We start from the raw sequence: 56,822 nt of genomic DNA, 5'->3' as shown, positions 1-56,822 counted from the left end.
GATGGTGCCGATGGCCGCCGGGTCGGCGTGGCGCAGGGCGTACATGAGCAGCACGTTGAAGCCGACCAGGCCGGTGGCGGCCACCCCGGCCAGGCGCAGCAGCTCGCGGCCCGTCGGGCGCAGCCACGTGGTGAGCAGGGCGAGCGCCGCCGCGGCCAGGGTGTAGCGCAGCGCCTGTCCGGTCAGCACCGGATAGTCCACCAGCGACCGGCTCACGGTGAAGGAGGAGCCGAGGATCGCGCAGGTCAGCACGCAGTACAACGTGTACAGCCGGTTCATGACGGTGAACTTACGATCGGCAGTGGTCCACGCTACAGTGCCACCGAGCCCCGCGTTTGGAGGTCCACTTTGTCGGTCTGGGAGGCGTTGGTCGAGCTTGACCGCACTCGGCCGCGGGTCGGCGACCAGCTGGTCGGTGCGCTGCGGGAGGCGATCACCCGCGGGCGGCTGGCGCCCGGGACGCGGCTGCCCTCGACCAGGGACCTCGCCGCCGACCTGGGGGTCTCGCGGGGACTGGTCGTGGGGGCGTACGAGCAGCTCACGGCCGAGGGGCGGCTGCTGACCCGGCGCGGCTCCGGCACGGTGGTCGCCGCGGTCGCGACGCCGGTCCCGCGCCGGCGCAGCGACCCGCCGGACCGCCCGGCGAGCGTCGCGCCGCTGCGCCCGGGCGTGCCGGACCTCGGGATGTTCCCGCGCACCGCGTGGCGGCGGGCGTACGAGACCGCGCTGACCAGCGCCCTGGACGCCGACTTCGACTACGGCGACGCGACCGGGGCGCCCCGGCTGCGCCGGGAGCTGTCGGGCTACCTCGGCCGGGTGCGCGCCGCGCTGGTACCCCCGGAAGGGCTGGTCGTGACCGCCGGCGTGACGCAGGGCCTGGCGCTGCTGGCGAGGGTGCTGCTGGAGCGCGACGTGCGGCGGGTCGCCCTGGAGGACCCGGGTCCGGCCGCGCTGCGCGAGCACCTCGGCCGGCTCGGGCTGGACGTCGTCCCGGTGCCGGTCGACGGCGACGGGCTCGACGTGCGGGCGCTCGGCCGCACCCGGTGCAGGGCGGTCGTGGTCACCCCGGCGCACCAGTTCCCGACCGGCGTGGTGCTCGCGCCGCAGCGGCGCACCGAGCTGATCGCCTGGGCGAGGAAGGTCGACGGGCTGGTCATCGAGGACGACTACGACGCCGAGCACCGCTACGACCGGGATCCCGTCGCCTGCCTGCAGGGCCTCGCGCCGGACCGGGTCGCCCTGGTCGGCTCGGTGAGCAAGGTCCTCGCCCCCGGGCTGCGGCTGGGCTGGCTGGCGGCGCCGCAGACCCTGCTGGACCGGGTGTGCGCGGCGAAGGCCGACGCCGACAACGGCGGCCCGGCGCTGCAGCAGCTGGCCTTCGCGGAGTTCCTCGCCGGCGGCGGCTACGACCGGCACCTGCGCCGGGCCCGGCGGCTGCACCGGGAGCGCCGCGACGCGGTCGTCGCCGCGCTGCGCCGGCACCTGCCGCGGGCCCGCGTCGGCGGCATCGCCGCCGGGCTGCACCTGGTGGTGGAGCTGCCGCCGGAGACCGATGACCGGGCCGTGGCGCAGCGCGCCGCCGAGTGCGGGCTCGGCCCCGTCGCGCTGTCGTCGCTGCGGGTCCGCAAGGGCCCGCCCGGGCTGGTGCTCGGCTACGCCGCGCACACACCGCACGAGCTCGCCAGAGCGGTCAGGACACTCGCCGGTCTCGTATAGGTTCGAACCCATGCCGCATGACTTCGTGCCTCTTGCCGAGCACATCGCCGACGCGCTGCTGGAGTCCGATCCGCGGCTCGCCGCGTCGGCCGGCGACCACCGCTTCGACGACCGGCTGCCCGACCTGTCCACCGAGGGCGTCGCCGCCGACGTCGACATGCTCCGCGACGCCTCCGCCGCGCTGTCCCAGGTGGACCTGGACCTGCTCGACCCGCAGGAGCAGGTCGACCACGCGGTGCTGCTGGCCCGGGTCGAGCGGATGCTGTTCGAGCGGACCGAGATCCGCGAGCACGAATGGAACCCGCTCGTGCACAACCCGGCGACGCTGCTCGACGCGCTGATCTCCCGGCCGTTCGCACCCGCGGAGGAGCGGCTCACCTCCCTCGCGGCGCGGCTGTCGGCGATCCCCGACGCGCTCGCCACGGCCCGCGAGACCCTGACCGACATGCCCCGGGTGCACGTGGAGACCGCGGCCGGGCAGTTCCAGGGCACCGCGCGGCTGGTCCGCGACGAGCTCGGCGAGCTGCTCAAGGAGGCGCCCGGGCTGGCCGAGGTGGTGCGTCCGCTGCAGGAACGCGCCGCGGCGCAGCTCGACGAGTTCGCCGCCTGGCTGCGCGGGCGGGTCGACACCGCCGAGCGGGACCCGCGGCTGGGCCGCCGGCTGTGGGAGGCCCGGCTGTGGCACACGCTGGACACCGAGCTCGGTGCGGCCGCGGTGCTGCGCCGCGCCGAGGACAACCTCGAGCGGGTGGGCGCGCAGCTGCGGGCCGCCGCGGCGCAGCTGACCGGCGGGCCGGAGACCGACGAGACGGTCCGCGCCGCGTTCGCCCTGGCCGCCGCCGACGTGCCGGACAACGACACGATCGTCGAGCAGGCGAAGGTGGCCCTGGAGGAGGCGACCGCGTTCGCCCGGGAGCACGACCTCGTCACCCTCGTGGACGACCCGCTGGTCATCATGGAGATGCCGGAGTTCGCCCGGGGCGTCGCCGTGGCCTACTGCGACCCGCCCGGCCTGCTGGAGACCGCCGAGCTGCCGACGTTCTTCTGCATCTCACCCACCCCGTCGGAGTGGTCCGCGGAGCGGGTCGCGTCGTTCTACCGCGAGTACAACACCCACATGCTGCGCGACCTGACCGTGCACGAGGCGACGCCCGGGCACTTCCTGCAGCTGGCGCACGCCCGGCGGTTCCGCGGCCGTACCCGGGCCCGGGCGATCGGCTGGTCCGGGCCGTTCGTGGAGGGCTGGGCGGTCTACGCCGAGGAGCTGATGGCCGAGCGCGGCTTCGGCGGCCTGCCGGTGCGCCTGCAGCAGCTCAAGATGCAGCTGCGGATGAGCATCAACGCGATCATCGACCAGCGGGTCCACTGCGACGGGATGACCGAGCAGGAGGCGATGGCGCTGATGATGGGCGCCGGCTTCCAGGAGGAGGGTGAGGCGGCCGGGAAGTGGCGCCGCGCGCTGCTGTCCTCGACCCAGCTGTCGACGTACTTCGTGGGCTACACCGAGGTGCGTGAGATAGCGGATGAACGGCCGGTGGACGTCACGCTGCGCGACTGGCACGACCAGATGCTCGCGCACGGCTCACCTCCGCCCCGCCACCTGCGAACCCTGCTCAACCTGTAGGTGCGACTCAGCAAGATCCGCCGAACCGATAGGCTCAGGGTGCCGCACCGTGGCGGCCGACCAATCTTTGTCTGCAAGGAGTGACAGTGGCCACGATTGAAGCAATCGGCGCGCGGGAGATCCTGGACTCGCGGGGCAACCCGACCGTCGAGGTCGAGGTCGTCCTCGACGACGGCACCCTGGCCCGCGCGGCCGTCCCGTCCGGTGCCTCGACCGGCGCCTTCGAGGCCAACGAGCTGCGCGACGGTGACGCGAAGCGCTACCTCGGCAAGGGCGTCGAGAAGGCGGTCGAGAACGTCAACGAGCGCATCGCCGAGGCCGTGCGCGGCTTCGACGCGACCGAGCAGCGCCTCATCGACCAGGCGATGCTCGACCTGGACGGCACGCCGGAGAAGTCCAACCTGGGCGCCAACGCGATCCTGGGCGTCTCGCTCGCGGTCGCCAAGGCGGCGGCGGACTCGGCCGGCCTGAGCCTGTTCAAGTACCTCGGCGGCCCCAACGCGCACCTGCTGCCGGTGCCGATGCTCAACATCCTCAACGGTGGCTCCCACGCCGACTCCAACGTCGACGTCCAGGAGTTCATGATCGCGCCGATCGGCGCGCCGACCTTCCGTGAGGCGCTGCGCACCGGCGCCGAGGTGTACCACTCGCTCAAGTCGGTCCTGAAGAAGAAGGGCCTGTCCACGGGCCTCGGCGACGAGGGCGGCTTCGCGCCCAACCTGCCGACCAACGCGGCCGCGCTCGACCTGATCGCCGAGGCCGTCGAGAAGGCCGGCTACTCGCTCGGCAGCGACGTCGTGCTCGCGCTCGACGTGGCGGCGACGGAGTTCTACTCCGACGGCGCCTACACCTTCGAGGGTGGCGGCAAGTCCTCCGCCGAGATGATCGCGTACTACACCCAGCTCGTCGACGCCTACCCGATCGTGTCCATCGAGGACCCGCTGTCGGAGGAGGACTGGGACGGCTGGAAGGCGATGACCGACGCGCTCGGCGGCCGGATCCAGATCGTCGGCGACGACCTGTTCGTCACCAACCCGCAGCGCATCGCCCGCGGCATCGCCACCGACACCGCCAACGCGGTGCTGGTGAAGGTCAACCAGATCGGCTCGCTCACCGAGACGCTCGACGCCGTCGACCTGGCGCACCGCGCCGGGTTCCGCACGATGATGAGCCACCGCTCCGGCGAGACCGAGGACACCACGATCGCCGACCTGGCGGTCGCGGTCGGCAGCGGCCAGATCAAGACCGGCGCCCCGGCCCGGTCCGAGCGGGTCGCCAAGTACAACCAGCTCCTGCGCATCGAGGACGAGCTCGACGACGCGGCGCGCTACGCCGGTCGGGGCGCGTTCCCGCGGTACCGTTAGTCCGGCTCCATGCCCGCGGCCCTCGACCCGGGGGCCGCGGGCGTGTGCCACAAGGGGGAGGCATGCAGCAGCGCACCAGGCCCGGCGGCCGCGGCGCGCCGACCAGGGGCTCGGGTCCCCGCGGCGTCCAGCGCGCCGGGGCCGGCGGAGCGGGACGGGCACCGGCCCGGCAGGCGGTCGCCCGGCGGGCGGTGTCCTCCGGCGGTGCCGCGCTGCGCACCCGCGCCCCGCAGCCCAGGCGGTTCACCAGCCGGGCCGTGGTCCTCGGCCTGGTGCTGCTGGTCCTGCTGCTGGCGTATGCGTATCCGGTGCGCGTCTACCTCGCCCAGCAGGCCGAGATCACCGCCCTGGAGCAGAGCCAGGAGCGGCAGACCGCCAAGATCGCCGAGATGGCGGCGCGGGCGGCGAAATGGGACGACAGGGAATACGTGATCAGTCAGGCCCGCCAGCGGCTGCACATGGTGCTGCCCGGCGAGAAGCCGTTCGTCGTGGTCGACCCGGCGCGCAGCCAGCAGGCCGACCCGGCCGCGATCCCGGGCGCCGAGAAGGCGTCGCGGCCCTGGTACGGCAAACTGTGGTCGAGCGTCGAGGCGGCGGACTGAGGATGACTTCCGAACACGGACAGACCGACTTCGAGCCGGCCACCGAGGAGGATCTCGCGGTCGTCGCCGCGCAGCTCGGGCGCACCCCGCGCGGCACCCGTGCCGTCGCCCACCGCTGCCCCTGCGGCCTGCCCGACGTCGTGGAGACGACGCCGAGGCTGCCCGACGGCACGCCGTTCCCGACGCTGTTCTACCTGACCTGCCCGCGGGCGGTGCACGAGTGCAGCCGGCTGGAGTCCGCCGGTCTCATGCGCGAGATGGGCGCCCGGCTCGCCGAGGACCCCGACCTGCGCAAGGCGTACGCGGCGGCGCACGAGGACTACCTGCGCCGGCGGGAGCAGGTCGGCCACGTCGAGGAGATCGACGGCGTCTCCGCCGGCGGCATGCCGACCCGGGTCAAGTGCCTGCACGTCCACCTCGGCCACGCCCTCGCGGTCGGCCCGGGCGTCAACCCGTTCGGCGACGAGACCCTCGCCAAGGCCGGCGAGTGGTGGGCCGCCGGCCCCTGCGTGCCGCCCCCGGACTGAGACCGGCGCGATCCGACCCGCCACGCGGCCCGCCGGATGAGCCCCGCCGGATGAGTCCCGTCGGATGAGTCCCGTCGGTTGCGGCCCGTCGCGGTGCGGCCCGTCGCGGTGCGGCGCCGTCAGATGCGGGTGACCACGGAGCGCAGGATCTCCCAGCCCTCGAGGTCGTCGGCGGTGCCGGTGTGCGGGCGGCGGAAGCGGCGCACCTCGACGGCGATGTCCGTCAGCGCCCACCGCAGCTGGTAGAGCATGATCGTCGACGGGCGGGGCAGCACGCCGGTGGCCGCGGCGTAGGCGGAGAAGATGGAGCCGTCGCCCGGCTCGATCAGCCACAGGTCGCGCTCCGGCGGCGAGATCAGGACGGTGTCCCAGTCGATGAGGCGCCAGCCGCCCGGGGTGAGCATCGTGTTGCCCGAGTGCGGCTCGCCGTGGGTGAGCACGGCCCGCACGGGCTCACCGTGGCTGTCCAGGACCAGCTCGTCGTAGCGGGCCAGCAGGCCGGCGAGAGCCTCGCGGTGCCCGGCGAGCAGCTCCGCGGCCGGTCGGGCGTAGGGGCCGCAGTCGGGGCCGGGCGCCTTCAGGGCCGCCTCGATCTCGCCGCGGCCCGGGACGGCGAAGTCGTCGACGCGGGCGTGCCGCTGCACGATCTCCGGCGCGGTGTGCAGCTGGATGATCATGTCGAGAGTGGCCTGGCGGTGGTCGGGGCCGCGGAACGCGTTCCAGTCGAAGCTCTGGCCGTCGACGAACGGGTACACGGTGACGGTGAACTCCCCGAGCACCGCGAGAGGCTGCCCCCGGCGGGTCGGCACCGGGGCCACCGCGAACGTGCGGCCGATGGCGTGCAGGTCCACCGCGACGCTCAGCGACGCCGTGAGCCGCCCGACGTCGGCGTCATGGTCGACGGTGACGAACCAGCGGTTGCCGCCGTCGTCGGTGACCTCCCAGTGGTGGCTGCCGAAGCCGACCGCCCGGTAGCCCAGCGCGGCGACCGCGAGGCCCCATTCGCGACGCAGAGCCTCCGCGAGCGCGTCTTCGGTGAGACCAGCGGGCGGCGTCAGCACGGTTCTGCACGTTACGGCAGCCCGGTCGCCTCCGCCGCCCGAGTGTTACAGAGCAGGACAGGAAGTTTTACTTACCGGGGGCCGGCGGTGCGGTCGCCGTGACGATCTGCGCACCCTTCGGCGCGACGAACGCCTGGGCGTCGACCTTCTCGCTGTACTTGCTGAGTTCCACGCCGATCGCCTTGTCGTCGGTGCCGACCCCCTTGAACCGGGTGAGCAGGCCGGACTCGGCGACGCAGACGTGGAACTCCTTGGCCGACACGTCGTTGGGGCCGGCGTTGGCGTCCTGGGGGATGCCGGTGACGTCGAGGCAGTCGCTCTGCTGGCCGGCGATCGTCGCGGTGTTCTCGGCGATCTTGACGCCGGGCACCACCGCCGCCGCCGTCATCAGGGCGAGCGCCATCTCGGTGTTGATGAAGCCGCCGCCGGCCACCGCGGAGAGGTACGCGGCCTGGTCGGCGGAGGACAGCTGGCCGGTCTGCACGGCGCTCTTCTGGCACACGACCTTCTGCCCGGTCTTGCCGTTGCAGACGAGCAGCGCGTCCTCGGTGAGGATGAAGCGGCCGTCCTTGCCGATGTAGGCGGCCTTCGGCGGCTGCTGCACCACGGTGGTGGCGGTGCCGTCGTCGGTCTTGTACTCGGCGGTGAAGGTGAGCTTCCCGGACTTGCCCAGCCGGTCGGCGAGGTCGGTGATGGCGGAGACGTTGTCGACGGTCTGCTTGACCTGGTTGATGAAGCCGCAGCCCAGCGCGCCGGCGCCGAGCGCGGACGCGAGCACGACGGTCAGGATTCTGGAGCCGGCACGATGCATGCCGCCCAATGTGGGGCCGCTCACCGCGGCGTGCAACGAACTGTCAGCAGGGCGACCCGTTGACGGTGCAGCTGACCGGTTCGGCCGCCTTGCCCTTCGCCTCGAAGCCCATCCGGATCGAGCCGCCGGGCTCCAGGTAGGTGTTCCACGACTGGGAGCGCAGGGTGAGCCGGTCCGCCTTGTGCTCCGCGGCGGCGCCCCAGGTCGAGGTCGGGTCCACCCCCGCCGGCAGCTGCAGCTGGACGATCCACCCCTGCAGCGGCTGGCTGCCGATGTTGGTCACCGTCACCTCGGCGTTGAAGCCGTCCTTCCACTTGCTGCGCACCGCGTAGCCGGCCTTCACGACGCCGGCGCCGCTGCGCACCGGCGCCGCGCTCGGCGTCACGAGCTGGGTCCGCTCCACGGTCACCACGCGGGTGGCGGGCTCGCGGGTCAGGAACAGGACGGACATGGTGCCCGCCACGACGGTCGCCGCAACGGCGGTGACGACAAGCACGCGCTCACGTGTCAGATGCCACATCCGCGCGCCACTACCCTGGCCGTCATGGAGGTAACCGTCCGGCGGGCCCGGACCGCAGACGTGCGGGGCATCCGGCGGCTGGTCGCCATGTACGTGGCGGACCGGCGGCTGCTGTCGAAGCCGATGGTGGCGCTGTACGAGGCCGTGCAGGAGTTCTGGGTCGCGGAGCGCGACGGCGTGATCGTCGGCTGCGGCGCGCTGCACGTGATGTGGGAGGACCTCGCCGAGGTCCGCACGGTCGCCGTCGACCCGATCATGCGCGGCCACAAGATCGGCCACCGGATCGTCGCGGAGCTGCTCACCGCGGCCCGCGAGATCGGCGTGCGGCGGGTGTTCGTGCTCACGTTCGAGACCCGGTTCTTCGCCTCGTTCGGCTTCGTGCCGATCGACGGCACCCCCGTCACCCACCAGGTCTACGAGGAGTTGCTGCGCTCCTACGACGAGGGCGTCGCGGAGTTCCTGGACCTGGAGCGGGTCAAGCCCAACACCCTCGGCAACCACCGGATGCTGCTGCATCTGTAGGTTGATCGCATGACCCGAGTGGCGGCCATCGACTGCGGCACCAACTCCGTCCGGCTGCTCATCGCCGACGCCGGCCCCGACGGCTCCCTCGTGGACGTCACCCGGCAGATGCGCATCGTGCGGCTCGGCGAGGGGGTCGACCGCACCGGCCGGCTGGCCGAGGCGGCGATCGAGCGCACCCGGGTCGCGCTGGTCGACTACGCCGCCGAGATCGCCGCGGCCGGCGTCGCGCGCGCCCGGATGGTGGCCACCAGCGCCAGCCGCGACGCGTCCAACGCCGAGGACTTCCGGGCCATGGTCACCGCCACTCTCGGCTTCGCCCCCGAGGTCGTCAGCGGCGACGAGGAGGCCCGGCTCACCTTCGCCGGCGCCGTGCAGGGCCTGCGGGCGCGGGCGCCGTTCCTGGTCTTCGACATCGGCGGCGGCTCGACCGAGTTCGTGGTGGGCTCCCAGGACGGGGTCGACGCCGCGATCAGCGTCGACATCGGCTGCGTCCGGCTCACCGAGCGGCACCTGCACGACCACCCGCCGACGCCGGCCCAGGTCGCGGCCGCCGAGCGGGACATCACCACCGAGGTCGACCGGGCCCTCGCCGCGGTCGACGCCGGCCGGGCCCGCACGCTCGTCGGCCTCGCCGGCTCGGTGACCACCGTCACCGCGCTCGCGCTCGGGCTGACCGAGTACGACGCCGGGCGCATCCACCGCGCCACCGTCTCCACCGCCGACGTGGCGAAGGTGACCGCGGACCTGCTCGCGGCCACGCCCGAGCAGCGGCTCGCCAACGCCGTCATGCACCCGGGGCGCGCCGACGTCATCGGGGCCGGCGCGCTGATCCTGCGCATCATCCTGGAGCGGTCCGGCGCCGAGGCGGTCGTCGCCTCCGAGGCGGACATTCTGGACGGTGTCGCGATGTCGTGTTTACGTCAGTCCTGATCGGCCGGTCTCAGCCGGTGCGGCGGACCTCGGCGCGGGACTGCTCGCGCGGCTCGGCGTCGTCGCGGGACCACCACCAGCCGTAGGTGAGCACGCCCTCCTGCGGCATGGTCATGATGATCTTCGCCGGCATCGGTCCCTCGTACGCGTTGAACACCCCGGGCTCGTGCTCGACAAATCGGGTCACGCCAGGCAATTCGAGGCAGGTGACGTGCAGTTCGAGCCGCCCGGCCTCACTTGCCGTGAGGATGGTGTGCTCAACGTGTTGCAGTCCCTTGCTGTCGCTGACCGCCTCGTAGTCGAGGGTGATCGCGTTGCCGCGCACCACCGAGGTCACCTTGATGCGGGCGACGAACGGTCCGGACTCCAGCCCGTCGCCACGTCCCCGGTAGACACCGGGCGCCGAGGCGAGGCGTTTCAACAGATCGGTCACGGCGCACACCGTAATACGCCGGCGCACCCGACTGTGTCCAGCAGGCGTCTGCGGTTATCGTGAGCCGTCGCCCGAGGGTCGGTGGGTCGCTTTTGCAAACTCGGGTCCACTTCGCCCGATAGGGTGATCTTTGCGGCATACCCCGGAAGGAAGCACATGTCAGATCAGTACCCGCCGCCCGGCGGCTACCCGCCGCCCGGTGGCGGCGACCCCTACGGGCAGCAGCCGCCGCAGTACGGCCAGCAGCCGCAGTACGGCCAGCAGCCGCAGTACGGTGGCGCACCGCAGTACGGGGACCAGCCGTTCAGCGGCGCCCCGCAGTACGGGGACCAGTCGCAGTTCGGTGGCGCTCCGCAGTACGGCCCGCCGCCCGGCGGCGCCCCGTTCGGCGCCCCGCCGCCCCCGCCGCGCCGCAGCAAGGCCGGCAAGATCATCCTGATCATCGTGGCGGTCATCGTGGCGCTGTGCCTGGTCTGCGGCGGCATCCTGTATGCGACCGGCAACAGCATCTTCGACTCGATCAAGAACAGCTCCACCAACGCCAAGGTCGGCGACTGCCTCGAGGGCGACACCATCGAGAGCGACGCCACCAAGGACGTGGACCTGAAGATCGTCAAGTGCGACGACGCCAAGGCCAAGTACAAGGTCGTGGGCGTCAAGGACGGTGTCGCGCGGGCCGACGCGCTCAAGAAGGAGACGACGGTCTGCGACGACTACATCGACGACGGCGCCGAGTCCGTGCTCTGGCAGGGCACCGACGTCACCGACGGCCAGGCCCTCTGCCTCGCCCCGGCCAAGTAGCCACCGCAACCCTCTCGTCCCGACGGGCGGTCCGCGACACGCGGGCCGCCCGTCCGGCATTCCGCGCTTGATAGTACTGCGCATTGCGTACTACTCTGCTTCACGTGGACACCACCCAGCTGCTCAAGGGGGTCCTCGACCTGGCCGTGCTCGCCGTCCTGCGGGACGAGGACGGGTACGGCTACGACATCCTGCGCCGGCTGCGCTCGGCCGGGCTCGACGAGGTCGGCGACGCCTCCGTCTACGGCACCCTGCGCCGGCTGTTCCAGGCCGGGATGCTCACCACCTACGTGGTCCCCAGCGAGTCGGGGCCGCACCGCAAGTACTACGCGCTCAACGCCGCCGGCCGCACCCAGCTCAACGCCTCCGGCAAGGTGTGGCGGGGGTTCGCCGCCACCATGGACCAGCTGATCGGGGAGGCGTCGTGACCGAGGGGACCGCCATCGAGATCGACTACTACTACGAGCGGGTCGCCGCGGCCCTCGCCGACCTGCCCGCCGAGGCCCGCGACGAGCTGCTGGAGGACCTGCCGGCGCACTTCGCCGAGGTGATCGCCGAGCAGGGCGGGCCCCTCGTCGACCGGCTCGGCCCGCCGGCGACCTACGCCGCCGAGCTGCGCGCCGCCGCCGGCCTCGACACCGGCCCGGGCCGCGCCGCCGACCGCGCCCCCATCGTCGCGGCCTACGACCGGTTCGTCGCCGCCCTGCCGGGCCTCGACGAGCGCGCCGGCCGGCTCATCGGCTACCCGCGGGCGACGCAGTTCCTGCGGCTGCTGCGCCCCGCGTGGTGGATCGCCCGCGCGGTGGCGGTCGTCGTGCTGATCTTCGCCGTCGACATCGTGCCGGCGGACCGCTTCGACGACCCCATCGGCTGGCTGCTGCTCGCCGTCGCGATCGTCGTGTCGATCCGCGTCGGCGCCACCGGCGGGCCCCGGGTGCCCCGCTGGGTCGGGTTCGCCGGCACCGCGGTCGCCATTGTCGGGCTGCTGTTCGTCGTCGCCAACGCGCCGGGCATCCTGCGCGGCTACGACGACCCGCAGGGTTATTACCAGACCGGCGGCGGCCCGTTCGACGGCGTGACCAACGTCTTCCCCGTCGACGAGCACGGCCGGCAGCTCGACCACGTCACGCTGTACGACCAGAACGGCAACGCGATCCAGGTCGGCGACTACTGGCGGTGCACCGGCGGCGAGGGCGGCCGGCCGGCGAGCTACCCGCTGTGCCTCGGCACCGCCTACCCGACGCCGTCGACCGCCGCCCCGGAGCCGACCGGCAGCGCGTCCCCGTCCGGGTCGCCGGCACCGTCGGTCTCTGCGCCGGTGTCCCCGTCCGTCTCCCCGTCCGTCTCCGCATCGGTGGGCGCGTCGCCGTCCCGCTAGCGTTGGGGGCGTGACCGACGCGCTGGACCGCCTCGACGCCGAGATCGCCGGCTGCCGGCGCTGCCCCCGGCTGGTCGCCTGGCGCGAGCAGGTCGCCGCGACGAAGCGGGCCGCGTTCCGCGACGAGGAGTACTGGGGCCGCCCCGTCCCCGGCTTCGGCGCCCACGACGCCCGCATCGGCATCCTCGGCCTGGCCCCGGCGGCGCACGGCGGGAACCGGACCGGTCGCATCTTCACCGGCGACCGGTCCGGTGACGTGCTGTTCGCCGCCATGCACCGGGCCGGCCTGGCCAACCAGCCGACCAGCACGAGCCGCGACGACGGCCTCGCCATCACCGCGACCCGCATCTTCGCCGCCGTGCGCTGCGCGCCGCCGGACAACAAGCCGACCCCCGCCGAGCGCGACACCTGCGCGCCCTACCTGCACCGCGAGCTCGCCCTCATCCGCCCTGACCTGCGGGTCGTGATCGCGCTCGGCGGGTTCGCGTGGGCCGCGTTCTGGCCCGCGCTGCGCGCCGTCTACGGTGTAGCACCGGCGCGGAAGGTACCGTTCGGCCACGGCACGCTGTGGCAGGCCGACGGCGCCCCCGCGTTGCTCGGTTGTTACCACGTGAGCCAGCAGAACACCTTTACCGGCAGGCTCACGCCAGGAATGCTGGACGAGGTTTTCACCCGTGCGAAGGCCCTCGCCGGGATCGGATGACACTGACCGACGGGGATGTCATGGACCGCACCTTCAACCGCTGGTTGCCGGTGCTCGCCGTGATCGGGATGCTCGGGGTCGCCGCCGTCGCCGCCGCCACCTCCTCACCGGAGATCAGCAAGCTGCCGGTGCCGCCGCTGGACCCCAGCCCGCCGGCGCCGTCCCCGCTGCCGACCCGCACCGTGGCCGCGTCGCTGCCGCCGGAGGCCGCCCCCGACCAGGCGTCGTCGTACGCGCTGCCTGACTGGGTGACCTACACCGCCGGGATCCTGTGCGTGCTGGTGATCGTCGCCGCCGCCGGCGTGCTGGTCTGGTCGCTGCTGCGCAACGGGGACCCGAAGCGCAAGGCGCGGCTGTTCGTCGAGCCGAAGCAGCCGGCCCCGATGACCGACGACGGCGGCGCCGCGGTGATCGCCGCGGTCGACGCCGGCATCGTCGAGCTGTCCGACACCGACACCGACCCGCGCCGCGCCGTCATCGCCTGCTGGGTCCGCCTGGAGCGGGCCGCCGCGGCCGCCGGCACGCCACGGGAGACCGGCGACAGCCCGACCGACCTCGTCACCCGGCTCCTGTCCGGCCACCAGATCAGCCGGCCCACCCTGGAAGGGCTGGCGCACGTCTACCGCGAGGCCCGCTACGCGACCCACCCCGTCGACGACCGGACCCGCCGGGGCGCCATCGAGGCCCTGCGGCAGCTGCGGGCCGAGCTCGCGCTGCGCGGGGTGCAGGGAGGTGCCGTGCATGGCGCGTAACCCCGACGAGATGGTCAGCCTCGAGGAGCTCTTCGACGCCGGCCGCACCGCCGTCGCCGCCGACCCGCGCCCCGTGCGCCGCCCGTCGCGGCCGTACGACACCCGGTGGTGGATCCGCCGGCTGTTCATCGCGCTCGCGCTCACCACCGTCGGGTGGGGGCTGCTGTACGTGTTCGGCCTGACGGTGTCCTACCCCCTCGTCTTCCTCGGCATCCTCGCCGTCGCGGTGATCCAGGAGGCGCTGCGGCAGGTGCGCGCCGACGAGCTGCCGGTCGCCGTCACCGGCCGGGGCCTGACCCCGGTCCGGCCGCCGACCCTGGCGAAGAAGAAGGCCCTGGCCAGGACCCGGCGCACCGGGGAGGTCCTGGACGGGGTGCCGGTCCTCGACGGCCTGCGGCTCGCCGTGGGCCGGTGGGAGGACCGCCTGGTGTGGGGCGAGCGCGACGCCAAGCGGTTCGGCGCGCTCGTCGTGCCCCGCATCGCCGACCTGGTGGACACCAGGCTGCGGCAGCGGCACGGGATCACCCTGGCGGGCTCGCCGAGACAGGCCAGAGCACTACTGGGCGACGAGCTGTGGACGCTGCTGCACCAGCCGCCGACGCGCGTGCCGAGCCCGGCCGTCGTAGCATCGATCGTCGCGAAGGTGGAGGAGCTATGAAGACGCTCGCACCGGCCGAGGTTGGCCGGATCGCCAAGGTGGTCCTGGACCAGGTCGGCACGGTGGTCGTCGGCAAGCGCGACTCCCTGGAGCTGGTCCTGGCCGGGATCCTCGCCGGCGGGCACGTGCTGCTGGAGGACCTGCCGGGCCTGGCCAAGACGCTGACCGCGCGCTCGTTCGCGCAGACGCTCGGCATCGGGTTCCGCCGGCTGCAGTTCACCCCGGACCTGCTGCCCGCCGACGTCACCGGCTCGTTCCTGTACGACCAGCGCTCGCACGAGTTCACGTTCCGGGCCGGGCCGGTCTTCACGAACCTGCTGCTCGCCGACGAGATCAACCGCACCCCGCCGAAGACGCAGTCGGCGCTGCTGGAGGCGATGCAGGAGCGGCAGGTCTCCGTCGAGGGCGCCACCTACCGGCTCGACCCGCCGTTCCACGTCCTCGCCACCGCCAACCCGATCGAGTACGAGGGCACCTACCCGCTGCCCGAGGCCCAGCTCGACCGGTTCCTGCTCCGCGTGTCGTTCGGCTACCCGGAGGCCGACGAGGAGTGGGAGGTGCTGCGCCGCCGGATGAGCCGCCGCCAGGAGGACGCGGTCATCGAGCCGGTCGTCGACGCAGAGACCCTCCTGGCCATGCAGGGCGCATTGGAGGACGTCAGCGTCGAGGACTCGATCGGGCGGTACATCGTCTCGCTGACCGCGGCGACCCGCGCCCACCCGCAGGTCCTCGTCGGCGCCTCGCCCCGCGGCTCGCTCGCGCTGCTGCTGCTGGCCCGCGCCGCCGCCGCCCTCAGCGGCCGCGACTACGTCATCCCCGAGGACGTGAAGGCGGTCGCGGTGCCGGCGCTCGCACACCGCATCACGCTGCTGCCGGAGATGTGGCTCAAGCGGATCGACCCCCGGGCCGTGGTGGGCGAGGTGCTCGCGCAGACCCCGGCCCCGGCCAGCGGCGCGCTGCCCACCTACGGCGGAAGGCGTGGCTGAGCGGCGCACGCACGCGCGCGCCTTCGAACCGACCCGGGCGCTCGGCCGGGCCGTGCTCGTCGCCGCGGTGCTCGTCATCGCCGCCGTCCTCACCGGCCGGTTCGACCTGGTGGTGCTCGCCACCCCGTTCGCCCTCGGCACCGCCCTGTCGCTGGTGCGCCGCCCCGGCCGCGCGCCGACGGTGGAGGTCACCACCGCCGAGCCGTTCGTGGTCGAGGGCGCCGACCTCGACGTGAACGTCGGCGTCGGCAACCCCAACCCGGGCCGCTTCGACCTCGTCGTGGTCCGCCTCGCCGTGCCGCGCTGGGTCCGCCTGGAGCACAGCGACCGCCCGTACGCCGTCGGCGTCGACCCCGGCACCATCGCCGGCGTCGACCTGCACGGCAGGGTGCTGCGCTGGGGCCGCCACCCGCTCGGGCCGGTCACCGCGCACGCCTTCGCCGCCGACGGCCTGCTCATCAGCCGCCCCGTGCAGGCGCCCGCGCTGCCGGTCAAGGCGTACCCGGCGATCGAGCACTTCGACGCCGACGAGGCCATGCCCCGCGCCGCCGGCCACGTCGGCGGCCACCGCTCCCGCCGCCCCGGCGAGGGCGGCGAGCTCGCCGGCGTGCGCCGCTTCGGCTCCGGCGACCGGCTGCGCCGCATCGACTGGCGCGTCTCCCTGCGCACCCGCGAGCTGCACGTGGTCAGCACCCTGTCCGACCGCGACGCCGAGGTCGTCGTCCTGCTCGACGCGCTGCACGAGGCGGGCCGCTCCGGCGGCATCGACGGCCGCGCCTCCGTGCTGGACACCACCGTCCGCGCCGCCGCCGGCATCGCCGAGCACTACCTGCGCCGCGGTGACCGGGTCGCCCTGCTGCAGTACGGCGGCCAGATCCGCCAGCTGCGCCCCGCCAGCGGCCGCCGGCACTACATGACGACCCTGGAGTGGCTGCTCGACATCACTCCCGCCCAGGTCGCCGACGAGCCGCCGCCCTCGGTCTTCGGCCCGCACATGGTCCAGCACAACGCGCTCGTGATGGTCCTGACCCCGCTGCTCGACCCGCGCTCCGCCGCGATGCTGGCCAACCTCGCCCGCGCCGGCCGCTTCGTGGTCGCCGTCGACACCCTCACCTCGGCCGCCGACCCGCTGCGCGGCACCGGCCCCTGGGGCGCCGTCGCCCACCGCCTCTGGTCCCTGGAACGCGACAGCGTCATCGGCCAGCTCCGCGAGCACGGCGTCCCGGTCGTCCCGTGGGGCGGCGCCGGCAGCCTCGACGAGGTCCTGCGCGGTGTGACCCGCGTCGCCCTCTCCCGGACGGTCACCAAATGATCGAGGAGCTGCAGGACTTCCTGCTCACCCGCCTCGGCCGGGTCAAGGACATGCTGGAGCGCGCCGCCGCCGGCCCCCTGCTCGTCCGCTTCATGCTGTTCCTGCTCACCCTGGTCGCGGCCCTGGTGGCCTTCCCGCCCGACGTGATCCTGCGCCCGGCCGCCGTCGTGTTCACCGCGGTGCTGGCCGCGCTCCCGGCCGTCTTCCCGCGCACCCGCCTGGTCGGCCTGGCGATCCTGCTCTGCGCCTTCGGCTGGCTGCTGGGCAGCTACTTCTACGACCAGGTCGTCACCATCCCGCGCGTCATCGCCCTGGCCACGGCCCTGTACCTGGTCCACTCCCTCGCCGCGCTGGCCGCCGCCCTGCCCTACGACGCCATCGTCTCGCCCGGCGTCATCCTCGCCTGGCTCCTGCGCGCCACCGCCATCGTGAGCGCCAGCGCCATCGTCAGCGTCCTGATCCTGGCCGTCGTCAAGCTCGTCATCGGCCCGGTGTTCCTGGCCGCCTCCCTGGTCGGCCTGCTCGCCGCCGCCGGCCTCGCCTGGATCGTCACCCGCAAGTCCACCTGACCCCAAGCCCAATCGCGCAACCCGGGGAGAGGCGCCCAAGACGGCTCCGCCGAAGTCCAGCCCCCGTGGAAGCCCGGCCGCGACGTAGCTAGGAAGCGCAGCGCCCGATCTCGCCAGTCGGTGCAGGTTGGAAGTGCGACCGGAGGGAGCACGGGGGCCTCGGGTGGGAACCCCCGCCGCCGCGCCGCAGGCGCGGCAGCCAGTACAGCGCGGGCGCCAGAACAGTGAGCGCCGTTACAACCCTGGTAACGGTCGTTACATGTCTGTGGCCTGACTGAAGATGCGCGGGTTTCGTCGTTAGCGTTGAACCGTGGCTCCCAAGCGAATCCTGATCGTCGGTGCCGGCCATGTCGGGCTGTACGCCGCGTTGCGCATGTCCAAGAAGCTGCACCGGCACGAGGCCGAGGTGACGGTCGTCGACCCGCAGCCGCACATGACCTACCAGCCGTTCCTGCCGGAGTCGGCGGCCGGCAACATCTCCCCGCGGCACACGGTCGTGCCGCTGCGGCGCGAGCTGAAGCGCTGCCACGTGCTCTCCGGTGAGGTCACCCGGATCGAGCACGCCCGCAAGGTGGCCATCGTCCAGCCGATCGTCGGGCCGGCCCGCGAGGTGCCGTACGACCACATCGTCGTGGCGCCGGGGTCGGTGTCGCGGACGCTGCCGATCCCGGGGCTGCGCGAGCACGCGGTCGGGTTCAAGACCATCGGCGAGGCGATCTTCCTGCGCAACAGCGTCCTGGACCGGTTGGACGTGGCGGCGACCACGTCGGACCCGGCGACCCGGCGGCGCGCGCTGACCTTCGTGTTCGTCGGCGGCGGGTACGCCGGCATCGAGGCCCTCGCGGAGATGGAGGACATGGTCCGCGGGGCGCTGCGCTACTACCCCGAGATCCCGCAGTCGGACGTGCGGTTCGTCCTCGTCGAGGCGGCCCAGCGGATCCTGCCCGAGGTGGGGCCGGAGATGGGCGCCTACACGGTGGTGCAGCTGACCCGCCGGGCGATCGACATCCGGCTCGGCACGCGGCTGGAGTCGTGCGTCGACGGGATCGTGAAGCTGTCCGACGGCGACGAGTTCCCGGCCGACACGATCGTGTGGACGGCGGGCGTGAAGCCGCACCCGATGCTGGAGGACACGGACCTGCCGCGCACGCCGCGCGGCGCGGTCACCTGCCTGCCGACGCTGCAGGTCGTGGACGAGGACGGGGCCGTGGTCGAGGGCGCGTGGAGCGCCGGTGACTGCGCGGCCGTGCCGGACCTCACGTCGAGCGTGCCGGGTGCGCTGTGCTCGCCGAGCGCGCAGCACGCGGTGCGCCAGGCGGCGAAGCTGGCCGACAACATCACCGCGGTCGTGCGGGGGCGCCGGCCGGTGGACTACAAGCACAAGCACGTCGGCTCGGTCGCCGGCCTCGGCCTGTACAAGGGTGTCGCGCACGTCTACGGGGTGAAGGTGCGCGGCCTGCCCGCCTGGTTCATGCACCGGTCGTACCACCTGAGCCGGATCCCCACGCTCAACCGCAAGATCAGGGTCCTGGTGGACTGGACGCTGCAGCTGGTGCTGCGCCGCGAGGTCGTCGCGCTCGGGTCGCTGCACGAGCCGCGCGAGCCGTTCCTCACCGTGGCCCCGCCGATCCCGCTGCCGACGAACGCGAACACCAAGGCCGGGCAGCCGACGAAGAGGGTCGCCGCGTAACGGCTCAGGGCGCCCGCCACACCCAGACGTCCTCCACCCGCTCGCCGGGGCCGAGCAGCCCGTCCATGGTCTGCCTGAGCGCCCCGGCCTGCGGGTGGCGCACGTCCAGCACGAAGGCGGCCGCCCGCCAGTAGGCGATGTCCTTGTGCAGCGTCTGGCGGTCCTTGTCGGTGACCGTCGCGGCGGCGCCGGACCTCGCGACCCGTTGCAGCAGCTGCGACGTCGGGCGGGGGTAGACGCCGACGGCCGCGGCGCCGTCCTTGCCGTACGGCCCGATGAACCAGCCCTGCGGCGTGGCGATCCGCGCGCCGGTCGCCGCGGCCCAGCGCATCGCGTCGGGGTCCCGCGGGTCCGGCAGCGGCACCGGCACGACCACGCCGTCCTCGGGCGCGTACACCCGCCAGAAGCCGTCGGTGAAGAACGCCGGCACGGGCGCCCGGTCGACCACCGGCAGGGGCGCCGGGGCGAGCGGTACGAGCGCGGCGACCACGGCGACCGGCACGAGCAGCCGCAGCGTCTCGGTCTGCGTGATCGCCGCGTCGACGACCCGCGCCAGGATCACGGCCAGCAACGGGATCGCGGCCAGGGCGAAGCGGGTGGGCAGCGCCGACTCGATCACCGGCAGCCCCGACAGCAGCGAGAACGGGCCCCGCTGCGCGGTCGCCTCGGCGTCCACGACCACGAACGGGCCGAGGGCGAGCAGGAACAGCACCACCGCGGTGACCGCCGACGCGACGACGGCCGGGCGCCGCCACATCCACACGGTCGCCCCGAGCACGACCAGCAGCAGCGGCGCGCCGAAGAACGTCGTGTACTCGGCGGGCCCGCTGACCAGCCGCGCGGCGCCGTCGTCACCGGCCAGCGACAGCGGCGAGATGGCGGTGAAGCCGTACAGGTCGGCGGAGAAGTACGACGGCAGGAAGACCCCGCCGTCGGCGCTCTGCGGGCCGTGGAACTGCAGCCACAGCGGGTAGGCCAGCAGCACCGCGGCCAGCCCGGCGGCGAGGCCGAGCCCGAGCACGAACGGCGCGGCGACCCGCGGCGAGGGCCGGGCGTGCGCGACGAACACCACCGTGAACAGGGCCAGGGTCACCGCGGTGAGGAACAGCACCTCCTCGCCGACGAAGAACTGGGCCGCGACCAGGGCGCCGAGCAGCAGCCCGGTCCGGACGGTGCGCGGGCCGGCCGCCGTCTGGTGGGCGAGGCGGACCACGCACCAGACGATCGGCGGCACCAGCCAGGCCGCGGTCATGTGCAGGTGCGCGTTGGACTGCGACACCATGCCGGGCGCGAACGCGGCGAACGCGCCGCCGATCAGCGCGCCGGCCCGGTGCACGCCGAGGGTCCTGGCGAACAGCAGGTACCACCCGGTCCCGGTCGCGGCGAGGTTGCCGGCGACCAGCACGCTGAACGTCACCGGCGCGCCGAACGCCAGGGTGACCGGCGCCAGCAGCAGCCCCATGCCGATCAGCGAGGCGTTGCTCAGCAGGTTGACCCCCTCGGGCGCGTTGAGCATGCCGGTCACGAGGGAGAAGTCGCCGCGGTACGCTCGGGTGGCGTAGGCCAGGAACCACTCGTCGAGCGCCTGGTCACTGGGGTTGAGGGCGAGTGCCCGCCCGGCCGGGCCGGGCCACAGCCGGTGCGTCAGCAGCGCGGCGGCGAGGGCGAAGAGCAGCCCGGCGGCGGCGTCGACGGGCCAGCGCCGGCGCACCTGCATCGGCAGACCTTCGTTTGTCAAGGTCTCCGGCGGCGCCATCTCAACCTCGTCGGTCAGTGGGGTGCTGCTCACCCGGATGACAGTAACGGCGGTCCCCTTGTCGGTGTTGAGGGTTCGTCGGACGGGCTACCGTGAGACGCGTTTCCACGCCCGGGTGGTGGAACGGCAGACACGGCCGCCTTAAAAGCGGCTGCCGCGAGGCGTGCGGGTTCGAACCCCGCCCCGGGCACCCATGCTTTCGCCGTGCGTTCATGTTCCCTTCGTGGTCATCGTGCGGCTCGATGCTCGAGGCTCGCGGGAAAACCTCCTGTCCTCCCGCGAAGGGCCTGCCACGTTGCGCACCCAGTTCCGAGCGCTCGTCGCGGTGGCGACCGCGCTCGCCGCCACCGCCGCCGGATCCGCACCCGCGGTGGCGGCGGACGCCGCCACCATCCGTATCAACGAGGTCGAGTCCAGCGGCGGCACGCCCGGCGACTGGATCGAGCTGGTCAACACCGGCGCCGCCGCCGTGGACGTGTCCGGCTGGGTGGTCAAGGACAACGACGACACCCACGTCCTCACGATCGCGGCCGGCACGACCGTCGCGCCCGGCGGCTTCCTCGCCCTCGACGTCGATCCCGTGTTCGGCCTGGGCGGCGCCGACTCCGCCCGCCTCTTCGCCGCCGACGGGGTGACGCTGCTGGACTCGTACACCTGGACCGCCCACGCGAGCGTGACGTACGGCCGCTGCCCGGACGGCACCGGGCAGTTCGCCACCACGACCGTGGCCACGAAGGGCGCGGCCAACACCTGCGCGCCGGGTCAGCCGCCGGCCACGCCCTGGCCGGGCGGCACCGCCGTCACCGTCGCCGACCGCCCCGGCGAGCTGGGCGGCAACCTGAGCGGCCTGGCCTACCAGGGCGACTCCGTGCTGTGGGCGGTGAAGAACGGCCCCGGCACCCTGTACCGGCTGACCTGGGACGGCACGGTGTGGACGCCGGCGTCCGCGACGGCGCTGCACTACGCGGACGGCACCGGCGACGTGGACGCCGAAGGGGTCGTGTGGCGGCCCGACGGCATCTACGTGTCGACCGAGCGGGACAACGCCGCGAGCGGCGTCAGCCGGCTCACGATCGAGCGGTACGACGGCGTCAGCGGCACCGCGACCGCCGAGTGGAACCTCACCGCGGACCTGCCGCCGGTCGGCGCGAACAGCGGCCTGGAAGCGATCACCTGGGTGCCGGACGCGTTCCTGACCGGGCGGGGCTTCACCGACCAGCGCACCGGCGCCGCCTACGACCCCGCCGCCTACCCCGGGCACGGCGACGGGCTCTTCCTCGTCGGGCTGGAGGCCGGCGGCACCGTCCACGCCTACGCGCTGGCGGCCGGCGGCGCCACCCGGGTCGCGTCGTTCGGCAGCGGGTTCAGCTCGGTGATGGACCTGGAGTTCGAGCCGGAGACCGGGCACCTGTGGGCGGTCTGCGACGACGGCTGCGCCGGGCGGGTCGCCACCCTCGACGTGACCGGCGGCGCGTTCGCCGTCAGCGACGTGTACGAACGCCCCGCCGGCATGCCGAACCTCAACAACGAGGGCTTCGCGATCGCGCCGCAGTCCGCGTGCGTCGCCGGCCGCAAGCCGGTCTTCTGGTCCGACGACAGCGACACCGACGGGCACGCCCTGCGCGGCGGCACGATCACCTGCACGGACCTGGACGCCGACGCCGACGGCATCGCCGACGACGTCGACCCGCGGCCGGGCGACCCGGGCAACGACACGTTCGCCGCCGGTGCCGTCGCCGGGCGGATCACCGGTCGCGGCGACCGGAGCGTGGCGGTGTCGGCAGGGCCCGGCGGTGCCGTCCGGTTCGACGTCGGCGCCGGTACGACGCCCGCCCAGCTCCAGCTCGCCGGCAGCACCGCGACGATCACGCTGGGTCAGGGCGCGTACCTGGTCAGCGGCGCGGTGGCGCTGTCGACCCTCACGGGCGAGCCGGCCGTCGTCACGGTGGCGCCGCGCTCGGTGCCGGTCACGTTCGGCGTCCCGGCCGGCGGCTCGCTGGCGTTCACCGCGGCGCTGACCGGCATCCGGCACACCGGCGCGGTCACGGTCGAGGCGGCCGGACTGCTGTGCGCCGCCGTGGACACCGTCGTGGTCGGCACCACCGGCAACGACCGCCTCACCGGCACCGCCGGCAGCGACCTCGTCGTCGGCCGGGGCGGCAACGACGTCGTCACCGGCGGCGGCGGCGCCGACTGCGTCGTGACCGGCCCCGGCAACGACGTGATCACCACCGCGGGCGGCGACGACCGGATCGACGCCGGCGGCGGCAACAACGTCGTCGACGCGGGCGCCGGCGCCGACACGGTGACGGCCGCCTCCGGCAACGACGTGATCACCACCGGGGCGGGCGACGACCGCGTCGAGGCCGGCAACGGCAACAACACCGTCACCGCAGGCGACGGCGCCGACGTCATCGGCACCGGCGGCGGCAACGACACCATCGACTGCGGTGCCGGCGCCGACTCCGCCTCGCCGGGCCGCGGCAACGACACGAACACCGGCGGGCGCTGCGAGTCGTTCGGCCGGTAGACCCCTCGTGACGGGGCCGGGCGGGCGCGTCCGGCCCCGGCAAGACTGAGATCCAGTTGACCGGGGTATGGGGGGTACGCTGGTCGTACACATGAATGCGACGCCCTTGGAGGCTGATCGTGCAGAGTTCGAACCCGGTGCTCAACCGCCTTGGCCAGGCGGCGCGACAGGAGCGGTCGCAGGTGCAGCCGCCGAGTTTCGGCGCGCCGGCCGGTTACGGGTATCCGCAGTCGGGCTACGGGGTTCCCCAGCCCCCGGCCGCCACCCGCGCGATGACGATCGACGACGTCGTCGTGCGCACCGTCGCCCTGCTCGCGGTCACCGGCATCTTCGGTGCCGGGGCCTGGATCCTGCTGCCGGACGTCGGCGGCATCACCGCGATCGCGGCCATCGGCTCGATCATCGCGGGCCTGGTCCTCGGCCTGGTCATCTCCTTCGGGCAGATCACCAACCCGGCCCTCATCGTCCCCTACGCGGCCCTGCAGGGCGTCGCGCTCGGCCTGGTCAGCCGGTGGTATGAGCACGCCTTCAGCGGCATCGTCATCCAGGCGGTCATCGGCACGTTCGGCATCTTCGCGATCATGGCCGTGCTCTACAAGCTGCAGATCCTGCGGGCCACGCCCCGGTTCACGAAGATGGTCATCGGCGCGCTCATCGGCGTCGTCGTGCTGAGCCTGGCCAACTACCTGTTCTACCTGTTCGGCGTGAACCTCGGCCTGCGCGACTACGGCACCGACGGCAAGGTCGGCTGGGTGCCGATCGTCTTCAGCCTGGTGATCATCGTCGTGGCGGCCCTGACGTTCGTCCTCGACTTCGACGCGGTCGAGCAGGGCGTGCGGTTCGGCCTGCCGGAGAAGTACTCGTGGTACTGCTCGTTCGGCATCCTGGTCGGGCTGATCTTCCTGTACTACGAGATCCTGCGCATGCTCAGCTACCTGCGCCGCTGATGGCGCCCGGCGACCCGCTCACCGAGACGGTGGGCAGGCTGGCCGGGCAGGTCGGACACTGGACGCCGTCCCGATGGGCGGCGTCCGGTGCGTCCGGGGTCCCGCGCGGCGATGTGGTGCACGACCTGGTGCAGTGGCTCGCGGACCGCTGCGCCGACGCGGAGGGCCGCCCGCGCCGGCCGGTGCCCCGGCTGGACAACGACCTGGTGCTGCCGGACCAGCTGCGGGTGGTGGCGGCGGACCTGGCACGGTTCGGCGGCCCCGCCGTGATCGACGAGGCCGCCGCGAAGGTGCGGGCCGTGCGCGGGCAGCTCTGACGCCTGCGCTCACCGTGAGGCCGCAGTGCGCCGCGCCCGGCCGGTGTGACGGTAACCCGGACGGCCGCCCGCCGGCTACGGCTACGACAGCCGCTCGATGACCATGGCCATGCCCTGGCCGCCGCCGACGCACATGGTCTCCAGGCCGATCGACTTGTCGTGCCAGCTCAGCGAGTTGATCAGGGTGCCGGTGATGCGGGCGCCGGTCATGCCGAACGGGTGCCCGACGGCGATCGCCCCGCCGTTGACGTTGAGCTTCTCGATCGGGATGCCCAGCTGCCGGTACGACGGGATGACCTGCGCGGCGAACGCCTCGTTGATCTCGACCAGGTCGACGTCGTCGATGCTCATCCCGGCCCGCTTGAGCGCGCTGCGGGAGGCCTCGACCGGGCCGATGCCCATGATCTCCGGCGACATGGCGGTGACGCCCGTCGACACGATCCGGGCCAGGGGCGTGATGCCCAGCTCGCGGGCCTTGACGTCGCTCATGATCACGACCGCGGCGGCGCCGTCGTTGAGCGGGCAGCAGTTGCCGGCGGTGATGCGGCCGTCGGGGCGGAACACCGGCTTGAGCCCGGCCACGCCCTCCAGGGTCACGCCGGGGCGGGGGCCGTCGTCGGTGGTGACGACCGTGCCGTCGGGCGTGGTCACCGGCGTGATCTCGCGCGCCCAGAAGCCGTTCTTGATCGCTTCCTCGGCGAGGTTCTGCGACCGCACGCCGAACTCGTCCATGTCGGCGCGGGTGACGCCCTCGATCTCGGCGAGGTTCTCGGCGGTCTGGCCCATGGCGATGTAGATGTCGGGCAGGGCGCCGTCCTCGCGCGGGTCGTGCCACGGGTCGGCGCCGCCCTCGGCGCGCTTGGTGGTGCGCGCGTAGGCGTCGGCGAAGGCCGGATTCTGCCACGGGCCACCGACGGCCGCCTGGGCCTCGGCCGGCAGGGCGTCGGAGTTGCCGCGGGCGTAGCGGGACACGCACTCGACGCCGGCGGAGATGAACACGTCACCCTCGCCGGCCTTGATCGCGTGGAACGCCATCCGGGTGGTCTGCAGCGACGAGGCGCAGTAGCGGGTGGTGGTGGCGCCCGGCAGGTGGTCGAAGCCGAGCAGGGTGCTGACCACGCGGGCCATGTTGAAGCCCTGCTCACCGCCCGGCAGGCCGCATCCGAGGTAGAGGTCTTCGATGTCGCGCGGGTCGAGCTCGGGCACCTTGGCCAGCGCGGCGCGCACGATGGTCGCGGCGAGGTCGTCGGGGCGGAGGTCGCGCAGCGATCCCTTGGCGGCACGGCCGATCGGGGACCGGGCGGTGGCGACGATGACAGCTTCCGGCATACGACCCACGTTACTGCACGGTAATCTGGCCGGGCGAGCAGCTGTGATAAATCTGCAGTCTTAGTGCAGGAACCCTCGGACGGCGGCCGCCTCCTCGACGGCGGGCAGCAGCGCGTGCGCCCACACCCGGTACCCGTCGGCGGAGGGGTGGAAGCCGTCGTGGCACAGCGTGCCCGCGTCGGCCCGGAACACCGCGCCGGTGCGCGCGGCCAGGTCGACGACGACCGCGCCGGCCGCACCCGCCGCCGCGGCCTGCCGGCGGGCCATGCCCCGGCTGCGCCAGCCGAGCAGTTGCCGCAGCGGCGGCGCGAACGCCCGCAGCGCCCCGAAGTCGGGGCAGGTGCCGACGACGACCGGGATGCCGGCGCCGTGCAGCCGGCGGCAGGCGTCGCCGAGGTGCTCCGCGGCGTCGGCGCCCCGGCCGACGTGCGTCACGTCGTTGGTGCCGACCAGGACGACCGCCACGTCCGGCACCGGGCCGACGAGGGCCCGGGCCACCTGGGTGGCGAGGTCGGCGGAGCGGGACCCGGCCACCGCCACGCTGGACAGCTCGACCCGCCGGCCCGTGGCACCCTCGGCCAGCAGCGCCGCCAGCTGCCCGCCGACCGTGTCGGCGACCCGGTCGACGCCGACCCCGAGCGCGGTCGCGTCGCCGAGCAGCACCAGCCGCATCGGCGGCTTGCCGGCCGCGCCGACCGACGAGCGCATGGCCAGCCGCATGTCGGGCTTCGCGTAGGACCTGGACCGCGCCGCCACCGCCTGCGCCGCGAGAACCGCCGCGCCGCCGACCGTGCCGGCGATCACGGTGACCGTAGCCATCCGCGCCAGCCGCTTGATCGTGATCATGCCGACTCCATCGTGATCATGTGGACTCCCGTGCCACGGGCTGGGAGGGCTCGCGGGCCGCCTGCTGCGGCAGCCGGTGCCAGACCCGGTGGCGCAGCTGCGCCCAGCGACCCGCCGGACCGCGCTCCCGGCCGGCGACCTGCGCCGCGCTGACCTCGGTGCCCGGGCGCTGCGCCGCCTCGGCGGCGGCCCGTGGCAGCGACCGCACGCCCTCGCCGGCCCCGAGGTCCGTGGCCAGCGGGGTGGCCACCTCGGGCTCGGTCAGGGCCGCGACCACCGTCGGCAGCACGGCCTGCGCGGCGGCAAGATACCCGGCGCCGGACGGGTGGAACCGGTCGAAGCTGAACATCCGGTCGGGCTCGGCGTAGAACAGCTCGCCGAGCAGGTCGCCCAGCGACACCGTGCGGCCGCCGGCCTCGACCACCGCGATCGTCTGCGCCATGGCCAGCTGCCGGCTCCAGTGCCGGGCCAGCCAGCGCAACGGCGGCTGGATCGGGCGGATCGTGCCCAGGTCGGGGCAGGTGCCGACGACGACCTGGATGCCCGCGGCGCGCAGCCGGCGCACCGCCTCGACCAGGTGCCGCACCGCGAGCGGCACGCTGACGCGGTGCGTGACGTCGTTGCCGCCGATGCAGATCACCGCGACGTCGGGCCGGTGCCGGAGCGCCACGTCGACCTGTGGCGACAGGCCCCGCGACTCGCAGCCGACGACGGCGAGGCACCGCATCCACACCGGGCGCCGCCGCTGCTCGGCGAGGCCGGCGGCGACCGCCGCGGCGAAGGTCTCACTGGGCAGCTCGGCGCCGTAGCCGGCGGCGGAGGAGTCGCCGAGCACCACCAGGCGGATGGGCTCACCGTCGAAGTGCGCGCCGTAGGTGCCGTCGGCGCGTGGGGGAGGGCTCACGACCTGGGGAATGACCCTGCGGGCCAGCAGCGCCTGCCCGATGACCACCCCGTAGAACAGTGCGCTCGCCCCCGCGATGCCACCGCCGCCGACCGCGGCCGCCGTGGCGATCCGCCGCACCTGTGCCGACCGAAGCTTCAACGCCCCCATTGCCCTTCCCCGCCTCCCGCCCTCGCAGCGAACTCCGAGGCTAACCTCCACGCTGCAAGTATCCGCCCCTCTCGGTAAAGATCCCGATCGTCCTCATCCCGACCGATCCGCCGGGCCGGATCGCCGCCGGGCGGTGGCCGGCGCGGACGGGGTGGTCCTCTCCCGTTGCCCGGCGGTGCCGGGCGGCCAAACCTGCGGCCGTCGTCAGTCCCGCCACCTGCGCCCGGACGGCGTCCGGCACCGCGGACGGACCGCCGGCCCGGTCCGCCGGCACGGCCCGGCCCCCGTCGAGATCCATGCGTCATTCTTACCGCGCGCTGTTCGTGACAGACACCGTTACATTCATAGCCAGACGAGAGAGGGCGGCGATCATGGCGGACAGCGCGCTGCGACGGCGGATGGCATGGACGGCCCTGCTGCGGGTGTTCAAGCCGGGCACCCCGGGGCTCGGCCAGCGGCTGGGCGCCATCCCGCGGATGATCAAGGCGACCCTCAAGGGCGAGTACGACGGCGGCACCCGCCTGGCGCTGCTCGCCGCCGCGGGGGTCTACATCGTGTCCCCGATCGACGCGGTGCCGGAGCTGTTCCTGCTGGTCCTCGGCGTGGTGGACGACCTCGCCATGGCCACCTACTTCGCCGGCGCGCTGCTGGACGAGCTGGAGCGCTTCCTGGAGTGGGAGAAGCAGCGCGACAACGTGATTCCCGGGCACGTCGTCAAGTAGCCGATTCCCGCGCTATAGGCTGGCCCTGTGCGCTACTACGACAACGTCGTCGAACTGGTGGGCAACACGCCCCTCGTCCGCCTCCGCAACGTGACGGACGGGATCTCCGCCACCGTCCTGGCCAAGGTCGAGTACCTCAACCCCGGTGGCAGCGTGAAGGACCGCATCGCGCTGCGCATGGTCGAGGAGGCCGAGAAGGCCGGCCTGCTCAAGCCCGGCGGCACGATCGTCGAGCCGACCAGCGGCAACACCGGGGTCGGTCTCGCGCTCGTCGCCCAGCTGCGCGGGTACAAGTGCGTCTTCGTCTGCCCCGACAAGGTCAGCGAGGACAAGCAGAACGTGCTGCGGGCCTACGGCGCCGAGGTCGTCGTGTGCCCGACCGCGGTCGCGCCGGAGGACCCCCGCTCCTACTACAACGTCTCCGACCGGCTGGCCCGGGAGATCCCCGGCGCCTGGAAGCCGGACCAGTACGCCAACCCGGCCAACCCGCGCTCCCACTACGAGACCACCGGCCCCGAGGTCTGGGAGCAGACCGACGGCCGGGTCACGCACTTCGTGGCGGGCGTCGGCACCGGCGGCACGATCTCCGGCGTCGGCCGCTACCTCAAGGAGGTCTCCGGCGGAGCGGTCCGCATCGTCGGCGCCGACCCGGAGGGCTCCGTCTACTCCGGCGGCACCGGCCGGCCGTACCTGGTCGAGGGCGTGGGCGAGGACTTCTGGCCCACCACGTACGACCGCGACATCTGCGACGAGATCGTCGAGGTCTCCGACAAGGAGTCCTTCGAGCTGACCCGCCGGCTCGCGCGCGAGGAGGGCCTGCTCGTCGGCGGCTCCTGCGGCATGGCCGTCGCCGCCGCGTTGAAGGTGGCCCGCCAGGCCGGCCCCGACGACGTCGTGGTGGTCCTGCTGCCCGACGGCGGCCGCGGCTACCTGAGCAAGATCTTCAACGACGGCTGGATGGCCCGGTACGGGTTCCTGCGCACCGCCGCCGAGCTGCCCACCGTCGCCGACGTCCTGGTCGGCAAGGACGGCCGGATGCCGCAGATGGTGCACGTCCACCCCAACGAGACGGTCCGCGACGCCATCGACTACATGCGCGAGTACGGCGTCTCCCAGCTGCCCGTGCTCAAGGCCGAGCCGCCGGTCGTGACCGGCGAGGTCGCCGGCTCGATCTACGAGCGCGACCTGCTCGACGCGCTGTTCACCGGCCAGGCCCACCTGCACGACATCGTGGAGCGGCACATGGGCGACCCGCTGCCGATGATCGGCGGCGGTCAGCCGGTGAGCGAGGCCGTGGCCCTGCTGGAGAAGGCCGACGCCGCGGTCGTGCTCATCGACGGCAAGCCGGCCGGCGTCATCACCAGGCAGGACCTGCTGGCCCACCTCAGCTGAGGCGACCGCCCGCGGGCAGGAGGCCTCCTGCCCGCGGGCGGCGCTCTTCGCCCGGTCTCTTCGCCCCGCGGACGGCTCTTGCCGCCCGCGGGCGGCTACTGCAGCGGCTCGGGGACGGCCACGACGTCGACCAGAGCCGCCTTGCGCAGCACGGTGATCTGCAGGCGCCGGCCGATGGCCGGGCCGAGCATGAGGCGCTGGACGTCCTGGACGCCGAGGATCGGGCGGCCGCCGGCGGTGAGCATGACGTCGCCGACGTAGAGGCCGGCCTGCCCGGCGGGGCTGCCCGGGACCACCTCGACCAGCCGCAGGCCCTTGCGCTGCCCGGTGCGCTCCGCGACGGGCTGGGCGAGCGTGACGGGGGTGCCCGCGACGCCGAGCCAGGCCCGGCGGACCTTCCCGGTCGACATGAGCTCCGACATGATCAGGCGGGTGGTGCCGTTCACCGGCACGGCCAGGCCCAGCCCGATCCCGGCGACGGCGGTGTTGATGCCGACCACCTTGCCGGTCGAGTCGGCCAGCGCGCCGCCGGAGTTGCCGGGGTTGAGCGCGGCGTCGGTCTGCACCACGTCGTCGATGAGCCGCACGTGCCGGCCGTCGCGGACCGGCAGCGACCGGCCCAGCGCGCTGACGACGCCGGCGGTGACCGAGCCGGCCAGACCGAGCGGGCTGCCGACGGCCACCACCAGCTGGCCGATGCGCAGCTCGTCGGCGTTGCCGAGGGTCGCCGGCGGCACCCCCGCCTCGTGGATGCGCAGCACCGCCAGGTCGGCCAGAGGGTCGGCGCCGACGACGTCGAAGCGGCCGGCGGTGCCGTTGGTGAACTCGGCGGTCCCGCCGTCGGCGCCGGCGACGACGTGGGCGCTGGTCAGCACGAAGCCGTCGGCGGTGTAGACGACGCCCGAGCCGGCGCCCTCACCGCGGCTGCTGCGCACCGTCAGGCTGGCCACGCTCGGCAGGACGGTCGCCGCCACCCCCGAGACGACCCGGCTGTACGCGTCGAGCGCGTCCGTTTCTGGGTCCATGCAGCGGCCAACGCCGCGCCCGCGGCATCCATGCCCGATTATGCCGACAGCGATACCGCGGGCAGCTCGAACCAGCGCAGGGCCTCGAAGTTGGCGGAGACGACACCGTCGGGCTGCTCCTGCTGCTCGACCGCGGCGACGATGCGGGCCGCCTCGGCCAGGTAGCCGGCCAGGGCCGACTCCGGGGCCCGCTCGTGCCGCGACGGCCAGCGCAGCTCGCCGTCGGCGTCGTAGCGCAGCTCCGACAGGCGCAGCGGCGGCTCGACCAGCCCGTCGCGGTGCTTCCAGAGTCCGGTGTACGGGTCGAAGCGGTACTGCGGCAGCAACGCCCAGCCGTGGGTGGCCACGAAGTGCACCGCGTCGACGATGTAGCGCAGCACCGCGTCGGAGATGAAGTAGTTGAAGCTGACCCGCACCCAGCCCGGCTTGATGCCCTCGCAGCCGGCGATGATCTCCTGCTCGAAGCGCTGGGAGCGCTCGATGTCGATGCCGAGGAGGCGGTGGCCGTACGGCCCGGCGCACGAGCAGCCGCCGCGCGCCTGGATCCCGAACAGGTCGTTGAGCAGCGACACGACGAAGTTGTGGTGCAGGTACCGGCCGCGCGGACGCTTCACCACGAAGGACACGATGGACAGCCGGGACGCGTCGAGGTTGCCGAGGATCTCGATGTTGGGGTTGGTCTTCCACGAGGTGATCGCCTCGCGCAGGAAGCCCTCCTCGAGCTCGCGGATGGTGTCGGTGCCGACCGCCTGCTTGAGCTGGAACACCAGGCCGGCCCGGATCGACTCGACGATCGCCGGCGTGCCGCCCTCCTCGCGGTGCGCGGCGTCGCTGATGTAGTGGTGGTCGGTCGGGTTGACGTAGTCGACCGTGCCGCCGCCGGGGACCGTGGGCACCCGGTTGCGCAGCACCTCGCGCCGCACGACGAGGACCCCGGGCGTGCCGGGCCCGCCGACGAACTTGTGCGGCGAGATGAAGACCGCGTCCTTGTACTGGCCGGGCCCCGGGCCGTACATGGCCACGTCGACGTACGGCGCGGCGGCGGCGAAGTCCCAGAAGGACAGCGCGCCGTGCTCGTGCAGCAGCGCCGAGATCGCGTGCGTGTCGCTCACGATCCCGGTGACGTTGGAGGCCGCGGAGAACGACCCGATCTTCAGCGGCCGGTCGGCGTACCGTGCCAGCTCCGCCCGCAGGTGCGCCAGGTCGATGTGACCGTTGTGATCCTCCGGGATGACGACGACGTCCGCGATGGACTCCCGCCACGGCAGCTCGTTGGAGTGGTGCTCGAACGGCCCGATGAACACGACCGGGCGGTCGGCGGGCGGGATGTGGGCCGACAGGTCGTACCGGTCGTCGAGCCCGGCCGGCACCCGCAGGCCCAGGATGTGCACCATCTTGTCGATCGCGGCGGTCGAGCCGGACCCGGTGAAGATGACCACGGTCCCGTCGTCGCCGCCGACGGCGTCGTTGACGATCTGCCGGGCGTCCTCCCGCAGCCGGGTCGTCTGCAGCCCGGTGCCGGAGGACTCGGTGTGGGTGTTCGCGTACCGCGGCAGGACCTCGTCACGGATGAACCGCTCGATGAAGTCCAGGGCCCGCCCTGACGCCGTGTAGTCGGCGTACGTGACGCGGCGCGCGCCGTAGGGCCCCCACATCACCTGGTCGTCACCGATGACGGCATCGCGGATCCGCTGCAGCAGAGGGCTCTCCATGGGCGCCATTATCCGCGCCGCCACTTTCGGGTGGTCACACCGGAATCGCACATGCTGTCCGCTCCGGCGCACGCCCCGATTGTTTAACGTTTCGTCCGGAGGTTCTCAGGGGGCCTCGAAGAGTTTGGGGGTAGGGAAGTTGGTCAGTGTCGACCAGTCCGAGCCAACAGACGTCGTCGATCGTCTGCTGTGGCGGGACGCCACGCAGATCCTGAGCCGGCACAGTGCGTCGGACGGTGACGGTCAGTGCATCTGGTGCGGGCGGGAGTGGCCGTGCGCGCCGCGCCGGCTCGCCGAGAACGCGGAGGCCGCCTCGCGGCGCCCGTGGAACGAGGCATGGACCGCCCGGCACGACCTGTACAGCCTGCGGACGATGCCCGACTGGCGGATCGACCTCGGCGCCCCGCAGCGGTCCCGGGGCGGCTGGCACCGCGCCGGCGGCAACCGGGGAACCTTTCTCTGACACGATCGTTGATCTCAGCGGTGACCTCGGTGCGCCCGCCAGGCCCCATGGTCACCGCGACACAAAGACCCGCCCGGACACGGTTGTCGGCATGCCTCCGCCGACTCCGAACGCCTCCGGCCAGGCGTCCTCCCCAGGGATCGGGCGGGTCTACCCGGCAGGCGAGGGCACACGTTTCGTGGTTCCCCCGCATATATCGCGATGGTGTGCCCTCGCCTGCCAAAACCCCTGGCGCGGTTACTCGGCCAGGAACGAGAACGCGGTCAGCGGTGTGTGGACGTTCACGGTGCCGTTGGGGCCCTGGACCTTGACCGGGCACACGCCGGAGAAGACGCCGGTGCCGAGGCCGGCCGCGTCGTCGGCGAGGCCGGTGGTCGGCGTCTTGACCGTGATCGAGGTGGCGGCGGCGTTGAGCACGAAGTTGGTGCCCGCCACGCCGCAGAAGGTCACGCCCGTGGCGCCGGTGAACGTGCCGGTGAGGGTGACCGTGGTGGCAGCGTTGATCTTGCCCGAGGTCGGATTCATGGTGGTTACCGCCGGGACCGCGACCACGCTGGTGCCGATGTCCGCCGCGGCGAAGGTCTTGGTGACGCCGTTGTGCGTAATGGCGAGGTTGGCACCGGACATGCCGGCGGCGGTTTTGCCGGTGAACCAGTTGCCGTTCTCGGTGTTCGACGGCGCTGTGGTGAGCAGGGTGCCGTCGGTCTTCTTGTACACCTTGATCTCGGTGAGCGGCTTGCCGCCCAGGGTCGCGGTGAGCTGGCCGGCCTGCCCGGTGAAGGCGAAGCCGCTGTCGGCCTTGACCCTGATGACCTGGCCGCCGGACGCCGCGAACTGCTGGATCTGGTCGACGGACGGCAGCTCGCTGCTCAGGTCGGTGATCACCGGCGTGGTGCTGTCGAGCGCCGGCGGGGTGACGAAGATCAGGCCCGACAGGGTCTTGGTGAGCGTGCCGACGCCGTTGGTGAAGTTGATCGCGATGGTCTCCGACGCCACGCCGGAGGTCGGCGCGCAGCCACCGGGATCGGGCGTCTTGACCGCGATGCTGGTGGTGCCGGTCACGATGTAGAAGTCGAGGCCCTGGCAGTCCGCGTCGGCGCCGAGGTCGACGCTGGCCACGGAGGCCTCGTCGAGCGTCGCGCCGGTCAGGCCGACGACGTTGATGATGACGACCTGCTTCGCCGTGTCCGCGGCGACCTTGCCGCCCACCGGGGACGCGATGGTGATCGACGTGGCGGCCGGCGCGGCGTGGGCCGCCATCGGCATACCGACCAGGGTTGCCGCGCTGAGCAGCGCGGCCGCGGCGGTGCCCGTGCCCGCGAAGGTGGCCAGGCGGGAGCCTCGCCAGGAATGGACGAGCGACATCAGGTGGATCCTTTCGGAGCTGTACGGCGAACCCTTCCCCGGCCGGCCGCACGATCTCGGGTTTGACGACGCCACGCTACCGGAAAGTTACATGGAGTCACCGAAATACATTCACATCGGGTCGCGACCCGTGCCGGCGCCGCCGGCGGCCCGAGAATGCCGAAAGTGAGTCACGCTCAGCATCCGTGCTGCTACGTTGCGTGAGATTGGGCGTACGAACGGTCCGTTGGTGATCGCGCGCCCTCATTCGCACATGCCGTGGTGACCACCGGAGGAGACCACATGCATTTCAGATCCCTGACCCGCTCCAACCTCGTCCGCGCGGGGGCGGTGCTGGGCGTCGCGGCCGCCGCGGTGCTGACGACCGCGACCTCGGCCTCCGCCGCCGTCGCGCTGACCATCAGCCCGGCCACCGGCCCGGCGAACTCGGCCAACGGTCCGACCGTCACGATCAACACGACGACCGCCGTGTTCAGCGGGACGCCGGCGGTCAGCTTCCAGCTCGCCGGCACGGCCGCTCCGGCGTCGCCGCAGACGGTGGCCCAGCCGCCGTCCGCGTTGAACGCGTGCTGGCCCACCTACCCCAGCGCCGTCACGCCGACCACCGCCACCGCCGCCGGCGTCGTGAACTCGACGAACGTGCAGGTCTTCTCGCCGACGAAGCTGTACGTGAAGGTGCCGAGCCTGCCGACCATCGGCACGCCGCCCACCAAGTACAACGTCTGCGTGTACTCCGGCACCGACCCGTGGGTGTCGAACGCGAACCCCGGCAGTGTGCTGCTCGCCAACCTCAACAGCGGTTACTCGGTCTCGGTGGCGGCCACGATCACCTCCGTCACCCCGGTGAGCGGCCCGGCCAGGGGTGGAACGCCGATTGTCGTCACCGGCACCGGCCTCACCGGCGCCACGGTCATGCTCGGCGGCGTCGCGATGACCCCGACGATCGCCTCCGACGGCCTCAGCTTCACCGCGGTCACCCCGCCCCACGCGGCCGACGGCCAGCCGGTGGCCCTGTCGGTCACCACCGCCGGCGGCACGGTCACCAGGCAGAACGCCTTCACGTACTCCAACGGCATCACGGTCTCGCCGAACACCATGCCCAAGTCGCAGGCGGGCACCGGGCGGACCATCGAGGTCACGGGCGTCGGGTTCTCCTCGCTCAACCCGCAGAACACCGCCGGCGGCACCACGCCGGACACGCTCGGTGCGCACGTGTTCCTCAGCCGCGGCCCGTACGACAGCACCACCGTCGCCGGCCACAAGGCCAACCCGCAGGTGTCGGAGTGCGCCGACGTGATGGTCCTCAACGACGGCCTGCTCATCTGCAAAATCGGCATGGTGCCCTACACCCGCACCACGAGTGACGCCACGGTCACCGGCACCACGCTCGTGTCGCCCACCGCGAACTTCACCTCGGCCGATGTCGGCCTGGCCGTCACGGCCGGCACCGCGACCGTCCCGGCGCCCGGCGTCCTGGCCGCGAACACCGTCATCGCGAGCGTCACCAGCCCGACGACCGCCGTGCTGAACAACGCGGCAACCACCGACGGCCTGCTGGTGGGCGCGACCCTGGCCGGCTCGCGGACCATCGCGTCGGCGACCACCTCGACCAGCGGCGGCGTCACCACGCTCACCGCGAACACCGGCACCGGCCTGTTCACCAGCGCCGACATCGGCCGCATGGTGAACAACACCGGCGTCTACATCACGTCGATCACCGACACCGACACCGCGATCCTGTCCGGCCCGCTCGCCACCGACCTCAGCGCGGCGAACGCGGTCCTCAAGAACGTCCTTCCGGACGGCGCGTACACGGTCACCGTCGTCAACGACGGCCGCCTCAACGCCGTCGTCAACAACCCCAGCTACAACCAGTCCGTCATCTCCAGTGGCTCGACGTTCACCGTCGGCGACTACGTGACGACCAGCTGACCCTTCCGGCAGCGCCGCGGCCCGGGAACCAGCCAGGTTCCCGGGCCGCGCCGCGCGGACCGGCGGTTGCTGTCAGGAGCGGGCCTTTCGCAGCGCGGCGAGCAGCAGCTGGGTCAGCGCCGCGGACCGGTCCGCGGCCTCCGGGAACCGGGCTCCCGGCTCCAGCGGGAACAGGTGCGCCGGGCCATCGCCCGCTGACCGCGCGGCCGGGACCGTTGCGAGTGCGGAGCACGGGAACAGGCGCACGAGCTGCCTGTCCCGCAGCAGCGACATGATCGTGGTCTCGTGGCCGAGCCCGAACGCGATGCCGCACCCGATGGCCGACAGGACGAGGTCGCGGATCAGCAGCGCGTCCGGCTCGTCCTCGGATCGGTCCAGGTGTTCACCGATCGAGTCGACGGCAATCCGGAGGCCGGGCACGTCGACGACGTCGTGGACGCCTTCCTCGATCAGACCCCAGAACGCGTCGTCGCGGGAGTAGTGGGCGAGCAGGCCGTCGGTGACCTGGTAGACCCGTTGCTCGTGGCCGGGACGCCCGGCGAGCAGGTGGTCCGACAGCTCCGCACTCCGGCTGCCGGTCGTCGCCAGGTACGCGGCGACGCCGCGGCGGACGCTGCCCCGCCGGCCCAGGTCCTCGAGGGTGCTGTTCCTGCGCAGCGCCGCGTGGACCAGGTCGCACTTGGTGATCGCGACCAGGACGTCCGTGCCGTCGACCGTGTGTGTGAGGCGGCTGCCGAGGTCGTGTTCGGCGCGTCTGCGCTCGGACCGGACAATGGTCGAGTCGACGACGGCGGTGGTGCCGGGGCGAAGACTTCCGTCGAGGGTGTCGCTGGTCCCGTCCTTCAGCACCGGGTCCAGCGCATCGAGGGCGAGCGCCGGGTCGATCGCCCAGATCAGCGTGTTGTACCCACGAAACACCTTGGATTCGTGTCGGCCCGCCGCGAACAGCTCCCCCGGCAGATCGTCGAATCCGTTCCAGGTCTGCACGCCTCGGCTGCCGGTGCGGATCACATAGGGCTGGCGACGGTCCAGCCCCCAGTGTTCGGCACGTCGAGCACCGTCGACGACCATCCTGCGGATGCATTCGCGGATCGCGTCGAGCGCGTCCGGTAGAAGCTCATGCAGTATCCGTACGGGCCAGTTGTCCTCGGTACTGGTCGGTGGGATGGGTCGGCCTTCGCGGAGGGTCCCGTTGTACTCCTCATAGCGGCGGGTCAACGAGTGGCGCTCGATCGGGCTCGGCTGGAACCGCTGCAGCGACCGCGCGTCGGTGCGGGGAAAGATGTTCTCGGTGTTGGCCAGGTGCTGGCTCAGCATCCGGACGAGCAGGTAGGTCTTGCCGCTGGCCGGTGCGCCCACGACCGCGGTCATGTTCCAGCGGTCGATCCGGTGCCGGCCGGACAGCGGCGTGTGCGGGAAGATGTGACCGTTGCCGCAGAGCCGGTAGGTGTCCTCGACCTCGGACTCCACGAACGCCGGCAGTCTCGAGACCGCCGACGGAAAGCCTGTGCCTGGTGCGGTGACCCGCCACGCGAACTGTCCGGAGCGGTCCTGCGGTCCGACCTCCAGCAGGAAGCACGGCGGTGCGTCGAATCGCCTGGTCTGAGGATCCCGGCGGCCCGGAGCGTCCAGTGTGGCCTGGCAGATCGGGCAGGTGTCGCCCAACGGTGCCTGGGTCTGCGGGGCGGCCGGCTGGCTCTGCGGCTGGCTCTGCGGCTGGCTTTGCGGCTGGCTTTGCGGCTGGCTTTGCGGCTGGCCGGCGGCGGGCTGAGCGTGCGCCACGTTGCGGCCGAGGGCGACCATGCCACCGTTGTCCAGCGCGCCGCGTTGGGGGCGCGGCCAGCCGCGGGCGTGCAGCCGCCGGTCCACATGGCGAAACAGCGTGTCGAGGTCCAGCAGCTCCGGTCCCTGGGGAACGCCCTCCTGCAGTGCCGCGATCAGTTCGCCGGTGAAGGCCGTGTACCGCTGATCCGGCGGGGCGAGTGCCTTCCTGGTTCGCGCGGTCGCGGTCAGCGTGCAGGTCCCGAAGATGTCCAGGCCGTCGGGCGTCGCCCCCTCGGCGCCCATCCACTGGCCGAGCGCGCGGCCGCTGTAGCAGCAGTCGAGGATGACGACCTTCCGCCGGGCGCTCGTCGCGTCGAGGAACTCGTCGCGGACCCATTTGTAGGGGATCGAGTCGCGCTTGGGGCGCTCCTGGTCCGCGGAGCCGAGGGCCAGGTACAGCTCCTGCTCGTCGCGTGCGTCGATCAGGCCGTGGCCGGCGAAGTAGAACAGCAGCGTGTCGGTCGCCTTCGCGGCCTGCTCATGCAGCACGTCCAGCACCTCGCGGGTGCTCTCCGGCTCGGGCAGCACCACGCAATTGCCGTCCGGCAGGCCCCAGCGGCCGGCGTCGACGAGCAAGTCGCGCAGCGCCTCGAGGTTGTGCCGAACGGGGCCGAGGTTACCCAGCCGCGGGTATCGCGAGACCCCGACGAGCACCGCACGGGAACCGGCAGGGTCCGGCAGCACTGCTGTCATGCCCGATGTAGCCTCCAGCCGGTGGCAGTCGCCAACCGCAACCAGCCGATCACCCACCGATGATCACCGGAATCCATCGACCAGGCAATCCATCACCTCTGATCGGGCGACACATCGTCGTTCTCTGCACCACCCCTGGTGCCCGTCGTCACGGTTCGAGCGCGGTGAGTCAGCTCTGCCTCAGCTTGGCCTGCCAGGCGGCGAAACGGTCTCATCGTCAGGGCATTACGGTCGGACGTGATGTATGGGATCGTCTGGCGCGTACACGTTCTTGCAAAGCATGAGGCCGGTGCGCGACGTGTATTTGGGCGTGTGGTCGCTGCCCTCGGCCTGCCCGCCAAGGAACGATCCGTCGAGCGTTCCTGGAAGATTCCCGAACAGTACGTCATCGAGTTCGCGACACCACTCAACGTCGCGACGCCCCCCGAGGCTGTATTCCAGGTGATGCTCTGCGTTCAGCAAGTCGGATCAGGCTGGAGCGTGCTGGGTCCCCACGGCTATGACGACGGCAGTTGGGAGTTCGAAATGGTCTGCGCCGTGAACGCCAGTGGCAGGTTCCGTGTGCCGGGCGTTGCGTGGGCCCACGTGAGCCTTGAAATTCGGCGCGAGGCCGAAGCCTGAGCGGTGCCCGCCGCGTGCCCGATACGGCAGATCGCCGAAGCGTGGGTCAGGCGGGCAGCGAGCCGACGCCGATCGGGCAGGTCATGCCGTTGGGGCCGTGGTTGCAGTAGCCGTACGGGTTCTTCACGTCCGACAGGTACTGCTAGCGCTAATACAATCCCCGGCGTCATATTAGATCCGGGGAGGCAGATGTGACACAGGATGTACCGGTGATCTCGTACGCGCGGATCAGCAGCGACGGTGAGCGCGACGAGCACGGAGTAAGTGACCAGCACCGAGTAAACCGTCGAACGGCTCAGCGATTGGGTCTCAGGGTCGTTGCCGAATTGACCGACAACGACCGGTCCGCCAGCAAGGCTGGCGTGGTCCGCGAGTCGTTCGAGGCGATGCTCAAAGCTCTGGAGAGCGGCCGGCTACCGGATGGTACGGCGGTCTGTGGCGTCGTTGTACTCAATGAGGACCGCCTGGCCCGCCGGGCGGGGGACTACGAACGCTTCGTCGAGTCGCTGACTGCCGAGGACGGACGGGTGTTCGCCGATGAGCGCGGGCGAAAGGACCTCTACGCCGAGGACGTTGAAGGCTTGGGCCTGGTCGGTGTCGCGTTTTCGAGGATCGAAGCACGCAAGGTCCGCAGGCGGATGAAGCGGTTCCACCGCGCACGTGCGGAGGACGGTAAACCGGCGGGCGGCACCAGGCCGTTCGGCTGGGCCGAGGACCGCCTGTCGCTCGATCCGATCGAGGCGCCGCTCCTGGCAAAGGCGGCCAAGGACTTCGCGGCCGGCCGTTCGCTCAACTCGATCATCCGCGAGTGGCAGCGCGACGGTGTACGAACTTCGCTCGGTAACGAGTGGTCCAGCCGTTCGCTCCGGGTCACACTCGCCAACGCGCGCATCTGTGGATGGCGAAGCCTGCACGGCGAGATCGTCACCGACGACGAGGGCCAGCCGATCGTCGGCAAGTGGGAACCAATCGTGGATCCGGCCACCTGGCAGGCGATCGATGCGATTGTGCGTATGCGAAAGGGCCGGAGTGTCGGCCCGGACGGGCAGCCCGGCAACGTGCTTGCCGTCGACTTCAGTGAGCATCGCTACTTGCTGAGCGGCATCGTCCGCTGCGGCAAGGCGAAGGCCGACGGCTCGCCGTGCAACGGACCCCTGCGCGCACGGCGCTTCCGTGGCAACGAGGAGATGTTCCACTACGTCTGTCAGCCCAAGAGCCAGGGCGGGTGCGCCGGCATCTGCCGTCACGGCCCGAAGACCGACGAGTATGTCTCGGAAATGGTGCTGGCGAAGCTTGAGGAGCGCGAAATGCAGGCTCCGCGTACCGAGGCATGGGGTGGCTCGGAAGAGCTGGAAACGGTGCAAGGCCAGCTTGACGACCTCGGCCGCGAATGGCGCTCCGGTGGTATCTCCAATGAGTTCTTCTTCGCCAACGTCCGGCAACTGGAAGGCCGGATGACGCAGCTTCGCGCCGAGCAGGGACGCCACGCGGCTGCGGCGAAGCGGAGGGTGGTCGGCGTCGAGAGCATCCGCCGACGGTGGTACCTCGCCGAGGCGGACGGAGGCCTAGACATCTCGCAGAAGCGGGCGTACATCCGGGAAGCGCTGCACGCTGTCCTGGTGCTTCCCGCTGGTCGCGGTCGCGCAGCCTACGACCCGAACCTTCTCCAGCCCTTTTGGCGCAACGAGTGACGTCGTTACCGTTCGTCACATTTGTGATCCGTGGCACGCCGCCCCGAGATGCCGTCCGACGCTAGCGGTTAGTAGCGGACGCCAACGGACAACGGCAGGCAACGATGCGAGATCACGCTGTGTGAGATCGGCGGTTTAAGGCACTAAGGCACTGAACGGCTGTCGGGTGCGAGCTACCGTCGATTGCGGGAGCGGCGAGACCGCGCCTGGCCCTGTAACTCAAACAATTGCGCAGCGACCTGGTTCACCGGAATCGGCCACCATTTCATGACGACTGCGCCCGAAGAGCGACCGACTTCGGGCAGGAGCAGTAACCAGGCTCGCCTCACTGGCCACACAAGCTTCTTCCTCGCTTGTCTCTTTGAGCGTCCCAGCTTGCGGACGCTGGCCCTGCGCGTCCCCGCTCCCTCCACCACGAGGAGGGAGTCCTTACGTCCGAGCCGATCAGCCCGCGGGAGTGGGGGCGGCAACAAGCCGCCGCCTCACCCAAGTGGTCAGAAGCGAAGTGGCAACGGATCAGCGCCATCCTCGGCGTCGAGCTCGTCGAAGCCGAGGCGCATGAGGACCAGGGCGACCACACGCCGCCCACCGACCCCGGATGGGCGGTGGCCGCGTGACAAACCCGATCGACCTTCCGGACGACCTTCGGGCGGTTGTCATGCGAGCCTCCATGCCGGACTACACCGAGTGGCAGCGCCAGATGCGCGCCATCGGAGGCTGTTCGAACCCGATCCGCCTCATCGGCCGCCGAGTCGTCAGCGACGCGGCAACGGGCAAGGTCATCGACGTTTTCGACACGTCCGCGCTGATGCCCGGCTATCTGTTGAAGGGGTGCGGCAACCGCCGCGCATCACGCTGCCCGGCGTGCTCGAAGGTCTACCAGTCGGACACGTACCAGTTGGTCCGGGCCGGATTGGCGGGCGGCAAAGATGTGCCCGCTTCGGTGAGTGAACATCCGCTGGTGTTCGTCACACTCACGGCCCCGTCGTTCGGCCCCGTACATGCTCGTCATCGGCAGACCGGGCGTGACGGCCTACCTCGCCGCTGTCGAGTGCGCCGCGAGTCCGAGCCGTGTCCGCACGGCCTGTCGACCAGTTGCCTGAGGCGGCATCAGGAGGACGACGAGGCGGTCGGGCAGCCGCTCTGCCCGGAGTGCTACGACTACGTCGGAGCGGTCCTCTGGAATGCGCATGCGGGGCAGCTTTGGCACGCCTTCGCCGTCTACCTGGACCGGCACGTCGCCGCGGCGGTCGGCATCTCCCGCAAGGCTCTACGCCAAGAGGCGAAGCGCTCCTACGTGAAGGTCGCGGAATACCAAGCGCGCGGCCTTGTCCACTTTCACGCCGTCGTGAGGATCGACGGCCCCGACGGACCGACGAGCCCGCCCCCGCTCTGGGCGACCACGGGACTGCTGGAGGACGCCGTGCTCTCGGCCGCCAAAACGGTCTCGGTGACGGCTCCTGGTCCGGATGGTGACCGGACGATGAGGTTCGGCGCACAGATCGATGTGCAGCACATTGTGCTCGATGACGCCGTGCAGTCGCAGGGCCTCAGTCAGCGACACGTGGCCGGCTATGTCGCGAAGTATGCGACCAAGGCCGCCGAAGTGGCGGGTGCTGTCGATCGACGGGTCCGCCGATTGTCCAACTTGGATAATGCCGACGTGACACCGCACGCCCGCAGGATGATCGCGACCTGTCTGGAGTTGGCGGAACTCCCTGAGTACCGCGACACCACGCTGGTCAACTGGGCACACATGCTCGGTTATCGCGGGCACTGCACGACCAAGAGCGCGGCGTATTCCACGACGCTCTCGAAGCTACGCGGCGATCGAGCCGAGCATCAGGCCGCCAAGCACCGAGAAGCACTCGGGTTGCCGGCCATCGACCCCACCAAAGTCGTCATCGACGCCGAATGGCGATTCGTCATGGCCGGCCTACAGCGGGGCGAGGCAGCAATCGTTGCTGCTCTGCGGCCCCGGCAGCATGCAGCTACGTAAACGTCCCGAGTGTTGTCTGAGCCTGGTTCAGAGTTTCTTCACTGAGTCAAGGCGCCGCTGACGCGACGCACCGCGGCGCCATGGGGTCGCTCCGCGACCTGCGCTTACGCCTCCGGCGACGCGCAGGCAAGCCCCGGCGCCCGCACCGGCATCAGCGACGTCAGGATCAACCCACAGAAACGACGAAACCCCAGCCGCCGGCGAAACCGAGGACCAGGGCGCGAAGGTCTACAGGCGGAGCAACTGAAGGTGTGAGCGGAACTTGCGGTGCGGCAACACCCTCCCCGCCGCCATTTTCTCTTACGTGTTTGCCCAGCTCGTCAAGGTCGTTCGTCCAGTGGGGCGCTCCACCTTGAAGAGCTGGGCAAACACGAGAACCTGGCACCGGCGAGGGCGCCGCCGCCGTGAGGGGCTCGCCTCAAAGCAGCAGCCAGCCAGGAGGTCCGCGTGGCGCTGACACGTACGTGTCAAGATACGAGAAGACCCAGTCAGAGCTGCCACACTAAACGTCACACCTGCTTGAGCCGCGCTGCACGTTTGCAGCTACTCAAGACTCGGCATTCTGCGGCAGACTGGAGTCTGGTATGGCTACAGCATGGCTTATCGACTGCGTTCGTCGCGCGGCCTCCTCAATTTCCGCAATCAGACGCGACTTAGGGTACTTTGATCGATGGGTAGCACCTGGCACCAGTGCCGAATGAAGTATTCGAAGGTCACTTACCATCATCGATCGGAGAGCATCTGCACCACCCGTCAGATACTCAGCATAAATTTCCTCGGAATTTCGCGCGGGAGGGCGCGGAATGCCAATAAATCGTTCGCCTAATTCATTCCCTAGAACGCGTACAAAGCGCTCCTCATTCGGTGTCAGGAATACGCAGATGTGCCGAGTATGAGTATGCGCGGGATTAGCAAGTTTGGCGAGGATCGTAGCGATCATGCTTTCTCGCGCCCTAATGGTCCGCAACTCGGAATCTAGGCGCTGTCTACGCACTTCGACCACGTCGTTCGAATCCTGTTGACCAATGGAGGAGAGGTTGGCGATTTCGCGCTCAATCGCGTGTACGGATTCAGAGGTGGCAGAACTGCGATTCAAAAGCACCACCTCCAAGCGGGCTGCGGACTCGATGCCGATTGGCGAAGGACCGGCGTGTCGCCTTTCGGTCTGGCCAATTGCATCGGTCTCTGCCAGGGTTTCTTGACTGACAATGGCATTTAGCTCGGATTGTGCATACAGCAGGAAGCTCCTGGTGGGAAGCGCTATAAAGTCAACGCCAGCGAAGTCCAGTGCTTCCTGGACGAGTTCGGGCAGTGCGCCAATCTGCTTGTTCTGAACCTTGCTGAACCAGTCGTCTTTGCCGTCGCGAGTAACAAGCACGAGTGGAATCTGGCGCTTCTTAACCTCAAGTAGGCTTTGATACCAGACTAGGTAGTCGCCGCAGGGATCGGCCTTGCTGGAGTCCTGAAAACCTGGTGGTCGGTTGTCCTTGATTCGAGCCTCAGCCTCCGAACGGGCTGCTTCCTGCTCATCTGGCGGTAACGGATCACCGACAAGGCCCTTCAGCAGCTCTTGCAGTTCCCCTAGGACAGGGTCCTCTCTTATGAAGCGTTCCGATACACCGTGCCGCGCCTGGAGGGATCCAATGCGCTGCGTTAGCGACGTGAACATCGTATCCACTGACGACAACAGGGACTTCAGGATTTCCTCGTCGAGGACAACACGATTTGCGAATTGCTTGATCTGGCCAATAAGTTCTTCTTCGTGTCGCTTCCGAAAACTCCCGATTGCCTTTATTGCGTCTTTGTAGGCGTCGGCATGTGTGGCAATTACAGACGCGCGATTACGGTGAAATTCAAGCGCGACCTGATGCGGAACCCAGAGTCGACTCCCCAGAGCGCGCAGTGCCGATAGCAGTTCACCTCGCGCACCCTTGGTGTATCGGTACGCATCCAGCAGAACATTAGTGTCAACAACGACCATGCCGGTCTTGAGTGCGTTGCTCGTCCTCTCCCGAGTTGGCGGAATGAAGGGTAGGAACGCATCGCTAAAATTGGCCATCATTTTCCTTTACGAAGGCAACGACACCAGCATTCCACAAGATCGCGATTGTCGAAACCGAGTATCTGCGCGTCGAACGACTCGTTATGTCGGCGACTATCTCGGGTACAAGTGGTTTGATGGCGACAGCTGGACGACGCCCTAACGGCCGCCACTCGTCGAGCATCGACGGATCCGCGCTGCACAGCTCGCCGAGATCACCAACAGGTGACATCGGCGGGGATGTCGTCCACGAACCGAGTCACGTTCGTCAGTGTGACACCGACCCTAACCCGAATTGGCCCTACAGCAGGCAGGCGTGCCAGCAGGCGCCGGTAGCGGCACGACTGCCGACACCGTTATGCCTCACGGCTGCCTTCCCTCATCGACATCGATCAGGCCCTCGCCGCGGTCTGCGTCGCCATGATCCGCGGTCATGTGCTCTGCAAGCTCAGTCCTAAGTCGCTCCTTTGCCTCATTTGCAGCCACTTCGCGAGCCTTGTACTTGTTCCAGACGCGTTTCCCGGCAACCACGCCCACCGCCAAAACCGAGGTGCACGCTGCGATTATCGCGGCGCCTTTGAACAGTAGTCTTGGAGCTGCTTTCGCCACAGCGCCCGCTTCAATAGTCTCAATCAAGTTGTCGACACCGCCCAGATGCTTTGCTGCTGTCACAATGTCTTGGTACTTGCCTAGATTTCCCATATTTGCTCCGGGTAGGGGGTAGAACTGGCTAAGGCGGCCAGATAGCTTGACGACGATGGCACCGCGGAACGCGTCACCCTTAGCGTCATGACCATCTAGGGTGGTGTGCCGGGTACCGGTCATGCCAGCGGACCGAGCCTACGATGCAATCCGCCACTTGTCTGTCCCAGGGCGGCGGCCAGACGCCGCTCGGCCCAACCAACTTCGACAGGGGATGGAGTCCCCTCAAATCCGTGCTGCCACGCGGCCGACGACAACGATGACAGCAACCGCCGCACAACGACGATCGCGACCGGTACCAACGGAACTCCCGGCTGGCGCGCTAAGCCATTACACCGTTGAGTCGGTCGCGCCTCTTTACCTGCGGCTCGCCGCCGACGCGTACAGCAGCGGAGTACAGCAACCGACCGGACCGCATCGACCTCAGCCAGGCCATCAGCCGTTAAAGCGCAACGGGATCGACAGCACCGAACCTCATCGCCGGGAATCCCTCGTTCGCGGGTTAATGCCCGCCGTGTCTGGCATGGATGGGAAAGAACCAGGGGCCGATCTTGCTTGCGAACCCCTGCGGTAGCGACGAAGCCACCGGTAGCCAACGTGTGACCGGCGCGGCGCGACCGGGCGCTCGGGGGTGCTGCGCCCGCCCGCTTCGGCTGGCGCCTACGCGGGCGGCAAACCTCCGGCGCCCGCACCGCCGCGCAGATGCCGCATCACCAGGCCGTGCGGAACTTGCGGTGCGGCAATACGCTCCCCGTCGCCATTTTCTCTGACGTGATGGCCCAGCTCGTCAAGGTCGTTCGTCCAGTGGGGCGCTCCACCTTGACGAGCTGGGCCATCACGAGAACCCGGCACCGGTGAGGGCACCGCCGCAGTGGGAGGCTGGCCGCCCGGTTGCGGCGCCGACGCGATGGACGCTCGTGGCTCGCCCTGCTGGCGGCGCAAGCGCCGGCATCGGGCGGCCACGGCGCTGGACACGGCGGCGACGGGAACGGTGGCAAGCAGGTCAGGGTGTAGCTCGCAGCGGTTCCTCAGGTCAGCACGGCCACTGCCCGGAGTGCGGCAGTAGCCGAACTCATCGGGAGGATCAGTTCGGTACCCAGGACGGGCTCGGACAAGTGCCACGGTCGTACCGTCGGTACCTCAAGCTTCGCCATTTCGATGTACTCGTGGGTGCCGTCCATGTACGCCGTCTTGAAGACGAACAGCTCGACGGTCGGGTCGTCAGTCTTGATCACGACTGGTTCGGAGCGGTGGAGGTCATCGCCGACCTCGGTGTAGGCCGTGCACGCGGCACGCGAGCACCAATCGGGGTGATACTCAGCGATCATCGTCGCTCCCTGCTGCGATAGGGACGTGGAACTGCCGTCACCCGCCGACGCCGTGCCTGCGGCTCATCGCCGTAACGGTTGGTGAGCGGGCGCTTATCGACAGCTTCGCGACCTGGAGCGGGCGTTGAGAACCGTTGCGGCGTCCGTCGATGTCCGTGGCTGTCCGCGCTCGACGGACGCTCAGCTCGTCAGCTCGCGCTGGGTAGGCCGGAAGGCAAGGCAGGCGTCACGAAGCTCTTGCGCCTCGGGTACGCCACTGCGTTCCACGCCAGCCAAGACCTCGGCGGCACGCCACCAGTTCGACGGGACGATCCGGCCCGAGGTGACCGCTGACAGGGCTTCGGCACTGGCCTCATCCGGTCGTTCGGCGGCCAGCAGCGCGAGGGCCAGGTCCAGCCGGGCTGAGGCGACGCGGCGGGGCCGAGGCACGCCGCCGGGCTCGGACAGCAGTTCGCCGATCGCGAAGCGGGCGAACTCCTCGGCGGCTGGATCTCCAACCCACGCCAGCGTGGTGGCGGTGTAGGAGATGGCCTTGGCCGGGTCGTACCGGTAATGGTGCTCCGGATGCTCAGGTGTGGGGAGGTTGCTCACGAGCCGTGCCACACGTTCCAGCGCGTCTCGGGTCTCTGCTGCCTTCCCCATCCTGGCCGACGCCCGCCCTTCCTGAGCGGTCGCCTGGATCAGCGCCGATCCGCCCGCCGGCGCCATAGCCTGCGCCCGCTTCGACAGGGCAAGCGCCTCGGGATACCGGCCATCGGTCAGCACGTCCCATGCCCGGGTTTCCAGGCACCAGGCGCGAATCTCGTCGTGTCCGGCGTGCGCCGCCATCTGATCGGCCGTGGTCAGCCACGCCTCGGCGGCGTTGCGCTGCCGGAGGTCGATGTGCAGCGTCGCGGCCAGCAGGGCGAGCCACCCACCCACAGCGAGCAGCCGGCGCTGACCGTCGATCGTCATCTTGACGTCGATCAGCCCATTGACGTAGCTCAGATGCCGCCGGACCTGAGGTAAAAGCTCCTCCGGTGGCGTGGCGGCGTAGCTCATCGCCATCCGGTCGGCCGCCTCCTCCAGGCGGCTCAGCGTCGCGTCGCTGACGTCGCTTGCCTCGATCCGCCGGACCAGCTCGATCGCTTCCAGCTCCGCATCGGTTGGCGTGTCGTTCATCGCTGGCGGCGCTGCGACCGCCGCGGTCTCGACGAGCGCGACCAGCGCTCCGCCTGCTTCGAGCGCCTCGTCAAGTCGCTTGGCGACTTCGACGGTGGGTGCGGCGCGCCCCGTGGCGAGGTCATGCACGTAGGTCTTGCCCTGGTACACCCGGGCGGCGAGCGCACGGTACGACAGGCTCCGCGCCTCCAGCAGCGCCCGCAGCAGATCGCCGAAGCGTGGGTCGACCTCGTTTCGTGCCATCGGAGTTCCCGTCCCTCGTATGACACCGCGGATCGAGCGTAGCCCACCTCAAACGCCTCGGGATGCGACCGCGACCGGCCATCTCGTGGAGCGGCCGGTCGCGGTTGGGGTCAGGAGGTCAGGCGGGCAGCGAGCCGACGCCGATCGGGCAGGTCATGCCGTTGGGGCCGTGGTTGCAGTAGCCGTTGGGGTTTTTGTCGCTTGAAAGGTACTGCTGGTGGTAGTCCTCGGCGTAGTAGAACGGGCCGGCGGCGGCGATCTCCGTGGTGATCTCGCCCTTGCCGGCGGCGCGGACGACCGGGGCGAACGCCTCGCGGGAGGCGGCGGCCGCGGCGGCCTGGGCCGGGGTGGTGGTGTAGATCGCCGAGCGGTACTGGGTGCCGACGTCGTTGCCCTGGCGCATGCCCTGCGTCGGGTCGTGGTTCTCCCAGAACGCCTTCAGCAGGGTCTCGTAGGAGACCTTCGCCGGGTCGTAGACGACCTGGACGGCCTCGGTGTGGCCGGTCCTGCCGGAGCAGGTCTCCTCATACGTCGGGTTGGTGGTGAATCCGCCCTGGTAGCCGACGGCGGTGGAGTGGACGCCGGGGATGCGCCAGAAGATGCGCTCCGCGCCCCAGAAACAGCCCATGCCGAAGTACGCGACCTCCAGGCCGGCCGGCCAGGGCCCGCGCAGCGGGGTGCCGAGCACGGTGTGGGTCGCGGCGACCGGCATCTCGGTGTCGCGGCCGGGCAGGGCGGTCTCGGCGGTGGGCAGGTCGAGCGGCTTGCGGGACCACGGGAACACGATCAGCTCCTAACGAACGTGAGGTCTCCAGTGTCCCTCGCGCCGTGGCGAGCCGCCTTACCGAGACATTACGGCCGTCGAGTGCTCAGGTCCGCCGGGTCGGCGCCGATTGCGCCGGGGTACCCGATGGATTGGAAACAGATGCCCCGCTCCGCGCGGCTGCTGAGGATCATGGCGGTCCTGGTACTGGTGAACACCGGCGCGTTCGGTGTGCAGCTGGTCGCCGGGTCGCGCTGGCCCGAGCCGGTCGACCACCTGCTGAGCCCGTTCGTCGCCGCGCTCGCCGCGCTGCTGTGCGGGCAGGCGCTGCACGCGTCGGCGCAGCCATGGGTGCGGCGGTTCTGGCGCCAGTCGGCGTGGGGCATGTGGTGCATCGCCGCCGCCCTCGTCCTGCGGTTCGCGCAGGTCCTGACCGGCGCCGGGCAGCTGGTGCCGCCGCTGACCGCGCTGCAGAGCGTCGGGGCCGCCCTGCTGAGCTGGGCGGTGCTGCGCATCCCGCTGGGGCTGCGCACCCGGGCCGAGCGGGTCGCCCTCGCGCTGGACCTGTGCACCCTGCTGGTCGCGGCGACGGTCCTGCTGTGGCACTGCTTCGGCACGACGGCCCTGGTGGCGTTCACCGGGGGAGCGCACTCGACCGCCGGCTCCAACGTCGGCCCGATCATGGGCGCGGCGCTGGTGGCGGTGTTCCTCGGGGCGAAGGCGGCGCTGGCCGGGTCCGAGCGGCTGTCCCGCCGCACCCTGTCGTGGCGGGCCGTCGCCGCCCTCATCGGCGGGATGGGCTCGGCCGTCAGCGTGCTGCTGACCACCCGGCCCGACGTCGACGCCCAGACGCTGCTGTTCCCCCTCGCGTCCTTCACCACCGGGCTCAGCGCCGCCTTCCACCTGAAGGACGGCGCGGCCGGCACCCGGCCGGCGGGCCGGCGCCGGCGGTACAGCGTGCTGCCGTACCTCGCGGTGGCCGGCGTCGACGCGCTGCTGGTGTACACGGCGGTCGCCGACACCGCCGACCGGCTGCTGGTCGTGGCCGCCGCCGTCGTGCTCACCGGGCTGGTCGTGGTGCGCCAGCTCATCGCGTTCGGCGAGAACGACGCCCTGCTCACCCGCCTCGGCCGGCAGGAGCGGCAGCTGCGCCACGACGCGACCCACGACGCGCTCACCGGCCTGGCGAACCGGGCCCTGTTCAACGAGCGCGTCGAGGCGGCGCTGCGCGACCCGGCCGGGCGGCAGCGGGTCAGTGTCGCGCTGGTCGACCTCGACGACTTCAAGTCCGTCAACGACACGCTCGGCCACGCCGTCGGCGACGGCCTGCTGGTCGCGGTCGCCGGCCGGATGCGGGCCAACGTCCGCGCCGGCGACACCGTGGCCCGGCTCGGCGGCGACGAGTTCGCGATCCTGTTCCAGGACTGCGACGGCGACGCCGTCGACGGCGCGCTGGCCCGCATCGCCGAGGCGGTGCAGATCCCGGTCGAGGTCGAGGGGCACCTGCTGGTGGCCAGGGCCAGCTTCGGGGTCGTCTCGGCGGGCGGCGCCGACCTGGAGGGCGACCTGCTGCGCCGTGCCGACATCGCCATGTACCAGGCGAAGGCGCTCGGCGAGGGCGGCTTCCAGCGGTATCGGCCGGGTATGGAGGCGCGGGCCAACCAGCGGGTACGGCTCGCCGCCGAGCTCGCCGCCGCGGTCGACGAGGAGCAGTTCGTGGTGCACTACCAGCCGGTCGTGACCCTGCCCGACGGCCGGCTCACCGGTGCGGAGGCCCTGGTGCGCTGGCAGCACCCGGTCCGCGGGCTGCTCGGCCCCGGCGAGTTCGTGTCCGCCGCCGAGGAGACCGGGCTGATCGTCCCGCTCGGCCGGTACGTGCTGCGCGAGGCCACCCGCGAGGCCGCCGGGTGGGACGGCGGGCGGACCGTGGCGGTCAACGTCTCCGCGCGGCAGCTGCAGCGCGAGGACTTCCCCGCCGACGTCGCCGCGGCGCTGCGTGACAGCGGCCTGCCGGCGCACCGGCTCACGGTCGAGATCACCGAGTCGACCGCGGTCGGCGGCGGCGCTACCCAGGACACGCTGCGGGAGCTGCGGGCGCTCGGCGTCCGCATCGCGCTGGACGACTTCGGCACCGGGCAGTCGACGCTGAGCCTGCTGGCCAGCTGTCCGGTGGACCAGATCAAGCTGGACCGCTCGTTCGTGCCCGGACCGGGCCCCGACGCGATCGCGGGCGCGGTGCTGCAGCTGGCGCGGGCCCTGGGGATCGAGGCGGTCGCCGAGGGCGTCGAGACGGCGCACCAGGCGCGGCGGCTGCACGAGCTGGGGTACACCCTCGCGCAGGGCTACCACTTCGGGCGGCCCGAGCCCGCCGCCGGGACGCGGATCCGGCGGGCCGTGACCGGGCTCACCTCGTCCCGCACTATGGTCGGTCCATGACGCACGGCTTCGAGACCCTTGCCATCCACGCCGGCCAGGAGCCGGACCCCGCCACCGGTGCGGTGGTCCCGCCGATCTTCCAGACCAGCACGTACGCGCAGGACGCGGTGGGCCACCCCCGACGCGGCTACGAGTACAGCAGGACCACCAACCCGACCCGGGACGCGCTGCAGGAGTGCCTCGCCGCGATCGAGGGCGGCCGCCGGGCGCTCGCGTTCGCCTCCGGCCTGGCCGCCGAGGACACGCTGCTGCGCACGGTGTGCCGGCCGGGCGACCACGTGGTCATCCCCGACGACGCCTACGGCGGCACGTACCGGCTGTTCGCGAAGGTCGCCGAGCGGTGGGGGCTGGAGTTCACGCCGGCCTCGATCCACAGCGTCGACGCGGTCCGCGCGGCGATCACGGACCGCACGAAGCTCGTGTGGCTGGAGACGCCGACCAACCCGCTGCTCGGCATCGCCGACATCGCCGCGCTCGCGCAGGTCGCGCACGACCGGGGCGCGCTGCTGGTGGTCGACAACACGTTCGCGTCGCCCTACCTGCAGCAGCCGCTGCATCTGGGCGCCGACGTGGTGGTGCACTCCACGACGAAGTACATCGGCGGGCACTCCGACGTCGTCGGCGGCGCGCTGGTGGCCGACGACGAGGAGTTGCTGGGGCGGCTCGCGTTCCACCAGAACGCGATGGGCGCGGTCTGCGGGCCGTTCGACGCGTGGCTGACGATGCGCGGCATCAAGACGCTCGGCGTGCGCATGGACCGGCACTGCGACAACGCCGAGAAGGTCGTCGAGTTCCTCTCCCGGAACAAGGCGGTGCGCCAGGTGCTGTACCCGGGGCTGCCCGAGCACCACGGGCACGAGATCGCCGCCAAGCAGATGCGCCGCTTCGGCGGCATGGTGAGCTTCCGGGCCGCCGGCGGCGAGGAGGCCGCCGTGGAGATCTGCAACCGGGCGAAGCTGTTCGTGCTCGGCGAGTCCCTCGGCGGCGTGGAGTCGCTGATCGAGCACCCGGGCCGGATGACCCACGCCAGCGCCGCCGGCTCGCCGCTGGAGGTGCCGGGCGACCTGGTCCGGCTGTCCGTCGGCATCGAGACGATCGACGACCTCCTCGCCGATCTGGAGCAGGCCCTCGCTCGTTGAGACACTGAGCACCAGCCATCGACGGCCGGAAAGGTGTTTCAGATGCTGCACCGCTCCACCACCTGGGTCGGCGCCACCGCGCGGGAGATCGCCCGCGCGGTGCGCCGTGGTGACACGTCCGCCACGGAGGTCGTCGCCGACCACCTCGACTCCATCCGCGCGTACGACCGGGTCGTCGGCGCGTTCCGGCAGGTGCGCGCCGGGGAGGCGATCGCCGAGGCGGAGATCGTCGACGACCAGCCGGAGCTGCGCAACCTGCCGCTCGCCGGGGTGCCGATCGCGGTGAAGGAGAACGTCGCGGTCACCGGCCTGCCGACGTGGCACGGCTCGGCGGCCGCCCGCGGGCCGGTCGCCGACCACGACCACGAGGTGGTCCGGCGGCTGCGCGGGGCGGGCGCCATCGTCGTGGGCGTGACGAAGATGCCGGAGCTGGGCATCTGGGCGCTCACCGACGACGCTGACGGGATCACCCGCAACCCGTGGCGCACCGACCGGACCCCCGGCGGCTCCTCCGGCGGGTCCGCCGCCGCGGTCGCCGCCGGGCTGGTGCCGATCGCGCACGGCAACGACGGGCTCGGCTCGATCCGGATCCCGGCCGCGTGCTGCGGGCTCGTCGGGATCAAGCCCGGCCGGGGCGTGGTGCCCGCCGGGATCGGCACGAACGACTGGCACGGCCTCGCCGAGAACGGCATCCTCGCCACCACCGTCGGCGACGCGTCGCTGGGCTTCGCCGTGCTCGCCGGCCGGGCCCCGGAGCCGCTGCGGGCACCCGGCAAGCTGCGGATCGCGGTGTCGCCGCGCAGCCCGGCCGCCGGCGTGTTCCCCGACGCCGGAGCGCGCAAGGGGCTCAGCGACGCCGGGCGGCTGCTGCTCGGCCTCGGCCACGACGCCGTGCGGGCCGACCCCACGTACCCGCCGGTGCTCGCCGCCAAGGTCCTCGCCACCTGGTTCGCCGGCACCCACGCCGACGCCGAAGGCCTCGACGCGGCCCGGCTGCAGCGGCGCACCCGCCGCCACGCGGCCCTCGGCGAGCGGGCCCTGCGCCGCGGCCTGGTCAGGGCCGCCGACCGCGACGAGTGGCGGGAGCGCTGCCACAACTGGTTCCTCCGCGGCGGCTTCGACGTCCTCGTCACCCCGGCGCTGGCCGGCCCGCCGCCGCGCGCCGAGCGCTGGTCGGCGCGCTCCTGGTCGGCGAACATGCTGGTCAACGCCCGGTACGCGCCCTACAGCGCACCCTGGAACTTCGCCGGGTTCCCCGCGGTCGTGATCCCGGTCGGCGTGCGCGCCGACGGCCTGCCGGCCGCCGTCCAGCTGGTCGGTCCGCCGGGCGCCGAGCTGCTGCTGCTCGCCCTCGCCGGGCAGGTCGAGCAGGCCGCGCCGTGGCGCCGGCACGCGCCCGGCTGGCCGCGCATGGCCGCCCGGCGGTGACGGTGCGGCAGGCAGGAAGGCAGGCAGGAAGACAGGCAGAGCGACAGGCAGGGCGGCCGGCAGGGCAGCAGCCCGGACGGCAGGCACAGCGGCCGGCAGGGCGGCAGGTCAGGGCCATCTCGAGCTGGGCGACGGCGGCGATGCTGGCCGTCGCCGCGGCCGCCCTCGCCCAGCTCTGCGTGGCGTTCGTGCCGCTCGCCGACATCTGGGCCGCGCACCGGCCGGGCGGCGACGCGAGCGCCGTCGCGGGTGCGGTGCGCCTCGGCGCGTGGGCCGTGCTCGCCGCCGCGGTGCTCACCGCGTGGGCGGTCTTCGCCGGGTGGGCCCGCCGGGCCCGGTCCAACCTGGCGGCGTTCGGCATCCGGACGACGTCCGCCGTGCCGTTGCGCGACGTCGCCGTCGGCAGCGTCGGCCGGGCCCCGGCGCTGCGCCGCAGGATGACGGTGCTGACCTGGCTGTGGTGGGTGAGCCTGCTGGTCACCCTGGCCGCGGCCGTCCTCGGCGCGCTCGCCGGCCTGGACAACCTGCGCGAGATCGCCGACGTGCGGGACCGGGTCGCCGCCGGTGGGACCGTCGACGGGGCGCTGGTGTCGCACCTGTTCGGCCGGCAGCTGCTGCTGCGCCTGCCGGCGGCGGTGCTCGGCGTCGTCGCGGCCGTGTCCGCGCTGGTGCTGATCGCCAGGGTGACCAGCGCGCAGTACGGCCGGGTCGCCCGCATCCGGGGCGCCGCGGTGCCCCGGGCGACCCTGCGGGCGCTGCGCGGCACGGATGACGACTGGACGGTGGTGCTGCCGCTGGCGGCGGGTGGCACGATCAGGGAATGACGGATGTCCCCTTTGAGCTCGTGTCGCTCGCTGACATCGAAGCGGCACGTGACCTGCTGTCCGGCGTGATCCGCCGGACGCCGGTCGAGCCCAGCCGGCCCCTCACCGCGAAGCTCGGCGGCCCCGCCTGGCTCAAGTGTGAGAACCTGCAGCGCGCCGGGTCGTTCAAGGTCCGCGGCGCGTACGTGCGGATCGCCCGCCTCAGCGCCGAGGAGCGGCGCCGGGGCGTGGTCGCGGCCAGCGCCGGCAACCACGCGCAGGGGGTCGCCCTCGCCGCCGGCCTGCTCGGCACCACCAGCACCGTCTTCATGCCGGTCGGCGCGCCGCTGCCCAAGATCGCCGCGACGAAGAACTACGGCGCCGCGGTCCAGTTCGCCGGTACGTCCGTCGACGAGGCCCTCGAGGCCGCGCACGAGTTCGCCGAGCGGACCGGGGCGGTGCTGATCCACCCCTTCGACCACCCCGACATCATCGCCGGGCAGGGCACCCTCGGCCTGGAGCTGGTCGAGCAGCTGCCCGACGTGCGGACCATCGTCACCGGCATCGGCGGCGGCGGCCTCATCTCCGGCCTCGCCGCCGCGGTCAAGGCGGTGCGCCCGGAGGTGCGCATCGTCGGGGTCCAGGCGGCCGGTGCCGCCGCGTTCCCGGAGTCGTTGCGCGCGGGGCGCCCGGTCCGGCTCGCCGCGCTGGGCACGATCGCCGACGGCATCGCCGTCGGCCGCCCCGGCGACCTCACGTTCTCCCACGTCAGCAAGCTCGTCGACGAGGTCGTCACGGTCACCGACGAGGACATCTCCCGGGCGCTGCTGATGCTGCTCGAGCGCGGCAAGACCGTCGTCGAGCCGGCCGGCAGCGTCGGCGTCGCGGCGCTGCTGGCCGGCGCCGTCACGGTCGAGACGCCCGCCGCGGCGGTCCTGTCCGGCGGCAACATCGACCCGATGCTCATGCTGCGGGTGATCGAGCACGGCCTCGCCGCGGCCGGCCGCTACCTGGCCTTCACCGTGCGCTGCGGCGACCGGCCCGGCCACCTGGCGAAGATCCTCACGCAGATCGCCGAGCACGGCGCCAACGTCGTCGACGTCGCGCACCGCCGCCAGGACCCCCGCCTGCAGCTCGGCGAGGTGGAGATCCACCTGTCGGTGGAGACCCGCGGCTCGGAACACTCCGACCGGCTGGTCACCGCGCTCCGTTCGGCTGGGTACACGGTGACGTTCGGCGCGTAGAAGATCGATGTGATCTTCGACCGCCTCGCGCACCGCTCCGCCCGCCGCCACACGCTCGCCACCTTCGAGGCGTTCCGCGACGGTGGCGGCCGCGCCACCACCACCACCGGATCCGTGGTGCTCGTGGTGTCCTCGCTGCTGCTGTACGCGCTGATCCTGGCCCTGTTCGGCGCCGGTGTCTGGCTGTGCACGGTCTCGGTGCCCGGGGCGGTCGCCGGGCTCTGCCTGATCGCGCTCGCGGTCCTGCTGCGCCCCCGCACCGGCCGGGTGCCCAGGTACGCGACCGAGGTGACCGAGGCGGCGGCGCCGCAGCTGCACGGGCTGGTCCGTGAGGCGGCGGCGGTGCTCGGCGCG

Annotated in this window: 51 protein-coding genes, 1 tRNA gene and 1 pseudogene (2 of these 53 running past the window's edge); 34 read left to right on the top strand and 19 right to left on the bottom strand. The window is 71.7% G+C overall.

Annotated elements, in window-relative coordinates:
- A protein-coding gene (locus OP18_RS05250; RefSeq protein ID WP_052386255.1) for a DMT family transporter crosses the window boundary here: on the bottom strand, positions 1-279 show its start. It extends 624 nt beyond the left edge of the window; the window shows 279 of its 903 coding nt (coding positions 1-279); its start codon is at positions 277-279; the stop codon falls past the left edge of the window.
- A gap of 69 nt (positions 280-348) precedes the next feature.
- On the opposite strand from OP18_RS05250, the gene pdxR reads away from it, so the two are divergent.
- The 5 genes from pdxR (at position 349) to OP18_RS05225 (ending at position 5,833) form a co-directional block, all read left to right on the top strand.
- Positions 349-1,716 (top strand): MocR-like pyridoxine biosynthesis transcription factor PdxR, encoded by a 1,368-nt coding sequence (pdxR, locus tag OP18_RS05245; protein WP_033357581.1) that lies wholly within the window; start codon positions 349-351, stop codon positions 1,714-1,716.
- 10 nt (positions 1,717-1,726) lie between these two features.
- Positions 1,727-3,340 (top strand): DUF885 domain-containing protein, encoded by a 1,614-nt coding sequence (locus OP18_RS05240; protein ID WP_033357580.1) that lies wholly within the window; start codon positions 1,727-1,729, stop codon positions 3,338-3,340.
- Between the two features lie 86 nt (positions 3,341-3,426).
- Complete coding sequence (gene eno, locus OP18_RS05235; protein WP_033357579.1) at positions 3,427-4,704, top strand: phosphopyruvate hydratase; 1,278 nt, start codon at positions 3,427-3,429, stop codon at positions 4,702-4,704.
- Positions 4,705-4,766: 62 nt separating this feature from the next.
- Positions 4,767-5,306 carry an FtsB family cell division protein gene (locus OP18_RS05230; RefSeq protein ID WP_033357578.1) on the top strand — a complete coding sequence of 180 codons (540 nt, stop codon included), beginning with the start codon at positions 4,767-4,769 and terminating at the stop codon, positions 5,304-5,306.
- 2 nt (positions 5,307-5,308) lie between these two features.
- A complete protein-coding gene (locus OP18_RS05225; protein ID WP_033357577.1) occupies positions 5,309-5,833 on the top strand; it encodes a DUF501 domain-containing protein in 525 nt (174 codons plus the stop codon).
- Between the two features lie 119 nt (positions 5,834-5,952).
- Here OP18_RS05225 and OP18_RS05220 read toward each other — a convergent pair whose 3' ends face one another.
- From OP18_RS05220 to OP18_RS05210, 3 genes are all read right to left on the bottom strand, one after another.
- Positions 5,953-6,894, bottom strand: a complete 942-nt coding sequence (locus OP18_RS05220; protein WP_052386254.1) for a phosphotransferase — start codon at positions 6,892-6,894, stop codon at positions 5,953-5,955.
- Positions 6,895-6,961: 67 nt separating this feature from the next.
- The gene (locus OP18_RS05215; protein WP_156089309.1) at positions 6,962-7,705 is read right to left on the bottom strand and encodes a hypothetical protein; all 744 of its coding nucleotides are present in this window, start codon (positions 7,703-7,705) and stop codon (positions 6,962-6,964) included.
- A gap of 43 nt (positions 7,706-7,748) precedes the next feature.
- On the bottom strand, positions 7,749-8,201 hold the full coding sequence (locus OP18_RS05210; protein ID WP_033357575.1) for a cellulose binding domain-containing protein: 453 nt from the start codon (positions 8,199-8,201) through the stop codon (positions 7,749-7,751).
- Positions 8,202-8,249: 48 nt separating this feature from the next.
- Here OP18_RS05210 and OP18_RS05205 point away from each other — a divergent pair, with 48 nt between their 5' ends.
- Entirely contained in the window at positions 8,250-8,747 is a 498-nt protein-coding gene (locus OP18_RS05205; protein ID WP_245635262.1) for an amino-acid N-acetyltransferase, read from the top strand.
- An 18-nt stretch (positions 8,748-8,765) separates the two neighbouring features.
- Entirely contained in the window at positions 8,766-9,680 is a 915-nt protein-coding gene (locus OP18_RS05200) for a Ppx/GppA phosphatase family protein (protein WP_033357574.1), read from the top strand.
- A 10-nt stretch (positions 9,681-9,690) separates the two neighbouring features.
- Here the strand turns inward: OP18_RS05200 and OP18_RS05195 are convergent, their stop codons facing one another.
- Entirely contained in the window at positions 9,691-10,113 is a 423-nt protein-coding gene (locus OP18_RS05195) for a hypothetical protein (protein WP_033357573.1), read from the bottom strand.
- 156 nt (positions 10,114-10,269) lie between these two features.
- Here OP18_RS05195 and OP18_RS05190 point away from each other — a divergent pair, with 156 nt between their 5' ends.
- The 10 genes from OP18_RS05190 (at position 10,270) to OP18_RS05145 (ending at position 18,962) form a co-directional block, all read left to right on the top strand.
- The gene (locus tag OP18_RS05190; RefSeq protein ID WP_052386253.1) at positions 10,270-10,914 is read left to right on the top strand and encodes an LppU/SCO3897 family protein; all 645 of its coding nucleotides are present in this window, start codon (positions 10,270-10,272) and stop codon (positions 10,912-10,914) included.
- Positions 10,915-11,018: 104 nt separating this feature from the next.
- The gene (locus tag OP18_RS05185) at positions 11,019-11,342 is read left to right on the top strand and encodes a PadR family transcriptional regulator (protein ID WP_033357572.1); all 324 of its coding nucleotides are present in this window, start codon (positions 11,019-11,021) and stop codon (positions 11,340-11,342) included.
- Complete coding sequence (locus OP18_RS05180) at positions 11,339-12,292, top strand: HAAS signaling domain-containing protein (protein ID WP_052386252.1); 954 nt, start codon at positions 11,339-11,341, stop codon at positions 12,290-12,292. The genes OP18_RS05185 and OP18_RS05180 overlap by 4 nt, the downstream gene beginning before the upstream one ends.
- A 10-nt stretch (positions 12,293-12,302) precedes the next feature.
- Entirely contained in the window at positions 12,303-12,995 is a 693-nt protein-coding gene (locus OP18_RS05175; protein WP_033357571.1) for a uracil-DNA glycosylase, read from the top strand.
- A 20-nt stretch (positions 12,996-13,015) separates the two neighbouring features.
- Positions 13,016-13,747 (top strand): DUF4129 domain-containing protein, encoded by a 732-nt coding sequence (locus OP18_RS05170; RefSeq protein ID WP_033357570.1) that lies wholly within the window; start codon positions 13,016-13,018, stop codon positions 13,745-13,747.
- Complete coding sequence (locus tag OP18_RS52055; protein ID WP_052386251.1) at positions 13,737-14,405, top strand: hypothetical protein; 669 nt, start codon at positions 13,737-13,739, stop codon at positions 14,403-14,405. Before OP18_RS05170 ends, OP18_RS52055 begins: the two co-directional genes overlap by 11 nt.
- Complete coding sequence (locus OP18_RS05160; protein WP_033357569.1) at positions 14,402-15,391, top strand: AAA family ATPase; 990 nt, start codon at positions 14,402-14,404, stop codon at positions 15,389-15,391. Before OP18_RS52055 ends, OP18_RS05160 begins: the two co-directional genes overlap by 4 nt.
- Positions 15,384-16,703 (top strand): DUF58 domain-containing protein, encoded by a 1,320-nt coding sequence (locus OP18_RS05155; protein ID WP_033357568.1) that lies wholly within the window; start codon positions 15,384-15,386, stop codon positions 16,701-16,703. The genes OP18_RS05160 and OP18_RS05155 overlap by 8 nt, the downstream gene beginning before the upstream one ends.
- Positions 16,700-17,272 (top strand): hypothetical protein, encoded by a 573-nt coding sequence (locus OP18_RS05150; RefSeq protein WP_052386250.1) that lies wholly within the window; start codon positions 16,700-16,702, stop codon positions 17,270-17,272. The genes OP18_RS05155 and OP18_RS05150 overlap by 4 nt, the downstream gene beginning before the upstream one ends.
- A 310-nt stretch (positions 17,273-17,582) precedes the next feature.
- On the top strand, positions 17,583-18,962 hold the full coding sequence (locus OP18_RS05145; RefSeq protein ID WP_052386249.1) for an NAD(P)/FAD-dependent oxidoreductase: 1,380 nt from the start codon (positions 17,583-17,585) through the stop codon (positions 18,960-18,962).
- 4 nt (positions 18,963-18,966) lie between these two features.
- Here the strand turns inward: OP18_RS05145 and OP18_RS05140 are convergent, their stop codons facing one another.
- Positions 18,967-20,751, bottom strand: coding sequence for a hypothetical protein (locus OP18_RS05140; RefSeq protein ID WP_245635261.1), 1,785 nt, complete (start codon positions 20,749-20,751; stop codon positions 18,967-18,969).
- Between the two features lie 76 nt (positions 20,752-20,827).
- On the opposite strand from OP18_RS05140, the gene OP18_RS05135 reads away from it, so the two are divergent.
- The 4 genes from OP18_RS05135 (at position 20,828) to OP18_RS05120 (ending at position 24,512) form a co-directional block, all read left to right on the top strand.
- Positions 20,828-20,908: transfer RNA gene (locus tag OP18_RS05135), tRNA-Leu, on the top strand.
- Between the two features lie 105 nt (positions 20,909-21,013).
- The gene (locus OP18_RS54390; RefSeq protein ID WP_211273445.1) at positions 21,014-23,248 is read left to right on the top strand and encodes a lamin tail domain-containing protein; all 2,235 of its coding nucleotides are present in this window, start codon (positions 21,014-21,016) and stop codon (positions 23,246-23,248) included.
- A gap of 119 nt (positions 23,249-23,367) precedes the next feature.
- Positions 23,368-24,195 (top strand): Bax inhibitor-1/YccA family protein, encoded by an 828-nt coding sequence (locus OP18_RS05125; RefSeq protein ID WP_033357567.1) that lies wholly within the window; start codon positions 23,368-23,370, stop codon positions 24,193-24,195.
- Entirely contained in the window at positions 24,195-24,512 is a 318-nt protein-coding gene (locus OP18_RS05120) for a hypothetical protein (protein ID WP_033357566.1), read from the top strand. The genes OP18_RS05125 and OP18_RS05120 overlap by 1 nt, the downstream gene beginning before the upstream one ends.
- Positions 24,513-24,593: 81 nt before the next feature.
- Here the strand turns inward: OP18_RS05120 and OP18_RS05115 are convergent, their stop codons facing one another.
- Genes OP18_RS05115 through OP18_RS05105 form a run of 3 tightly spaced genes read right to left on the bottom strand, consistent with a single transcriptional unit; the run spans position 24,594 to position 27,741 of the window.
- Positions 24,594-25,841, bottom strand: coding sequence for an acetyl-CoA C-acetyltransferase (locus OP18_RS05115; protein WP_033357565.1), 1,248 nt, complete (start codon positions 25,839-25,841; stop codon positions 24,594-24,596).
- Between the two features lie 60 nt (positions 25,842-25,901).
- Positions 25,902-26,687: an SGNH/GDSL hydrolase family protein gene (locus OP18_RS05110; protein ID WP_033357564.1), complete on the bottom strand. Its 786-nt coding sequence runs from the start codon at positions 26,685-26,687 to the stop codon at positions 25,902-25,904.
- Between the two features lie 16 nt (positions 26,688-26,703).
- Positions 26,704-27,741 carry an SGNH/GDSL hydrolase family protein gene (locus tag OP18_RS05105; RefSeq protein ID WP_052386247.1) on the bottom strand — a complete coding sequence of 346 codons (1,038 nt, stop codon included), beginning with the start codon at positions 27,739-27,741 and terminating at the stop codon, positions 26,704-26,706.
- 371 nt (positions 27,742-28,112) lie between these two features.
- Between OP18_RS05105 and OP18_RS05095 the strand changes: the two genes are divergently transcribed.
- Together OP18_RS05095 and OP18_RS05090 are read left to right on the top strand one after the other, a co-directional pair.
- A complete protein-coding gene (locus OP18_RS05095; protein ID WP_033357562.1) occupies positions 28,113-28,463 on the top strand; it encodes a YkvA family protein in 351 nt (116 codons plus the stop codon).
- A 27-nt stretch (positions 28,464-28,490) separates the two neighbouring features.
- Positions 28,491-29,855 carry a cystathionine beta-synthase gene (locus OP18_RS05090; protein WP_033357561.1) on the top strand — a complete coding sequence of 455 codons (1,365 nt, stop codon included), beginning with the start codon at positions 28,491-28,493 and terminating at the stop codon, positions 29,853-29,855.
- Positions 29,856-29,950: 95 nt separating this feature from the next.
- Here OP18_RS05090 and OP18_RS05085 read toward each other — a convergent pair whose 3' ends face one another.
- Both OP18_RS05085 and OP18_RS05080 read right to left on the bottom strand, forming a co-directional pair.
- Complete coding sequence (locus OP18_RS05085; protein WP_033357560.1) at positions 29,951-30,880, bottom strand: S1C family serine protease; 930 nt, start codon at positions 30,878-30,880, stop codon at positions 29,951-29,953.
- A gap of 38 nt (positions 30,881-30,918) precedes the next feature.
- Positions 30,919-32,592, bottom strand: coding sequence for an aminotransferase class V-fold PLP-dependent enzyme (locus tag OP18_RS05080; protein ID WP_033357559.1), 1,674 nt, complete (start codon positions 32,590-32,592; stop codon positions 30,919-30,921).
- 139 nt (positions 32,593-32,731) lie between these two features.
- Between OP18_RS05080 and OP18_RS05075 the strand changes: the two genes are divergently transcribed.
- Positions 32,732-33,055 carry a hypothetical protein gene (locus OP18_RS05075; protein WP_052386246.1) on the top strand — a complete coding sequence of 108 codons (324 nt, stop codon included), beginning with the start codon at positions 32,732-32,734 and terminating at the stop codon, positions 33,053-33,055.
- A gap of 237 nt (positions 33,056-33,292) precedes the next feature.
- Here the strand turns inward: OP18_RS05075 and OP18_RS05070 are convergent, their stop codons facing one another.
- Positions 33,293-34,420, bottom strand: coding sequence for a hypothetical protein (locus OP18_RS05070; protein WP_033357558.1), 1,128 nt, complete (start codon positions 34,418-34,420; stop codon positions 33,293-33,295).
- A gap of 282 nt (positions 34,421-34,702) precedes the next feature.
- On the opposite strand from OP18_RS05070, the gene OP18_RS05065 reads away from it, so the two are divergent.
- Entirely contained in the window at positions 34,703-36,352 is a 1,650-nt protein-coding gene (locus OP18_RS05065) for an IPT/TIG domain-containing protein (protein ID WP_033357557.1), read from the top strand.
- A gap of 72 nt (positions 36,353-36,424) precedes the next feature.
- On the opposite strand, the gene OP18_RS52050 is transcribed toward OP18_RS05065, so the two are convergent.
- Positions 36,425-38,869, bottom strand: a complete 2,445-nt coding sequence (locus tag OP18_RS52050) for a caspase family protein (protein ID WP_081970384.1) — start codon at positions 38,867-38,869, stop codon at positions 36,425-36,427.
- A gap of 240 nt (positions 38,870-39,109) precedes the next feature.
- Here OP18_RS52050 and OP18_RS05055 point away from each other — a divergent pair, with 240 nt between their 5' ends.
- Positions 39,110-39,490 carry a hypothetical protein gene (locus OP18_RS05055; protein ID WP_156089308.1) on the top strand — a complete coding sequence of 127 codons (381 nt, stop codon included), beginning with the start codon at positions 39,110-39,112 and terminating at the stop codon, positions 39,488-39,490.
- A gap of 46 nt (positions 39,491-39,536) precedes the next feature.
- Here OP18_RS05055 and OP18_RS62450 read toward each other — a convergent pair.
- Positions 39,537-39,632: pseudogene (locus OP18_RS62450) on the bottom strand (peptide-methionine (S)-S-oxide reductase MsrA); the annotation flags it as partial.
- A gap of 67 nt (positions 39,633-39,699) precedes the next feature.
- On the opposite strand from OP18_RS62450, the gene OP18_RS05050 reads away from it, so the two are divergent.
- Both OP18_RS05050 and OP18_RS05045 read left to right on the top strand, forming a co-directional pair.
- Entirely contained in the window at positions 39,700-41,181 is a 1,482-nt protein-coding gene (locus OP18_RS05050; protein WP_052386244.1) for a recombinase family protein, read from the top strand.
- 613 nt (positions 41,182-41,794) lie between these two features.
- Positions 41,795-43,180: a replication initiator gene (locus OP18_RS05045; RefSeq protein ID WP_156089307.1), complete on the top strand. Its 1,386-nt coding sequence runs from the start codon at positions 41,795-41,797 to the stop codon at positions 43,178-43,180.
- A gap of 547 nt (positions 43,181-43,727) precedes the next feature.
- On the opposite strand, the gene OP18_RS56800 is transcribed toward OP18_RS05045, so the two are convergent.
- The 5 genes from OP18_RS56800 to msrA form a co-directional block, all read right to left on the bottom strand.
- Positions 43,728-45,239, bottom strand: a complete 1,512-nt coding sequence (locus OP18_RS56800; RefSeq protein WP_156089306.1) for a PIN-like domain-containing protein — start codon at positions 45,237-45,239, stop codon at positions 43,728-43,730.
- A 345-nt stretch (positions 45,240-45,584) separates the two neighbouring features.
- Entirely contained in the window at positions 45,585-46,046 is a 462-nt protein-coding gene (locus OP18_RS56795) for a hypothetical protein (protein WP_156089305.1), read from the bottom strand.
- Positions 46,047-46,951: 905 nt separating this feature from the next.
- Positions 46,952-47,251, bottom strand: coding sequence for a hypothetical protein (locus OP18_RS05040; protein ID WP_033357555.1), 300 nt, complete (start codon positions 47,249-47,251; stop codon positions 46,952-46,954).
- Positions 47,252-47,431: 180 nt separating this feature from the next.
- On the bottom strand, positions 47,432-48,655 hold the full coding sequence (locus OP18_RS05035) for a helix-turn-helix domain-containing protein (protein ID WP_033357554.1): 1,224 nt from the start codon (positions 48,653-48,655) through the stop codon (positions 47,432-47,434).
- A 118-nt stretch (positions 48,656-48,773) separates the two neighbouring features.
- Positions 48,774-49,367 (bottom strand): peptide-methionine (S)-S-oxide reductase MsrA, encoded by a 594-nt coding sequence (gene msrA, locus OP18_RS05030; RefSeq protein ID WP_245635270.1) that lies wholly within the window; start codon positions 49,365-49,367, stop codon positions 48,774-48,776.
- A 213-nt stretch (positions 49,368-49,580) separates the two neighbouring features.
- On the opposite strand from msrA, the gene OP18_RS05025 reads away from it, so the two are divergent.
- From OP18_RS05025 to OP18_RS05000, 6 genes are all read left to right on the top strand, one after another.
- On the top strand, positions 49,581-51,854 hold the full coding sequence (locus OP18_RS05025; protein WP_052386242.1) for a putative bifunctional diguanylate cyclase/phosphodiesterase: 2,274 nt from the start codon (positions 49,581-49,583) through the stop codon (positions 51,852-51,854).
- Positions 51,851-52,993 (top strand): cystathionine gamma-synthase, encoded by a 1,143-nt coding sequence (locus OP18_RS05020; protein ID WP_033357551.1) that lies wholly within the window; start codon positions 51,851-51,853, stop codon positions 52,991-52,993. Before OP18_RS05025 ends, OP18_RS05020 begins: the two co-directional genes overlap by 4 nt.
- 42 nt (positions 52,994-53,035) lie before the next feature.
- On the top strand, positions 53,036-54,421 hold the full coding sequence (locus OP18_RS05015; protein WP_033357550.1) for an amidase: 1,386 nt from the start codon (positions 53,036-53,038) through the stop codon (positions 54,419-54,421).
- A 140-nt stretch (positions 54,422-54,561) separates the two neighbouring features.
- Entirely contained in the window at positions 54,562-55,245 is a 684-nt protein-coding gene (locus OP18_RS05010) for a hypothetical protein (protein ID WP_033357549.1), read from the top strand.
- Positions 55,242-56,468, top strand: coding sequence for a threonine ammonia-lyase (ilvA, locus tag OP18_RS05005; protein WP_033357548.1), 1,227 nt, complete (start codon positions 55,242-55,244; stop codon positions 56,466-56,468). Before OP18_RS05010 ends, ilvA begins: the two co-directional genes overlap by 4 nt.
- A gap of 9 nt (positions 56,469-56,477) precedes the next feature.
- Positions 56,478-56,822, top strand: the 5' end (the start) of a protein-coding gene (locus tag OP18_RS05000; RefSeq protein ID WP_052386241.1) for a M48 family metalloprotease. 783 nt of this gene lie beyond the right edge of the window; 345 of the gene's 1,128 nt are visible here — the first part of the coding sequence; its start codon is at positions 56,478-56,480; the stop codon falls past the right edge of the window.

The sequence above is a fragment of the Dactylosporangium aurantiacum genome (assembly GCF_000716715.1).
Classification (GTDB): Bacteria; Actinomycetota; Actinomycetes; order Mycobacteriales; family Micromonosporaceae; genus Dactylosporangium; species Dactylosporangium aurantiacum.
This window is presented reverse-complemented; position numbering and strand designations above follow the sequence as displayed.

What these genes read in the sequence shown, in the direction of transcription:
- OP18_RS05205 (WP_245635262.1), top strand. Translation starts at nt 8,250, where the DNA reads ATGGAGGTAACCGTCCGGCGGGCCCGGACCGCAGACGTGCGGGGCATC.
- OP18_RS05025 (WP_052386242.1), top strand. Translation starts at nt 49,581, where the DNA reads ATGCCCCGCTCCGCGCGGCTGCTGAGGATCATGGCGGTCCTGGTACTG.
- OP18_RS05035 (WP_033357554.1), bottom strand. Translation starts at nt 48,655, where the DNA reads ATGGCACGAAACGAGGTCGACCCACGCTTCGGCGATCTGCTGCGGGCG.
- OP18_RS05080 (WP_033357559.1), bottom strand. Translation starts at nt 32,592, where the DNA reads ATGGAGAGCCCTCTGCTGCAGCGGATCCGCGATGCCGTCATCGGTGAC.
- OP18_RS05015 (WP_033357550.1), top strand. Translation starts at nt 53,036, where the DNA reads ATGCTGCACCGCTCCACCACCTGGGTCGGCGCCACCGCGCGGGAGATC.
- OP18_RS05160 (WP_033357569.1), top strand. Translation starts at nt 14,402, where the DNA reads ATGAAGACGCTCGCACCGGCCGAGGTTGGCCGGATCGCCAAGGTGGTC.
- OP18_RS05010 (WP_033357549.1), top strand. Translation starts at nt 54,562, where the DNA reads ATGCTGGCCGTCGCCGCGGCCGCCCTCGCCCAGCTCTGCGTGGCGTTC.
- OP18_RS05065 (WP_033357557.1), top strand. Translation starts at nt 34,703, where the DNA reads ATGCATTTCAGATCCCTGACCCGCTCCAACCTCGTCCGCGCGGGGGCG.
- OP18_RS05225 (WP_033357577.1), top strand. Translation starts at nt 5,309, where the DNA reads ATGACTTCCGAACACGGACAGACCGACTTCGAGCCGGCCACCGAGGAG.
- OP18_RS05110 (WP_033357564.1), bottom strand. Translation starts at nt 26,687, where the DNA reads ATGATCACGATCAAGCGGCTGGCGCGGATGGCTACGGTCACCGTGATC.
- OP18_RS05020 (WP_033357551.1), top strand. Translation starts at nt 51,851, where the DNA reads ATGACGCACGGCTTCGAGACCCTTGCCATCCACGCCGGCCAGGAGCCG.
- ilvA (WP_033357548.1), top strand. Translation starts at nt 55,242, where the DNA reads ATGACGGATGTCCCCTTTGAGCTCGTGTCGCTCGCTGACATCGAAGCG.
- OP18_RS05190 (WP_052386253.1), top strand. Translation starts at nt 10,270, where the DNA reads ATGTCAGATCAGTACCCGCCGCCCGGCGGCTACCCGCCGCCCGGTGGC.
- OP18_RS05150 (WP_052386250.1), top strand. Translation starts at nt 16,700, where the DNA reads ATGATCGAGGAGCTGCAGGACTTCCTGCTCACCCGCCTCGGCCGGGTC.
- OP18_RS05120 (WP_033357566.1), top strand. Translation starts at nt 24,195, where the DNA reads ATGGCGCCCGGCGACCCGCTCACCGAGACGGTGGGCAGGCTGGCCGGG.
- OP18_RS56795 (WP_156089305.1), bottom strand. Translation starts at nt 46,046, where the DNA reads ATGACCGGTACCCGGCACACCACCCTAGATGGTCATGACGCTAAGGGT.
- OP18_RS05240 (WP_033357580.1), top strand. Translation starts at nt 1,727, where the DNA reads ATGCCGCATGACTTCGTGCCTCTTGCCGAGCACATCGCCGACGCGCTG.
- OP18_RS05215 (WP_156089309.1), bottom strand. Translation starts at nt 7,705, where the DNA reads ATGCATCGTGCCGGCTCCAGAATCCTGACCGTCGTGCTCGCGTCCGCG.
- OP18_RS05230 (WP_033357578.1), top strand. Translation starts at nt 4,767, where the DNA reads ATGCAGCAGCGCACCAGGCCCGGCGGCCGCGGCGCGCCGACCAGGGGC.
- OP18_RS56800 (WP_156089306.1), bottom strand. Translation starts at nt 45,239, where the DNA reads ATGGCCAATTTTAGCGATGCGTTCCTACCCTTCATTCCGCCAACTCGG.
- OP18_RS05095 (WP_033357562.1), top strand. Translation starts at nt 28,113, where the DNA reads ATGGCGGACAGCGCGCTGCGACGGCGGATGGCATGGACGGCCCTGCTG.
- OP18_RS52055 (WP_052386251.1), top strand. Translation starts at nt 13,737, where the DNA reads ATGGCGCGTAACCCCGACGAGATGGTCAGCCTCGAGGAGCTCTTCGAC.
- OP18_RS05170 (WP_033357570.1), top strand. Translation starts at nt 13,016, where the DNA reads ATGGACCGCACCTTCAACCGCTGGTTGCCGGTGCTCGCCGTGATCGGG.
- OP18_RS05115 (WP_033357565.1), bottom strand. Translation starts at nt 25,841, where the DNA reads ATGCCGGAAGCTGTCATCGTCGCCACCGCCCGGTCCCCGATCGGCCGT.
- msrA (WP_245635270.1), bottom strand. Translation starts at nt 49,367, where the DNA reads ATGCCGGTCGCCGCGACCCACACCGTGCTCGGCACCCCGCTGCGCGGG.
- OP18_RS52050 (WP_081970384.1), bottom strand. Translation starts at nt 38,869, where the DNA reads ATGACAGCAGTGCTGCCGGACCCTGCCGGTTCCCGTGCGGTGCTCGTC.
- OP18_RS05040 (WP_033357555.1), bottom strand. Translation starts at nt 47,251, where the DNA reads ATGATCGCTGAGTATCACCCCGATTGGTGCTCGCGTGCCGCGTGCACG.
- OP18_RS05085 (WP_033357560.1), bottom strand. Translation starts at nt 30,880, where the DNA reads ATGGACCCAGAAACGGACGCGCTCGACGCGTACAGCCGGGTCGTCTCG.
- OP18_RS05105 (WP_052386247.1), bottom strand. Translation starts at nt 27,741, where the DNA reads ATGGGGGCGTTGAAGCTTCGGTCGGCACAGGTGCGGCGGATCGCCACG.
- OP18_RS05055 (WP_156089308.1), top strand. Translation starts at nt 39,110, where the DNA reads ATGTATGGGATCGTCTGGCGCGTACACGTTCTTGCAAAGCATGAGGCC.
- OP18_RS05070 (WP_033357558.1), bottom strand. Translation starts at nt 34,420, where the DNA reads ATGTCGCTCGTCCATTCCTGGCGAGGCTCCCGCCTGGCCACCTTCGCG.